Annotated in this window: 52 protein-coding genes, 1 other RNA gene and 2 pseudogenes (2 of these 55 cut by a window edge); 34 read left to right on the forward strand and 21 right to left on the reverse strand. The window is 56.8% G+C overall.

Annotated features, from left to right (window positions below):
* Positions 1-90, reverse strand: the start of a protein-coding gene (fur, locus tag BK658_RS26320) for a ferric iron uptake transcriptional regulator (protein WP_019691775.1). The gene continues 315 nt to the left of window position 1, outside the view; 90 of the gene's 405 nt are visible here — the first part of the coding sequence; it begins with the start codon at positions 88-90; its stop codon lies off the left edge, out of view.
* Positions 91-187: 97 nt separating this feature from the next.
* Between fur and BK658_RS26325 the strand changes: the two genes are divergently transcribed.
* Complete coding sequence (locus BK658_RS26325; protein WP_123584835.1) at positions 188-715, forward strand: outer membrane protein assembly factor BamE; 528 nt, start codon at positions 188-190, stop codon at positions 713-715.
* 60 nt (positions 716-775) lie between these two features.
* Here BK658_RS26325 and BK658_RS26330 read toward each other — a convergent pair whose 3' ends face one another.
* From BK658_RS26330 to BK658_RS26340, 3 genes are read right to left on the reverse strand one after another with little or no spacing between them, the layout of a single operon-like run.
* Positions 776-1,093, reverse strand: coding sequence for an RnfH family protein (locus BK658_RS26330; RefSeq protein WP_123584836.1), 318 nt, complete (start codon positions 1,091-1,093; stop codon positions 776-778).
* A complete protein-coding gene (locus BK658_RS26335) occupies positions 1,086-1,520 on the reverse strand; it encodes a type II toxin-antitoxin system RatA family toxin (protein ID WP_054594076.1) in 435 nt (144 codons plus the stop codon). The genes BK658_RS26330 and BK658_RS26335 overlap by 8 nt, the downstream gene beginning before the upstream one ends.
* 7 nt (positions 1,521-1,527) lie before the next feature.
* Positions 1,528-2,931 carry a sodium-dependent transporter gene (locus tag BK658_RS26340; RefSeq protein WP_103318585.1) on the reverse strand — a complete coding sequence of 468 codons (1,404 nt, stop codon included), beginning with the start codon at positions 2,929-2,931 and terminating at the stop codon, positions 1,528-1,530.
* Positions 2,932-3,049: 118 nt separating this feature from the next.
* Here BK658_RS26340 and smpB point away from each other — a divergent pair, with 118 nt between their 5' ends.
* On the forward strand, positions 3,050-3,532 hold the full coding sequence (gene smpB, locus BK658_RS26345) for an SsrA-binding protein SmpB (protein WP_019691770.1): 483 nt from the start codon (positions 3,050-3,052) through the stop codon (positions 3,530-3,532).
* A gap of 134 nt (positions 3,533-3,666) precedes the next feature.
* On the opposite strand, the gene BK658_RS26355 is transcribed toward smpB, so the two are convergent.
* Positions 3,667-4,434 (reverse strand): FCD domain-containing protein, encoded by a 768-nt coding sequence (locus tag BK658_RS26355; protein WP_123584838.1) that lies wholly within the window; start codon positions 4,432-4,434, stop codon positions 3,667-3,669.
* Between the two features lie 261 nt (positions 4,435-4,695).
* Here BK658_RS26355 and BK658_RS26360 point away from each other — a divergent pair, with 261 nt between their 5' ends.
* The 18 genes from BK658_RS26360 to BK658_RS26445 all read left to right on the forward strand — a co-directional run bounded on the left by BK658_RS26360 (position 4,696) and on the right by BK658_RS26445 (position 22,665).
* A complete protein-coding gene (locus BK658_RS26360; RefSeq protein ID WP_123584839.1) occupies positions 4,696-6,384 on the forward strand; it encodes a lactate permease LctP family transporter in 1,689 nt (562 codons plus the stop codon).
* A gap of 146 nt (positions 6,385-6,530) precedes the next feature.
* Positions 6,531-7,355, forward strand: coding sequence for a (Fe-S)-binding protein (locus BK658_RS26365; RefSeq protein ID WP_123584840.1), 825 nt, complete (start codon positions 6,531-6,533; stop codon positions 7,353-7,355).
* Positions 7,352-8,806 (forward strand): LutB/LldF family L-lactate oxidation iron-sulfur protein, encoded by a 1,455-nt coding sequence (locus BK658_RS26370; protein WP_123584841.1) that lies wholly within the window; start codon positions 7,352-7,354, stop codon positions 8,804-8,806. The genes BK658_RS26365 and BK658_RS26370 overlap by 4 nt, the downstream gene beginning before the upstream one ends.
* On the forward strand, positions 8,806-9,477 hold the full coding sequence (locus tag BK658_RS26375) for a LutC/YkgG family protein (protein WP_123584842.1): 672 nt from the start codon (positions 8,806-8,808) through the stop codon (positions 9,475-9,477). The genes BK658_RS26370 and BK658_RS26375 overlap by 1 nt, the downstream gene beginning before the upstream one ends.
* Positions 9,474-12,284 carry an FAD-binding and (Fe-S)-binding domain-containing protein gene (locus tag BK658_RS26380; protein ID WP_123584843.1) on the forward strand — a complete coding sequence of 937 codons (2,811 nt, stop codon included), beginning with the start codon at positions 9,474-9,476 and terminating at the stop codon, positions 12,282-12,284. Before BK658_RS26375 ends, BK658_RS26380 begins: the two co-directional genes overlap by 4 nt.
* A 164-nt stretch (positions 12,285-12,448) precedes the next feature.
* Complete coding sequence (locus BK658_RS26385) at positions 12,449-12,724, forward strand: hypothetical protein (protein ID WP_123584844.1); 276 nt, start codon at positions 12,449-12,451, stop codon at positions 12,722-12,724.
* Positions 12,725-12,817: 93 nt separating this feature from the next.
* Positions 12,818-13,211: a transfer-messenger RNA gene (ssrA, locus tag BK658_RS26390) on the forward strand.
* A gap of 167 nt (positions 13,212-13,378) precedes the next feature.
* Complete coding sequence (locus BK658_RS26395) at positions 13,379-14,614, forward strand: tyrosine-type recombinase/integrase (protein ID WP_123584845.1); 1,236 nt, start codon at positions 13,379-13,381, stop codon at positions 14,612-14,614.
* A gap of 280 nt (positions 14,615-14,894) precedes the next feature.
* A complete protein-coding gene (locus BK658_RS30450; RefSeq protein ID WP_259740145.1) occupies positions 14,895-15,734 on the forward strand; it encodes a hypothetical protein in 840 nt (279 codons plus the stop codon).
* 92 nt (positions 15,735-15,826) lie between these two features.
* A complete protein-coding gene (locus BK658_RS26405) occupies positions 15,827-16,147 on the forward strand; it encodes a helix-turn-helix transcriptional regulator (protein ID WP_123584846.1) in 321 nt (106 codons plus the stop codon).
* Complete coding sequence (locus tag BK658_RS26410; RefSeq protein ID WP_123584847.1) at positions 16,144-16,752, forward strand: hypothetical protein; 609 nt, start codon at positions 16,144-16,146, stop codon at positions 16,750-16,752. Before BK658_RS26405 ends, BK658_RS26410 begins: the two co-directional genes overlap by 4 nt.
* Complete coding sequence (locus BK658_RS26415) at positions 16,749-17,054, forward strand: hypothetical protein (RefSeq protein ID WP_123584848.1); 306 nt, start codon at positions 16,749-16,751, stop codon at positions 17,052-17,054. Before BK658_RS26410 ends, BK658_RS26415 begins: the two co-directional genes overlap by 4 nt.
* A gap of 534 nt (positions 17,055-17,588) precedes the next feature.
* On the forward strand, positions 17,589-17,873 hold the full coding sequence (locus BK658_RS26420; protein ID WP_123584849.1) for a hypothetical protein: 285 nt from the start codon (positions 17,589-17,591) through the stop codon (positions 17,871-17,873).
* Positions 17,870-18,142 (forward strand): DUF3077 domain-containing protein, encoded by a 273-nt coding sequence (locus tag BK658_RS26425; protein WP_123584850.1) that lies wholly within the window; start codon positions 17,870-17,872, stop codon positions 18,140-18,142. Before BK658_RS26420 ends, BK658_RS26425 begins: the two co-directional genes overlap by 4 nt.
* Positions 18,139-21,045, forward strand: coding sequence for a DUF927 domain-containing protein (locus BK658_RS26430; RefSeq protein WP_123584851.1), 2,907 nt, complete (start codon positions 18,139-18,141; stop codon positions 21,043-21,045). The genes BK658_RS26425 and BK658_RS26430 overlap by 4 nt, the downstream gene beginning before the upstream one ends.
* Before the next feature lie 93 nt (positions 21,046-21,138).
* Positions 21,139-22,080, forward strand: a complete 942-nt coding sequence (locus BK658_RS26435; protein ID WP_123584852.1) for a coiled-coil domain-containing protein — start codon at positions 21,139-21,141, stop codon at positions 22,078-22,080.
* Complete coding sequence (locus BK658_RS26440) at positions 22,043-22,231, forward strand: hypothetical protein (RefSeq protein ID WP_123584853.1); 189 nt, start codon at positions 22,043-22,045, stop codon at positions 22,229-22,231. Before BK658_RS26435 ends, BK658_RS26440 begins: the two co-directional genes overlap by 38 nt.
* Before the next feature lie 68 nt (positions 22,232-22,299).
* Entirely contained in the window at positions 22,300-22,665 is a 366-nt protein-coding gene (locus tag BK658_RS26445) for a histone-like nucleoid-structuring protein, MvaT/MvaU family (RefSeq protein WP_123584854.1), read from the forward strand.
* Between the two features lie 322 nt (positions 22,666-22,987).
* On the opposite strand, the gene BK658_RS26450 is transcribed toward BK658_RS26445, so the two are convergent.
* On the reverse strand, positions 22,988-27,019 hold the full coding sequence (locus BK658_RS26450) for an NACHT domain-containing protein (RefSeq protein WP_259740146.1): 4,032 nt from the start codon (positions 27,017-27,019) through the stop codon (positions 22,988-22,990).
* 905 nt (positions 27,020-27,924) lie between these two features.
* Positions 27,925-29,007 (reverse strand): Shedu immune nuclease family protein, encoded by a 1,083-nt coding sequence (locus tag BK658_RS26455; RefSeq protein WP_185019901.1) that lies wholly within the window; start codon positions 29,005-29,007, stop codon positions 27,925-27,927.
* Positions 29,008-30,002: 995 nt separating this feature from the next.
* Between BK658_RS26455 and BK658_RS26465 the strand changes: the two genes are divergently transcribed.
* On the forward strand, positions 30,003-31,355 hold the full coding sequence (locus BK658_RS26465; RefSeq protein WP_123584858.1) for an OprD family outer membrane porin: 1,353 nt from the start codon (positions 30,003-30,005) through the stop codon (positions 31,353-31,355).
* A 135-nt stretch (positions 31,356-31,490) separates the two neighbouring features.
* On the opposite strand, the gene gstA is transcribed toward BK658_RS26465, so the two are convergent.
* Complete coding sequence (gene gstA, locus BK658_RS26470) at positions 31,491-32,150, reverse strand: glutathione transferase GstA (RefSeq protein WP_123584859.1); 660 nt, start codon at positions 32,148-32,150, stop codon at positions 31,491-31,493.
* A gap of 121 nt (positions 32,151-32,271) precedes the next feature.
* Between gstA and BK658_RS26475 the strand changes: the two genes are divergently transcribed.
* Positions 32,272-33,123 (forward strand): LysR family transcriptional regulator, encoded by an 852-nt coding sequence (locus BK658_RS26475; protein ID WP_123584906.1) that lies wholly within the window; start codon positions 32,272-32,274, stop codon positions 33,121-33,123.
* A 44-nt stretch (positions 33,124-33,167) separates the two neighbouring features.
* On the opposite strand, the gene BK658_RS26480 is transcribed toward BK658_RS26475, so the two are convergent.
* Positions 33,168-34,058 carry an EamA family transporter gene (locus BK658_RS26480; RefSeq protein WP_123584860.1) on the reverse strand — a complete coding sequence of 297 codons (891 nt, stop codon included), beginning with the start codon at positions 34,056-34,058 and terminating at the stop codon, positions 33,168-33,170.
* A 119-nt stretch (positions 34,059-34,177) separates the two neighbouring features.
* On the opposite strand from BK658_RS26480, the gene BK658_RS26485 reads away from it, so the two are divergent.
* Together BK658_RS26485 and BK658_RS26490 are read left to right on the forward strand one after the other, a co-directional pair.
* Positions 34,178-34,960, forward strand: coding sequence for an AraC family transcriptional regulator (locus BK658_RS26485; protein ID WP_123584861.1), 783 nt, complete (start codon positions 34,178-34,180; stop codon positions 34,958-34,960).
* 88 nt (positions 34,961-35,048) lie between these two features.
* Positions 35,049-35,903: a DUF1460 domain-containing protein gene (locus tag BK658_RS26490; protein WP_123584862.1), complete on the forward strand. Its 855-nt coding sequence runs from the start codon at positions 35,049-35,051 to the stop codon at positions 35,901-35,903.
* A 106-nt stretch (positions 35,904-36,009) separates the two neighbouring features.
* Here BK658_RS26490 and BK658_RS26495 read toward each other — a convergent pair whose 3' ends face one another.
* Genes BK658_RS26495 through BK658_RS26505 form a run of 3 tightly spaced genes read right to left on the reverse strand, consistent with a single transcriptional unit; the run spans position 36,010 to position 40,115 of the window.
* Entirely contained in the window at positions 36,010-37,350 is a 1,341-nt protein-coding gene (locus tag BK658_RS26495; RefSeq protein ID WP_123584863.1) for an MFS transporter, read from the reverse strand.
* 42 nt (positions 37,351-37,392) lie between these two features.
* Positions 37,393-38,934 carry a class I adenylate-forming enzyme family protein gene (locus BK658_RS26500; RefSeq protein ID WP_123584864.1) on the reverse strand — a complete coding sequence of 514 codons (1,542 nt, stop codon included), beginning with the start codon at positions 38,932-38,934 and terminating at the stop codon, positions 37,393-37,395.
* 2 nt (positions 38,935-38,936) lie between these two features.
* Positions 38,937-40,115: an acetyl-CoA acetyltransferase gene (locus BK658_RS26505; RefSeq protein ID WP_123584865.1), complete on the reverse strand. Its 1,179-nt coding sequence runs from the start codon at positions 40,113-40,115 to the stop codon at positions 38,937-38,939.
* 150 nt (positions 40,116-40,265) lie between these two features.
* Here BK658_RS26505 and BK658_RS26510 point away from each other — a divergent pair, with 150 nt between their 5' ends.
* The gene (locus BK658_RS26510) at positions 40,266-40,838 is read left to right on the forward strand and encodes a LuxR C-terminal-related transcriptional regulator (protein ID WP_123584866.1); all 573 of its coding nucleotides are present in this window, start codon (positions 40,266-40,268) and stop codon (positions 40,836-40,838) included.
* Positions 40,839-40,987: 149 nt separating this feature from the next.
* Positions 40,988-42,283, forward strand: coding sequence for an NRAMP family divalent metal transporter (locus tag BK658_RS26515; protein WP_123584867.1), 1,296 nt, complete (start codon positions 40,988-40,990; stop codon positions 42,281-42,283).
* 85 nt (positions 42,284-42,368) lie between these two features.
* Here BK658_RS26515 and BK658_RS26520 read toward each other — a convergent pair whose 3' ends face one another.
* Together BK658_RS26520 and BK658_RS26525 are read right to left on the reverse strand one after the other, a co-directional pair.
* On the reverse strand, positions 42,369-42,806 hold the full coding sequence (locus BK658_RS26520; protein ID WP_123584868.1) for a YciI family protein: 438 nt from the start codon (positions 42,804-42,806) through the stop codon (positions 42,369-42,371).
* A 261-nt stretch (positions 42,807-43,067) separates the two neighbouring features.
* A pseudogene (locus BK658_RS26525) lies at positions 43,068-44,262 on the reverse strand (ISL3 family transposase).
* On the opposite strand from BK658_RS26525, the gene BK658_RS30460 reads away from it, so the two are divergent.
* Positions 44,173-44,361, forward strand: coding sequence for a hypothetical protein (locus tag BK658_RS30460; RefSeq protein ID WP_259740147.1), 189 nt, complete (start codon positions 44,173-44,175; stop codon positions 44,359-44,361). The pseudogene BK658_RS26525 and the gene BK658_RS30460 sit on opposite strands and share 90 nt — an antisense overlap.
* A gap of 66 nt (positions 44,362-44,427) precedes the next feature.
* On the opposite strand, the gene BK658_RS26530 is transcribed toward BK658_RS30460, so the two are convergent.
* On the reverse strand, positions 44,428-44,814 hold the full coding sequence (locus BK658_RS26530) for a hypothetical protein (protein WP_123584869.1): 387 nt from the start codon (positions 44,812-44,814) through the stop codon (positions 44,428-44,430).
* A gap of 249 nt (positions 44,815-45,063) precedes the next feature.
* Between BK658_RS26530 and BK658_RS26535 the strand changes: the two genes are divergently transcribed.
* Together BK658_RS26535 and BK658_RS26540 are read left to right on the forward strand one after the other, a co-directional pair.
* Positions 45,064-46,473: a DUF2252 domain-containing protein gene (locus tag BK658_RS26535; protein ID WP_123584870.1), complete on the forward strand. Its 1,410-nt coding sequence runs from the start codon at positions 45,064-45,066 to the stop codon at positions 46,471-46,473.
* Positions 46,474-46,640: 167 nt separating this feature from the next.
* Positions 46,641-48,095: an ArnT family glycosyltransferase gene (locus tag BK658_RS26540; RefSeq protein WP_123584871.1), complete on the forward strand. Its 1,455-nt coding sequence runs from the start codon at positions 46,641-46,643 to the stop codon at positions 48,093-48,095.
* A gap of 86 nt (positions 48,096-48,181) precedes the next feature.
* Here the strand turns inward: BK658_RS26540 and pmrG are convergent, their stop codons facing one another.
* Positions 48,182-48,856: a lipopolysaccharide core heptose(II)-phosphate phosphatase PmrG gene (gene pmrG / locus BK658_RS26545; protein ID WP_123584872.1), complete on the reverse strand. Its 675-nt coding sequence runs from the start codon at positions 48,854-48,856 to the stop codon at positions 48,182-48,184.
* A 392-nt stretch (positions 48,857-49,248) separates the two neighbouring features.
* Here pmrG and BK658_RS30865 point away from each other — a divergent pair.
* Together BK658_RS30865 and BK658_RS30870 are read left to right on the forward strand one after the other, a co-directional pair.
* Positions 49,249-50,175: pseudogene (locus BK658_RS30865) on the forward strand (methyl-accepting chemotaxis protein); the annotation flags it as partial.
* A gap of 144 nt (positions 50,176-50,319) precedes the next feature.
* Positions 50,320-51,033: a methyl-accepting chemotaxis protein gene (locus tag BK658_RS30870; RefSeq protein ID WP_404943199.1), complete on the forward strand. Its 714-nt coding sequence runs from the start codon at positions 50,320-50,322 to the stop codon at positions 51,031-51,033.
* Between the two features lie 72 nt (positions 51,034-51,105).
* Here BK658_RS30870 and BK658_RS26555 read toward each other — a convergent pair whose 3' ends face one another.
* The 4 genes from BK658_RS26555 to BK658_RS26570 all read right to left on the reverse strand — a co-directional run bounded on the left by BK658_RS26555 (position 51,106) and on the right by BK658_RS26570 (position 55,356).
* Positions 51,106-51,474 (reverse strand): glyoxalase superfamily protein, encoded by a 369-nt coding sequence (locus BK658_RS26555; RefSeq protein WP_123584874.1) that lies wholly within the window; start codon positions 51,472-51,474, stop codon positions 51,106-51,108.
* A 196-nt stretch (positions 51,475-51,670) separates the two neighbouring features.
* Positions 51,671-53,128 (reverse strand): N-acyl-D-amino-acid deacylase family protein, encoded by a 1,458-nt coding sequence (locus BK658_RS26560; RefSeq protein WP_123584875.1) that lies wholly within the window; start codon positions 53,126-53,128, stop codon positions 51,671-51,673.
* A gap of 1 nt (position 53,129) precedes the next feature.
* Entirely contained in the window at positions 53,130-53,990 is an 861-nt protein-coding gene (locus BK658_RS26565) for a MurR/RpiR family transcriptional regulator (RefSeq protein WP_123584876.1), read from the reverse strand.
* A gap of 16 nt (positions 53,991-54,006) precedes the next feature.
* Complete coding sequence (locus BK658_RS26570) at positions 54,007-55,356, reverse strand: GntT/GntP/DsdX family permease (protein WP_123584877.1); 1,350 nt, start codon at positions 55,354-55,356, stop codon at positions 54,007-54,009.
* Positions 55,357-55,648: 292 nt separating this feature from the next.
* Between BK658_RS26570 and BK658_RS26575 the strand changes: the two genes are divergently transcribed.
* From BK658_RS26575 to BK658_RS26585, 3 genes are read left to right on the forward strand one after another with little or no spacing between them, the layout of a single operon-like run.
* On the forward strand, positions 55,649-56,227 hold the full coding sequence (locus tag BK658_RS26575; RefSeq protein WP_185019903.1) for a DUF2975 domain-containing protein: 579 nt from the start codon (positions 55,649-55,651) through the stop codon (positions 56,225-56,227).
* An 8-nt stretch (positions 56,228-56,235) separates the two neighbouring features.
* The gene (locus BK658_RS26580; RefSeq protein ID WP_123584879.1) at positions 56,236-56,442 is read left to right on the forward strand and encodes a helix-turn-helix domain-containing protein; all 207 of its coding nucleotides are present in this window, start codon (positions 56,236-56,238) and stop codon (positions 56,440-56,442) included.
* 11 nt (positions 56,443-56,453) lie between these two features.
* Positions 56,454-56,825 carry a hypothetical protein gene (locus tag BK658_RS26585; RefSeq protein ID WP_123584880.1) on the forward strand — a complete coding sequence of 124 codons (372 nt, stop codon included), beginning with the start codon at positions 56,454-56,456 and terminating at the stop codon, positions 56,823-56,825.
* Here BK658_RS26585 and BK658_RS26590 read toward each other — a convergent pair whose 3' ends face one another.
* A protein-coding gene (locus BK658_RS26590) for a LysR family transcriptional regulator (protein WP_123584881.1) crosses the window boundary here: on the reverse strand, positions 56,826-57,671 show its 3' portion. It continues 66 nt past the right edge of the window; the window shows 846 of its 912 coding nt (coding positions 67-912); its start codon lies beyond the right edge, outside the window — the gene reads right to left on this strand; its stop codon occupies positions 56,826-56,828.

A 57,671-nucleotide genomic window follows, 5' to 3' on the forward strand; every position in this document is an offset into this window, starting at 1 on the left:
TTGCTCGGCGGAATCGAGCATTTGCAGAATTTTGACCCGTGGCAGGGTCACTTTGAGGCCGGCTTTGCGTAGTTCGCTATTTTCAACCATGGTCAGCTTTCTCGCGATGCTGCTTCGCAGCTACTCTTAATGCGGGTATGATCGGCGTTTACGTTGTCCCAGCCAAGATAGTGGAAGTCGCCCACCGATGCAAAACACCAAGCTCTTGCTAACCAGTTTCACCTTTGTGGGACTGCTCGCACTCGCCGGTTGTTCATTCCCCGGGGTTTACAAAATCGACATCCAGCAGGGCAATGTCGTCACGCAGGACATGATAGACCAGTTACGCCCGGGAATGACCCGTCGGCAAGTACGGTTTATCATGGGCAACCCTCTGCTGACCGACACGTTCCATGCCGATCGCTGGGATTACTTGTATAGCCTGCAGCCAGGCGGCGGTGAACGCCAACAGGAACGCATCAGCGTTATCTTCAACCCTAACGACCAGCTTGTCAGCCTGTCAGGTGACTTCATGCCTGGCGTGAGCCGTGACGAAGCGATTCTCGGCAAAAACAGCGGCACCACCGTCGCTGCCCCAGTTGAAAACGCCGAGAAGCCGAAACCAGAGAAACCGGTAAAGCCGGGTTCGCTGCTGGACCAGATCCAGAAGGACGTCGACAAAGTCGAAACCGTTCCAGTCCCGACGCCAACACCGTTGGACACTTCGCCGCAATAAATTGCGACGCAACAAAAAGCCCGGCTCGCCGGGCTTTTTGTTGCCTGTCACTTGGGAAATCTACTGATCCCGGGCCTTGGCCTGCGCCGCAGCCTTGGCCGCACGTAACCGCCGAACCTCTTTTGGATCCGCCAGCAACGCTCGATAAATCTCGATGCGATCACCTGCCTGAACCTGACGACTCTCAGGGTCGGCAATCACCTTGCCGAAAATCCCCACGGGACACGTCGCCAGGTCCAGCTCGGTGAATTGCTCGGCGATGCCTGATTCAGTCAGTGCCGCTCGTATAGTAGTGCCCATGGGCACCGCCACCTTGAGCAACACCTGGCGGTCGACGGCGGCATACACCACCTCGACGTCAATCACCGGCTTAACCATGCAACTGCTTGGCGCGCTGACAGAACGCGTCCACCAGCGTGTTAGCCGCCTGATTGAACAACGGTCCCAGGGTCGCCCGAACAATCGGCCCGGCATAATCGAACGACAGGTCCAGGCTGATCTTGCAGGCTTTCTCACCCAATGCTTTGAACACCCAAACACCATGCAACTGATTGAACGGCCCCTCTTCGAGATGCATCTCGATCGAAGACCCGGCTACCAGTGTATTGCGCGTCACAAAGTGCTGGCTTAACCCGCCCTTGGCCACGCCTACGCTTGCACGCATGTGCACGGCAGAGCTTTCCAGCACTTCAGCCTCGGAACACCAAGGCAAAAATTCCGGATAGCGAGCCACGTCATTGACCAGGTCATACAGCGCTTGCGCCGGATACGGCAACAGGGCCGAACGTTGAATATGTGTCGTCATGTCAGCGTCACTTCCACAGCTGGGCGGCAAACACTACAAGAATGCCGATTGGCGCCACATAGCGCATCAAGAACAATGTCAGAGCAAACAATGCCGGGCTGCGCATCGACAGTTCGTCGCGCACCGCTTCACGGCCCATCACCCAACCTGCAAACACCACAAAGCACAAACCACCGAGCGGCAACATGATCCGCGAGGTGAAGAAGTCGATCACGCCAAAGAAATCCAGTCCATTTTGCGCCCCCCACTGGTAGAGGTGAAACGCACCGCCATCATTCACGAAAAACTTGGCCTGCTTCCAGATATTGAAGGAAAACACTGTTCCCAAGCCAACAAACCAGCAACTGAATGCCAGCCAGAACGTCACCCAGCCACGACGGATGTTGGTCCGCTCAACCAGGTAGGCCACCATCGGCTCCAGCAAGGAAATCGCCGAACTCCAGGCCGCAATCGCCACCAGCACGAAAAACACCACCCCCATCAACTGGCCGAATGCAACGTTACCAAAGGCAAATGGCAGACTGACGAACATCAATCCCGGCCCTTCGCTTGGGTTCAAACCGGCAGCAAACACAATCGGAAACAACGCCAGGCCGGCCAGCAGCGAAACAAAGGTATCCAGTAACGCAACGCCGACGATGGTCCCGGAAATCGACGAATGCTTAGGCATATAAGCACCGTAGATCATGATCGAGCCCACACCGACGCTCAGGGAAAAAAACGCATGCCCCATGGCCGGCAGCAAGCCGTCCAGCAACTTGTCCGGGTTGAAGTCGAACATGAAATGCACACCTTCCATGAAGTGCCCGGTGGTCAGGCTGTAGCCCAACAGAATCACCAGCATCACGAACAGTAACGGCATCATGATCCGCAGGCTGCGCTCAAGCCCCGCAACTACGCCTTTGGCGATAACGAACGCCGACAGCAACATGAAGAGGGTGTGCCACAGCGTCAGACGCCAAGGGTCGGCGATCACCCCACCAAAATAGGCGCCGACCTGATCGGCCGTCACGCCCTGGAAGTCACCGCGCCCCATGTCGATGATGTAATCCAGCGACCAGCCGCCCACCACACTATAGAAAGACAGAATCAGCAGTGCCGTGATCATCCCGGCAAACGCCCCCCAGGACCATTTCGCCGAATGCCCGGCTTCAAGCGCCAGGACCTTCAAGGCATTTGCCGGACTTTGCCGGGCACGACGACCGATCAGCGTTTCGGCCAACATCACCGGCACGCCGATCAGCGCAATACACGCCAGAAACACCAACACAAACGCGCCGCCGCCATAGACGCCGACCATATAGGGGAACTTCCAGATACTACCCAGCCCCACGGCTGAACCGGTCGCAGCGAGTATGAAAACCCAACGGCTAGCCCAACTACCGTGGACTGAAACCTTGTCTGACGACATCCTGAACACGCCCAACCGATCAAAAAAGAGGGCGCATTGTCCGGGATTCACTCAATGCGCTCAAGCACGCAGGTTCACCGTAGCCGACTCGCGCGCAACTCCCTATAATGCCGCCCCTATGGCTAAACAGAAGAAACACCCCGAAGGGACCATCGCGCAGAATAAAAAGGCGCGACACGATTACTTCATCGAACACCGATTCGAGGCTGGCATGGTCCTGGCCGGCTGGGAAGTAAAGAGTCTGCGTGCAGGCAAGGCACAACTGGTCGACAGTTATGTGCTGCTCAAGGATGGCGAAGCGTGGCTGCTCGGCAGTCATATCACTCCGCTGACCACCGCCAGCACCCACGTCATCGCCGACCCGACGCGCACGCGCAAGCTGCTGCTCAACCAGCGCGAGCTGGAGAAGCTGTTTGCCGCCGTGCAACAGAAGGGTTACGCCTGCGTCTGCCTGTCGTTGTACTGGAGCAAGCACTTGATCAAGTGCGAGATCGCTCTGGGCAAGGGCAAGAAGGAATACGACAAGCGTGATACCGAGCGCGAGCGCGATGCCGGTCGCGAACTGCAGCGAGCGGTGCGGAACAAGGGCAAGGAAGACTAACTCGCCCCCACTGATCGTTCCCACGCTCTGCGTGGGAATGCCGCCTTGGACGCTCTGCGTCCACTCCGGATGTGACGCAGAGCGTCACGGGATGCATTCCCACGCGGGAGCGTGGGAACGATCATGCACCGAAACTACATCCCCTTGCGCCGCTCCGCCCGAGCCATGCGCTGCATTTCCTGACGCACTTCTTCAAGCACTTCCTGCACATACAGAATGTGTCGGCTGGAAATTTCTCGCGCCTGCTCTGCACGCCCATCGATAATCGCCTGATACAACTCCCGGTGCTGACTGATCAGCATGTCGCGGGTTTCGACGCGCTGCTTGTACATGCCACCGATGTTGGTCACCACGTTGCGCTTGAGCAGATCGAACAGCCCGCGAATGGTGTGCAACAGCACCGCGTTGTGACTGGCTTCGGCAATGGCCAGGTGAAAGTTCGCATCCGCTGCGCCCTCTTCCGCACGGCTCACCTGATCATGCCGCGAGTAGCAATCCTGCAACTCTTCGAATGCCGCAGTCAGTCGCTCGCGGTCAACATCCGTCGCGCGCAATGCAGCGTAATAGGCGCATGAAGCTTCCAGCGTATGGCGAAACTCCAACAGATCACGCTGGGCTTCGGGGTTGCTTTCCAGCAGGTGCAGCAGCGGATCGCTGAAGGTTGAACCGAGCGATTCAACCACATAGTTGCCGCCGCCCTGGCGACTGACCAGCAGTCCCTTGGCCGCCAGTTTCTGGATCGCCTCACGCAATGAAGGGCGCGATACACCGAACTGCTCAGCCAGAGCGCGCTCCGCCGGCAATCGCTCACCGGACTTCAGCGTGCCCTCAAGGATCATCCCTTCGAGCCGCTCGACAATATCGTCAGACAAACGGCGCTGACGAATCTGATCAAACCCCATAACTCATTCTCCACGATCCCGACGGCTCGCCGGGCTCTCTATTCTGGCCTATTGGCGTCGCGCCAGCACCTACCAGACGGCGTTTGATCGAACAGATCAGATGATCTCTGCACCGCTCATTCGACGAAAGTTTCAGGGCGGCAAATTGACACACCACACCGAAGGCTTTTACCCTAGCCAACAGCGATTGTAAATTGGTATTACCAATTATCCAAGAACGCTGACCAGTGCCTGACCAACAACAATTAGGGGCCACCCCATATGCAAACCTGGCAACAGCTCTACAGCCCGCTCGGCAGCCTCGGCTTGTCCGCACTCGCGGCCGTTATCCCCATCGTATTTTTCTTCCTCGCTTTGGCCGTGTTTCGCCTCAAAGGACACGTCGCCGGGAGCATCACCCTGGCGCTGTCGATTCTGGTGGCGATCTTTGCCTTCCAGATGCCTGTCGACATGGCCTTCGCTGCTGCTGGCTATGGATTTGCCTACGGACTGTGGCCGATTGCCTGGATCATCGTGGCCGCGGTGTTCCTCTACAAACTGACGGTCAAGAGCGGCCAGTTCGAAGTAATCCGCAGCTCGGTGCTGTCGATTACCGACGATCAACGCCTGCAAGTGTTGCTGATTGGTTTCTGCTTCGGCGCATTCCTGGAAGGTGCCGCCGGATTCGGCGCACCGGTGGCGATTACCGCCGCGCTGCTGGTAGGGCTGGGTTTCAACCCGCTGTACGCCGCCGGCCTGTGCCTGATTGCCAACACTGCGCCGGTAGCCTTCGGCGCACTGGGGATTCCGATTATCGTGGCCGGCCAAGTAACCGGAATCGACTCGTTCAAGATCGGCGCCATGGCGGGTCGCCAACTGCCACTGCTGTCGCTATTCGTGCCGTTCTGGCTGGTGTTCATGATGGACGGCCTGCGCGGCGTTCGGGAAACCTGGCCCGCAGCACTGGTAGCCGGCTTGAGTTTTGCCGTCACCCAGTTCTTCACCTCGAACTTCATCGGCCCCGAGCTGCCGGACATCACCTCGGCACTGGTCAGCCTGGTCTCCCTGACCCTGTTCCTCAAGGTCTGGCAGCCCAAGCGTTCGTTCGCCGAAGCGACCGCCAGCGTCGGTGCAGCAACCGTGAAAAGCGCCGGAGGTTTCGGCCAACCGCGCACGACCCAACCTTCGCCTTACAGCTTCGGTGAGATCTTCAAAGCCTGGTCGCCGTTCTTGATTCTCACCGTGCTGGTGACCATCTGGACCCTGAAACCCTTCAAGGCAATGTTCGCCGCTGGCGGTTCGATGTATGGCTGGGTGTTCAACTTCGCCATCCCGCACCTGGACCAACTGGTGATCAAGACTGCCCCAATCGTAGCCGCCCCGACCGCCATTCCGGCGGCGTTCAAACTCGATCCGATTTCGGCGACCGGCACGGCGATTTTCTTCTCCGCACTGATCTCGATGCTGATCCTGAAGATCAATTTCAAAATTGGTCTTACCACATTAAAAGAAACCTTCTTTGAACTGCGCTGGCCTATTTTGTCGATCGGCATGGTGCTGGCCTTCGCCTTCGTCACCAACTATTCGGGCATGTCATCGACCATGGCGCTGGTACTGGCAGCCACCGGCGCGGCCTTCCCGTTCTTCTCGCCATTCCTCGGCTGGCTGGGAGTGTTTCTGACCGGTTCGGACACTTCGTCCAACGCGCTGTTCAGCTCGCTGCAAGCGACCACTGCACACCAGATCGGCGTTAACGACGTGCTGTTGGTGGCAGCGAACACCAGTGGTGGCGTGACCGGCAAGATGATCTCGCCACAATCGATCGCCGTGGCCTGCGCTGCGACCGGCCTGGTGGGCAAGGAATCCGACCTGTTCCGCTTCACCCTCAAGCACAGCCTATTCTTTGCCACTATCGTCGGCCTGATTACGCTGGCTCAGGCGTACTGGTTTACCGGCATGCTGGTGCACTAAACGCTACGCGAAACACCGAAAAAACCGACGCCGGGCTTTGGCCCTGGCGTCAGCGACTCACCACCCGGTCTGCAAGGCTGCTGAAAGCTTCCCGCTTTATAGTCAGTAGCCTCAGCGGACGGATAACCGGCCGAGAGACACGCCTGATGAGCGAGCTTTTTTACAATGCTGTGCCGAACGCGACCCGTGTCGCCCCGCCACTGCCTGAACCGCGTCAGTACCCCAGCGAGAAACCGCAGCGGGTCTACCTGTTCGGCACGTGTGTGGTCGACCTGTTTTATCCCGAAGCCGGGATGGACGCGATTCACCTGCTCGAACGCGAAGGCATTCGCGTGGAGTACCCGCAAGGGCAAAGCTGCTGCGGACAACCGGCCTACACCTCGGGTTACACCGAACAGGCCCGGACCGTGGCGCGCTCGCAACTGGCGCTGTTTGCCGGGGATTATCCGGTGGTGGTGCCTTCGGGCTCCTGCGCAGGCATGCTGCGCGAGCATTACGCCGACTTGTTCAAGGACGAGCCGGACACGTTGAAACAGGTCCAGGCCCTGGCGGCGCGAACCTATGAGCTGGCCGAGTTTCTGCTATTCGTCTGCAAGGTGCAGCTCAAGGACAGCGGCAAGCCGGTCAAAGTGGCGTTGCACACCTCGTGCTCGGCACGACGTGAGATGAATACCCACTTGCATGGTCGCGAATTGTTGTCGCAACTGAGTAACGTGGAACGGGTCGACCACAGCCACGAAAGTGAATGCTGTGGCTTTGGTGGGACATTCAGCGTCCGAATGCCAGACATTTCCGGTGCGATGGTCGCTGACAAGACCAAAGCCCTGAAGGAATCCGGCGCACACACAGTGCTGAGTGCCGACTGCGGCTGTTTGATGAACATCAACGGCTCGTTGGAAAAACAGAATGAAGCGTTACGCGGCCAACATCTGGCCAGCTTCCTCTGGCAGCGAACCGGAGGTGCAAAATGAGCACTTCCACGCTGATTCCAACGGTAGCGGTTGAAGAAGACTTTCGCACCCGTGCTCACGAGGCGTTGGGTGACAAGCAACTGCGAAACAACTTTCGCAGTGCAATGGATTCACTGATGGCAAAACGGGCAGCGTCCTTCAGCGATGCCTTTGAGCGAGAACACTTACGCGCCCTGGGCAATGCTATTCGTGCCCGCGCGTTATCCAAGTTGCCCGACCTGCTCGAGCAACTGGAACAGAACCTGACCCGCAACGGTGTGACAGTGCACTGGGCGGAAACGGTGGACGAGGCCAATGGCATCGTCTTGTCGATCATCCGGGCTCACGAGGCGCGGCAAGTGATCAAGGGCAAATCGATGGTCAGCGAAGAGATGGAGATGAACCATGTCCTCGCTGAACAAGGCGTTGAATGCCTTGAGTCGGACATGGGCGAGTTCATCGTCCAGCTCGACCACGAGAAGCCTTCACACATTATTATGCCGGCGATCCACAAGAATGCCGGTCAGGTCGCGTCCTTGTTCCACGACAAACTTGGCGTGGAATACACCAAGGACGTTGACCAACTCATTCAGATCGGTCGCAAGGTCTTGCGGCAGAAATTCTTCGAAGCGGACATCGGCGTCTCCGGCGTCAACTTCGCCGTGGCCGAAACCGGCACCCTGCTGCTGGTGGAAAACGAAGGCAACGGCCGCATGTCGACCACCGTGCCGCCGGTACACATCGCCGTCACCGGGATCGAGAAAGTCGTCGAAAACCTGCGCGACGTCGTACCCCTGCTCTCCTTGCTGACACGCTCGGCCCTCGGTCAGCCAATCACCACTTACGTCAACATGATCTCCGGCCCGCGCAAGGCACATGAACTCGACGGCCCGCAAGAAGTGCACCTGGTTTTGCTCGACAACGGTCGCAGCCAGGCCTTTGCCGACAGCGAACTGCGCCAGACCCTGAACTGCATCCGCTGCGGCGCCTGCATGAACCATTGCCCGGTCTACACGCGCATCGGTGGCCATGCCTATGGCGAGGTTTATCCGGGCCCGATCGGCAAGATCATCACCCCGCACCTGGTTGGCCTGGCGAAAGTCCCGGACCACCCGAGCGCCTCGTCGCTGTGCGGCGCCTGCGGTGAGGTCTGCCCGGTAAAAATTCCGATCCCGGCACTGCTGCGCCGCCTACGCGAAGAAAACGTCAAAGCCCCTGACACTCCGCATCAAGTGATGCGCGGCCAAGGCAGCAAGTACTCGCGCAAAGAGCGCTTCATCTGGAACGCCTGGGCCAAGCTCAACAGCTCGTCGATGCTGTATCGGCTGTTCGGCTTCTTCGCCACTCGCCTGCGCGCCCTCACGCCAAACAACATTGGTCCGTGGACACAAAACCACAGCGCACCGAAACCCGCCGCTCGCTCACTGCACGACATGGCCCGCGAGCATCTGGCCAAACAGGGAGATCGTTGATGAGCGCCAAGCAAAACATCCTCGCCAAACTGCGCAACAGCCTGACCGGCACCACACCTGTACCTGACAACTTCGACGAAGCACTGGTGACCGAGCCTTACACCTACACGCCAGAGCAACGCATCCCGCAACTGCGCAAACTGATGGAAGCGGTGCACACCGAAATCCACCTGACCAGCGAACAAGGCTGGCCGAAGTTGCTCGCGCAATTGCTGCGCGACCGACAGTTGCCGAGCCTGCTGATCGCACCGACTACACCGCACGGTCAACGTCTCACACAGCACTGGGCGAACAATCCCGACCTGCCCACACTGAAGGCCTACGACCGTCCGGTAGAAGAGTGGAAGGCGGAACTGTTCAACGACACCCCAGCCAGCCTGACCACCACCCTCGGCGCGATCGCCGCCACCGGCAGCTTGATCATCTGGCCGACCCGCGAAGAACCACGGCTGATGAGCCTGGTGCCACCGGTGCATTTCGCCCTGCTCAAGGCCAGTGAAATTCGCGACAACTTCTATCAGGTCCAGCAAGAGTTCGAGTGGGCCCAAGGCATGCCGACCAACGCCTTGTTGGTGTCCGGCCCGTCGAAAACCGCCGACATCGAGCAAGTCTTGGCTTACGGCGCCCACGGCCCGAAAGACCTGGTGGTGCTGATCCTGGAGGACCAATGAGTCTACCGGCGGCTTTCCTGCGTGATGCGCAGCAACTGATTCCACAAGACCGGCGTTTCGACGACCCGCTGTCGACCCTGGCCTTCGGCACTGACGCGAGTTTCTATCGGCTGATCCCCAAGCTGGTGATTCGTGTCGAGTCTGAAGACGAAGTGGTTGCCCTGCTGAAACTGGCGCAACGTGACCGGGTGCCGGTGACCTTCCGCGCCGCTGGCACCAGCCTCTCTGGCCAGGCCATCAGCGACTCGGTGCTGATCGTCCTTGGCGACAACTGGAACGGTCGCGAGATCCGCCGTCAGGGCACACAAATCCGTCTGCAACCGGGCGTGATCGGCGCACAGGCGAACGCTTGGCTGGCACCGTTCGGCCGCAAGATCGGCCCCGATCCGGCGTCAATCAATGCCTGTAAAATCGGCGGCATCGTCGCCAACAACGCCAGCGGCATGTGCTGCGGCACCGCGCAAAATACCTACCACACGCTGGCCGGGATTCGCCTGGTGCTGGCCGATGGCAGTCGCCTCGATACCGAGGACGCCACCAGTGTCGCGGCGTTTCGCAACAGTCATGCTGAACTGCTGGAACGCCTGGCGACACTCGGCCGCGAGACCCGCGCCAGTAGCGAATTGGCCGCAAGGATTCGCCACAAATACCGTCTGAAAAATACCACCGGCCTGTCGCTCAATGCCTTGGTGGATTTCGACGAGCCTGTGGATATCTTGAGCCACTTGCTGGTGGGTTCCGAAGGCACGCTGGGGTTTATCAGCGCAGTGACCTACCACACGGTGATCGACCATCCGAACAAAGCCTCGGCGCTGATTGTTTTTCCGGATGTCGAAACCTGCTGCAACGCCGTGACCGTGCTGAAAAGCCAACCGGTGTCGGCCGTGGAATTGCTCGACCGCCGCAGCCTGCGCTCGGTGCAAGACAAACCCGGAATGCCGGCCTTCGTCCAGCAACTGTCGGCCAACGCCTGCGCCTTGCTGATTGAATCCCGCGCTGCATCAACTGCGTTGTTGCACGAACAGCTGGCGCAGATCATGAATTCACTGGCCGCGTTCCCGGTGGAGAAACAGGTCGACTTCACGCAAGACCCGGCAGAAAACGCCAAGCTGTGGGCGATCCGCAAAGACACCTTCCCCGCCGTCGGCGCGGTGCGCAAAACCGGCACCACGGTGATCATCGAAGACGTGACCTTCCCGGTGGAGCAACTGGCGGCAGGCGTGAACCGCTTGCTCGAGCTGTTCGACCAACATCACTACGACGAAGCAATCCTTTTCGGTCATGCGCTGGAAGGCAATCTGCACTTCGTCTTCACCCAAGGCTTCAACAGCGCGGAAGAAGTCGCACGCTACCAGGCGTTCATGGACGACGTGGCGCACTTGGTCGCCGTCGAGTTTGGCGGCTCGCTGAAAGCCGAACACGGCACCGGGCGCAACATGGCGCCCTTCGTCGAACTGGAATGGGGCAGCGATGCCTATCAGTTGATGTGGCAGCTCAAGCGCCTGCTCGACCCGAACGGGATTCTTAACCCGGACGTGGTGCTCAGCGAGGATCCGCAGATCCACCTCAAGCATCTGAAACCGCTGCCGGCCGCCGACGAGATTGTGGATAAGTGCATCGAGTGCGGTTTCTGCGAACCGGTCTGCCCATCGAAAGGCCTGACCTTGAGCCCGCGCCAGCGCATCGTGATCTGGCGTGACATTCAGGCAAAAAAACGCGCAGGCATCGATACCTCCCAGCTGGAAGAGGCGTATCAATATCAAGGCCTCGACACCTGCGCCGCCACTGGACTGTGTGCACAACGCTGCCCCGTCGGAATCAACACCGGCGAACTGGTGAAAAAACTCCGTAGCCGCACGGCAACCCGGACGAAAACCGCCAACTGGCTCGAAGGAAATTTTGCCACTGCACTGCAAGGCGCGCGCTTCACGCTGCACGTGGCCAACGGTGCGCGGATGCTGCTGGGTGCGCCACGACTGACGAAGATTTCTGCTGCGCTGACCAAGCTGTCGAAAGGGCAAATCCCGCAGTGGACCAACGCCATGCCACAACCTGAACGAGCGATTCGATTCAGCCCGACGGTGACCGACGAGCGTCCGCGCGTGGTCTATCTGGCGGCGTGCGTGTCGCGGGTGATGGGCCCGGCGGCGGGAGACAAGGAGCAGATGTCGCTCTACGACAAGACCCGTGGCCTGCTGGAAAAAGCCGGCTACCACGTGGTTTCGCCGGACAATCAAGACAACCTCTGTTGCGGTCAGCCGTTCGCCTCCAAAGGTTATACCGAGCAAGCCGAGCACAAACGCCAGGAACTGATCGGCGCGCTGCTGCACGCCAGCCGCGGCGGGCTCGACCCGATCTATTGCGACACCAGCCCCTGCACCTTGCGCCTGGTGCAAGACCTTGGCGATGTACGCCTCGACCTGTACGACCCGGTGCGCTTCATCCGTACGCACTTGATCGACCGACTGGACTTCACGCCCCAGGAAACGCCGATTGCAGTGCACGTCACCTGTAGCACTCAGCACCTCGGCGAGAGCCAGGCGTTGATCGATCTGGCGCGACGTTGCAGTAAGAATGTGGTGATTCCGGAAGGCATACACTGCTGCGGGTTTGCCGGCGACAAGGGCTTCACCACGCCTGAACTGAACGCTCACTCACTGCGCACATTGAAGGACGCCGTGCAGCATTGCAGCGAAGGCATCTCCACCAGCCGCACCTGTGAAATCGGTTTGAGCCAGCATGGCGGGATCGACTACCACGGGCTGGCTTACCTGGTGGACCGGGTGACCCAAGCCAAAACGGTCTGAAATCGACGCTATCCAGCAAGGGGCGCTCAGCCCCTTTGCTGTACTCTGCTGCCGACGAGATACAACGCTATTTTTCTCGCATCACAAGAACCCTTGTGCGCCGCCACAGTCTATCTGTTAAGCCCAACCCCCTTGCTTCCCGACGTAGTTCAAGGAGAAACCCCATGAAGCGATCCGCCCTGGCCGGACTGCTTATCTGCGCAACACTGACAACCGCCCACGCCTTTGCCTCAAACGAGAGCGATATGTGCGCAAGGAACCTTCAAACACTCACCAGCGAACTGGCCAATGCGACCAAGCTCGATGCCGCCACACAAAGCGACGCCGCGAGCAAACTCCAGCAAGCCAAATCTGCCTATGACGCGAAAAACGACCGGGAATGCGTAGCCCTGACGCAGCAGGCGCTGCAATCGGTTCAAAGCCACAAAAACAGCCAGTAACCCGGCCATGACGCACAAGCGCGGACAGAAGGTCGACTCGCCCCACGCATTGGCGTACACTGTGTTCACCTGCTGGTAACACACAGCGGGTTCGGGGCCGTTTAGGATTCGACGCCGGTTGCGAAACTTTAGGTGCATGCCGAGTTGGTAACAGAACTCGTAAATCCACTGTTGCAACTTCCTATAGTTGCCAATGACGAAACCTACGGGGAATACGCTCTCGCTGCGTAAGCAGCCTTAGCCCTTCCCTCCTGGTACCTTCGGGTCCAGCAATCATCAGGGGATGTCTGTAAACCCAAAGTGATTGTCATATAGAACAGAATCGCCGTGCAGTACGTTGTGGACGAAGCGGCTAAAACTTACACAACTCGCCCAAAGCACCCTGCCCGTCGGGTCGCTGAGGGTTAACTTAATAGACACGGCTACGCATGTAGTACCGACAGCGGAGTACTGGCGGACGGGGGTTCAAATCCCCCCGGCTCCACCAAATAGCAATCTAGACCTGTCTCAGACAGTCTACGAAACACCCCAAGAAGCCCGCCCTGTGCGGGCTTTCTTGTCTCTGGCTATCCGCCTCTGTCTACCCCTATCCCAGCGTGCGCTGTATCCTCTCGTGTACCACGGATGTAAATTGAAACTGATGGGTACAAGGACATGAAGCGCACTGAGATCAAACGTCGTCCCCTAGCAGACACGGTCGTAGCCACTCTGGAACCGGATTCAAAGGAGTACCGGGAGCACGATGGGAACAACGTGTACCTTCGAGTGCGGCCAGATGGCAAAAAGTCATGGCAGCTCCGTTACAAGAAGGCTGACGGTAAGTGGTCATGGATAGGGCTAGGTAGTTACCCGGCTGTCGCTGGATCTGCTGCACGACAGAAAGCAGCAGAGCTACGGGCTAGTACAGCTGAAGGAAGCAACCCGCTGGCAACCATGCGTGCTAAAAAAGCCGCAGAGTTGGAAAGCGCCAGTAATACCTTCGAGAAGCTAGCTCGGGAATGGTACGCGTCCAAGCGAAAAGGCTGGACCGCAGGTACAGCCGTTCGAACCATTGGCGCACTGGAGCTTCACGTCTTCCCGGTTTTCGGAACCCGCTGCTATCGCGAGATACTCCCGATGGAATGGATGGACTTCCTTCGCTCAATGGAACGTAAAGGAATCATTGAGCAGACCAGTCGCGTACGCGGAATGTGTCGTGAGATCTACGACCTTGCCCGGGTAACCGGACGTGCGACACACAACCCACTGGAAGGCCTGCATAAGTTTCTGCAAACAAAGCCCGCAGAAAACTACGCTCATGTATCCCAGGAGGAATTGCCTCCCCTTCTCCGAGCGATCCGCGCTTATCCAAGTGCTATGGATATTCGAATTGGTCTCCACCTGCTTTCCATGCTGGCTTGTCGGCCGTCCGAAATTCGTGAAGCTCGGTGGTCGGAGTTCGATCTGAAAAAAGCAATTTGGTCGATACCGGCGGAGCGGATGAAACGTCGCCGAGAGCATCTGGTGCCACTTCCTCACCAAGCGGTCACTCTGCTGAAAGAACTACACATCTTGACTGGTAGCTATCAGTTACTTTTCCCAGGCCGCAGCGATACGACTAAAGCACGTTCTAATACCGTCTTCTTGATGGCGTTACGTCGTCTGGGTTACGAAGGCCGACAGACCGGCCATGGATTCCGACACATCGCCAGCACGATCCTCAATGAGCATGGTTTTGATGAGAACCATATCGAGGGCCAGCTTTCGCATGTGAAGGATGGAATCGCGGGCGTGTACAACAAAGCTATCTATCTCAAACAACGTACGACGATGATGCAGTGGTACGCGGATTACCTAGATCAGTTGGCTGCTGGGAATGTCACTCACGCACCTCTTGATGAGGTGGTATGAGCGCGTACATCCGTACCCCCTCCAAAAGCGGTGTTACAGGTGTTACGCGTGTAACGACCTATGCGAAACGCCCGAATTCATTGGCTTTCACGTCCGTTACACGATTGCGAAGCTGCTCCTACACCCGGTGTAACGCAGCCCAAACGTGTAACGCCAGAACAAGCCCTTGTCCGCTGCGGGCCGACCTCCACCGCTCGTCTGCAAAGGGGCTTTCGCTGGTTACGCTCCCAAAACATAGGGCGTGGGATCAAGCGTTACACGATGCGAGAGATGCTGAACAATGACTCATGATCAGATCATTGCGCGTTCGGCACTCACGTCTGGCCTGAGGGGGTACCTGTCAGATCAATCGCTTTATGCACTGTGCCGCGAACAGCTCACTGACGTGTGTTACTTGATCGATCAGTGTTGTCTCCGCATCCAGAATGGCGGCATCGATAGCGATCTCAGCAGCATGTGCATCAAGACGACCGTGCATGAGGAGAGCATTTACCAGTATGCATCCACCGACCACAGAGCACGCCTTGCGCATTGGGTTCGCCAATACAGCACTTGTTACTCCGCTTCGGATCAAGAGGCGCACGCGGCCTACATCATGGCCTGCGCTGTCAAGGCGCTCAGCGTTTTGGGGGATTGGATGCGTGAAGCCGATCAGAAGGTCTGGGCATATGCATCGAAGCATTCGACCGACTGGCCGTGGGATTTCTACTGCGATTTTGTGGAAACGCAGATTGATCTTGAAGAACGCATTGAGGCGCTCGATCTCTATGCACTTTATCTGGAACCGATTAATTCGCTGCCATGCCTAAACAATGATGAGCTAAAACCCTGCGCTGTTCGGGCTATCAAAAACGCTATTCGCACAAAAGGCGGCATCATCAGCGGGATAGAGCGCGCTCAAGACACGCGTGCACGTGACGCGGCAATCACTAAACAGGGCCGTCACTACTCGGCGTGCGGCATGTCACGGCGGGACATCACATCGAAGGTGCATTCCTGGCTCAAGCAGGAAGTCGCAAAACCACCCGCCCAGCGTCCTGAGTGGATTGCCCTTGAAACTGAAAAGGTGCTTACGCGCAAAAGCGTAGAGGCAATTCTCAAGCGCAACTTCGTGGTGTAAACCTGAAATTTCAAATGGAAGTGAACTGCTCACCGCCGCTCAATCGCTAGACCATTGCTCTCGTCAGTCCAAACCAATCGAGAGCAATACCAATGACAAAGAACTTCGCCCACCAGAGCGCTCCAACCTTCTCAAATCTTGCCAGTCCTTTCGAACCCACTTCCGCCGTACCAGACTTAGCCACTCCGTTTGACCCCGCCACCACCCTCATCCGAATGCCGCGTCTTGAGATCGCTACGGGACTCAAGCGCTCGACTCTCTACAAGCTGATGCAGTGCCCTGAAAGTGGTTTTCCACGACCGGTAAAACTGAGCAACAGCAACGCACGTGGCGCACCGGTTGCTTGGGTTTTTTCTGAAGTGCAGAGCTGGGTCAAAAGCCGTATTGAAGCCCGTGATCAGGTGGCCGCATGAAGCGTAACTACAGCCCATTCAAAGGGCCATTTCTCGACTCGTACAGCATCGGATTCCGCCTCTATCAAGCGGGTGCAATCAACTGGCGCCACCGCACCATCGCGGGCGTGAGCTGGAACGGCGAAGAGCAGGAAGCGTTCTTTTTCAGCCCTGACGGCCTCGTTCTCCCACTCAAAGCCAATCCTTGGGAATTGCCCGAACTGATCCGCAAAAACGCGGTGCGCAGAGAGTTTTCGAGCGTCCATGGCGCTGGCTATTTCGCCATGAGCGAAAGCCGCATCTCCTCATTGAAAACGCGTGGCATGAACAACTGGGTCACCTACTGGCTGGTGGATCAATCGGCTGGATACGCGAACGATCCGGCGGTCTGGCAACGCATCACGGATGCGGATCTCGCCGTGGAAAAAACCGCTACCGAGAACCTTCACCACTGCATGCGCTTGACCTCGGATCTGACCGAGTACGTGGATGAGTGTCTAGCACAACGTCGCGATGTGATGGCCGTCGAATACCGCCGACGTTGCGCCGAAGACAGCAAGATCTTGGCTTGGCTCAAGGGCGAAACACCACCGCCGCTGTTTGCCTTCGCGCAGGAGGCAGCATGAGCCAAAAGATCGCTGATAACGCTTTGATGCATCCGTTTTCGGTGCTGCGCCGGATTGGCTTTTCGCCCCGCCTCATGCAGCGCCTCGAGCGCTACCGCAGCCAACAGGACAAGCAAGGCCGTGTCGTGAGTGTGCTCAGCTGGGCCGACGGCACCTGGTGCGCCCTCTCCCTTCACTGCGAAAAAACCGGCGCGGTGATTGTTGACGAAGGCCAGCAAACCCAAGCCTACGAAGACGCCCGCTCGATGCTCAGTGGCGGCTTCCTACCCCTCCTATCCCTGCGCTGGGAAGCCCATGCCTGAAACGAAAACGCCTCCGGGGGCGATCCGGAGGCGTTGAGGTCAATCTACATGCACGAACAATTTATGCCGCACCTGAAAAAACCGCAAGCCATCAGCGCAGTTGCACTTTCGAAAAACGGACGTTACTCTCTGGTCGTCGCTGCAAATTCAGCGATTGGGCTTGGCGGCCCAAACAGTACAAGGCGCAACAGCGCCCCCATTACGATTGCAGGCGCTTTTTTTGCGCCCGCATTCCCGTGTTATGGCGGGTTGCGTAGGAGCACCCTCGGGTGCGCCGGTCTCCTTGTACGCCGGTCCGCCAATCCTGCGCAATCCGTCACCCTAATCTGCTTGGCGGCAGACGGTGGCGGTTCCTCAGTACAAGGAGCCTTCACAAATGCAACACGCCCTCAATCCGTCCAAAATTCGCGCCGCTGCACACCGTGCAATGGCTCTCGCCGCTTTACACGCCAATTCCAGCCTCGCTACACGCCTCTCCCGTTACAACGCTCACATGGCCAAAGCCCGCGCACTCGAAACCGCAGGCGGTGTCCAATGAACAACGCTTTGAGTTTCGCCCTGCCCGAAGACCTGCTCTGCGTGAATCCGACCGCAGAAGCCGGTGTGCCCATCGACGCCATCACCTGCGCTATTGCTCGCGCCGACTCGGTGCTGACGCTGCTTGAAGAACACTTCGAAAACGGCTCCTCGCGCCTCGCTAACCATGTCATCGCTGCCGTCCTCTGGGACGTGCGCGGCACACTTGGCTTGATTAAAACGCTGACCTTGCACGGCGACTCCACCTCGATGCCTGCAGCGCAAAAAGGCGGTGCGATATGAGTACTTCAACCACACTTGGCCACGCCACCTTTTCCCGCGTCAACGCCACCGACCTGAAGCTGTTCCGGGTCAATGCCGGTGTTCCGGTCGAAGATGCATTGGAGATGGTTTCGCAGCTTCAGCATCACGCCAACCAGCTCAACCTCGACGCCGCCATGAGCGACAACGGCGCGAGATTCAGTTGGCCAGCTTTGTACTTGGGCGAGATGGCCAAGGCGTTGATCGATGACATCAACGACGCGCTGTTTCTGCCGAGGGCTGACGCATGAGCCAGCGCCCAAACAACAACACAAAACGTCCGAGCTTCGCCGACGTGAAAACCGCTGCGCTGAAAGACATTGATCGTGTCTTGTCGCATTGGCTGCCCAACGGCAAGCGCGTCGACGGCGGCAAGGAATACACCGCTCCGAACCCGACCCGCAGCGATAAGCGCTCCGGTTCGCTCAAAATCAGTTTGAGCAAAGGCACTTGGTCCGACTTTGCCACCGGCGACAAGGGCGGCGACCTGATTGATCTGGTGCGCTATTTGGACGGAGGCACCGACGTCGAGGCCTGCAACAAACTGGCAGACTTGCTCAACGTATCGCCCGGCGCCGCCCAGGCGAAGACAGCGCCTGCCAAGACAAAAGCACCTGAGTGGATTGCCATTCAACCGATCCCGTCTGAGGCCATGAACAAGTGCCCGGCCAAGCACCGGCAACACGGCGCACCGTCCAAGGTATGGATTTACCGTGACGCGCAAGGCCAGCCGCTTATGGCGCTCTACCGCTTCGACCTCACTCCCGATGAGGACGGCAAGCCGAAGAAGGTCTTTGCACCACTCACATGGTGCCAGCGCGCCGATGGCCAAACCAAACAATGGCGCTGGCAGGGTCTGCCCGATCCACGTCCACTGTTGCGACTTGATGAACTGGCTCAGCGCAGTGACGCACCGGTAGTTTTATGCGAAGGCGAGAAAGCTGCCGATGCTGCCGCCGAACTGCTGCCGAGCCACGTGGCCACCTGCTGGCCGAACGGTTCCAACTCCTGGCACAAAGCCGACCTGTCACCGCTCAAAGGGCGCGACGTGCTGTTGTGGCCTGATAACGACGACAGCGGCAAAGCCTGCATGAAAACCATCGCCGATAAGCTGCGCGAAATCGGCGCCGCCTCGGTTCGGGTCGTCGCGTTGGAGGTGCTCAAACGTAAGCCCACGGTAAAGAACGGCAGCGCCGCTTTCGCCAAAGGTGGTCAATGGGATGACGGTGATGACGCTGCTGATGCGCTCATCAAAAATTGGACAGCCGCCCATTTCGCCGATCTGGAAAGCAGCGGCGAGTTGTACGGTCTGGTAGAGGGAAAGCCACCAACGGAGCAGCCTGAAACCAAGCCGGAAGCGAAGACGAAACCAGCAGCCAAGCGCCCGACAAAATCGAAAAACGATCTAATGCCCGGCGGCTTTCGGCTCACGTCCGAAGGTGTGTTTTACGCCGGTGACGACGGCGAAGCGCGTCCGGTGTGCTCGCCACTGGAGATTCTCGCCCGTACTCGCGACGACAAAGGTCAGAACTGGGGATTGTTGGTTGAGTTCGACGATCCCGACGGTGCCAAGAAACGCTGGAACATTCCGGCGCGCACTATGACCGGTGACTTCGGCAAGGATGTGCTCGGTCCACTGGTGGACATGGGGCTACGTCTCGCAGGTAGTCGGTCAGGGCGCAATGCACGCAATGACCTGCAGAGCTATCTCGGCGGCTTCGACAGCGCCCAACGTGCACGGCTGGTCACGCGCTTGGGTTGGCATGACACTGCCTTTCTACTGCCCGAGCAGCAAGTCGGCGCGCACAGCGAGCACCTGCACTTCTACGAGGCAGGTTCTCAACTTCCGCCGATCAGCGAAGCGGGCACGCTTGAGCAGTGGCAGGAGCAGATCGGCGCGCTGTGCGTCGGTAATCATCGTTTGGCATTTGTAGTCGGCGTGGCTTTCGCCGGGCCGCTGCTGCACATGCTTGGCCATGAGTCAGGCGGCTTTCACCTGTATGGCGACAGCTCCGGCGGCAAGACCACTCACTTGCAAGTCGCGGCCTCGGTCTACGGCGGACCGCGGCTGGTGCGTTCGTGGCGTTCCACCGACAACGCGCTGGAGTCCATCGCCGCCGCGCATTCCGACGGCCTTCTGGTCTTGGATGAAATAGGCATGTGCGACCCGCGCATTATCGGCGAGACGGTGTACATGCTCGGCAACGGCACCGGCAAGGCACGCGCCAACGATCGAGGCCAAGCTGGCCGACAGGTGCAGGAGTGGCGCCTGCTGTTTCTCTCCACCGGGGAGAAAACATTGGCACAGCACATGGCCGAAGCGAACAAGGAACTGAAAGCGGGTATGGAAGTGCGCATGCTTGCCGTTCCTGCCGATGCCAGCAAAGGCCTCGGCATGTTCGATGTGCTTAACGGTTTTGAAGATGCGGCAGCACTTTCCGACGCGCTCAAGGCACGCGTAGCGAAGTACTACGGCACGCCACTCACTGCCTTCCTGACGGCGCTATGTGAACCCGGTAAGCGTCACGGATGGTCCGCCATCCTGCGCCGCACGCTGGAAGGCTTTATCGCCCAGTCGTTACCGGCGTCGGCCAGTGGACAAGCGCACCGTGCCGCCGCTCGCTTCGGTCTCGCCGCCGCAGCGGGCGAGCTGGCCACCGCGATGGGAATCACCGGCTGGCCCGACGGAACCGCCACCACCGCCGCTCGCGTGTGCCTCAACGCATGGATGAACGAGCGCGGCGGCGCAGGCAACTTCGAGGGCGATGCGATCTTGGCGCGGTTGCGCCAGGTCATCGAGCGCTTCGGTGAAAGCCGCTTCACGCGCTGGGAATCGGCGGCGGCAAAAATCGATGAGCACGGGCCGCGCACCATCGACCGACTCGGTTTTCGTAAGACGTTGGAGCACGGTCTGGGCGATTCCCTGCACACCACCAACACCTACTACGTGCTCCCCGAGTTATGGCGCTCGGAAATCTTCCGAGGCATGAACATCAACGCGGTGAACAAGGAACTGCTGCAGCGCGGTGTTCTGGAACCGGGGAAGGACGGTAAGGCGTCGAGTCTGATCCGGTTACCCGGTCTCGGCACGCAACGTTGCTACATCGTAAAGACGATTCCGGGATTGGATGAGAGCGAGGCTCGGGCTGCCTGAGGGCATCTCTGCTGATCGAGGTAGCGCCGGCTAAATCCCGGCCTCGCCAGCCACTCAACCAACCCATAATCGAATTGAACAGAGATTAACCACATGAACGAGATTCAAGACCTGAAAGACCGTCGCGACCAACTGCTGAGCGAGGCCGATCAACTGCATGCCGAACTGTTGCCCCTTGAGGCCGTGCTGGAAAGTGAGGAAACCATCGAGCCGACTCAGGAGCGCGAACTACGCGACAAGTACAACGAGCTGAAACGGAATTTCGATTCGCGCAAAAACAATGCCGACCTTTTGGATAGGAAGATCAGTCGCCGTGAGAACCTTGCCAACTGCGACTCCCTGATGGCGGGTTACATCGAAGCAATGGATAACTGGACCGCTGATGAGCAGGAACTGAGGGAGAAGCGCCAGAGCCTCAGCACCCGTCTGGAGCAAATTCAGCAACAGGCGGAAGAGGACATGGCGAAAGCTCGTCAGGCCGAAACGGACGCCGCCACGGCGTACGCGCAGGCAGTCGCGTGGGGCGATACTGAAGGCGAGAAGACCGCCAACACTGATGCGCAAAAGGCTGCGAAGAACCTCACGGTGGCCACCGAACACAATCGCCGCCAACATCTGATCATGACGGCTTTGGAGCAGGAGCTGGTCACCGTAGATAAATACATCGCAGAAGCACAGATAAAGCATAAAGGGATAGAGCGCACCGCCCTGTTGCTATCGCAGACGGTACTCGAAGAGAAATGGAACGAGGCCGCTAAAGCATTGTTCGAGGCCGGCGGAAAGCTGTGGGCGAATTACAACCTGCTTGGCCGTGACCAGATTGGACTTATGAAGCTTGCCGTTCCAGAGCAAGGCGAGAACTTTGGGAAGTGGACTTGGGAAGAGCTATCAGATCGCTCGCGCCAATATCGCGCTCGGGACTTAATCCAGCTCGACACCCTCCCGGTACAGCAACCCGAAGATATGAGCAATCTAGAACAACGTAAGGATGAACGTAATGAACAAGCCGATACAGAACAGCGCCAGTTGGTCTGACACGCTCAAAACTCGGAAGGCCCATCTCAACGCCCTGCTGAAGACCATCAACGCAGGGGCGGGCAAAACTAGTCCGATACAAACGTTAACCATCAACGCGATTAAAACCGAAATGGCGCATATCGAAAGCCAACTGAATCGCCGAAAATAGTTCTGAACTTGTAACCACCGCTACTATTCTAATAATCACGTACAACCAGTCAGAACAAGGAAATCAGAATGTCCAAACTTGCAGAATACCGTCAGCTGGAAAAACACCTCGCTGAGCAGCTCCAGGCACTGGAAGCACTGAAAGGTGATGATGGACTGAAGAAAGAAATCGAGTTCGAAACAAAGCTTCGCAAGCTTCTCGAACACTACGGTTTCAGCCTGAAGCACATCATCAATCTGCTCGATCCGCAAACCACTGCCCGGCGAAAATTTGCGGCCCCAACCGGGAGTACACGCAAACAACGCGAACTCAAGGTCTACAAAAACCCAAATACCGGCGAAGTCATCGAAACCAAAGGTGGAAATCACAAAGCTTTGAAGGAGTGGAAGGCAAAGCACGGAACCGCCGTAGTCGAGGGCTGGCTGAAAAAGTGAGACTGCTTCACCTAAAATAGGGCCCAGCAGGGCCCTATTTAGAAACGATGCTAAATCTATGTTATTAATCTAGTTATAGCTTGTGACCTTTCGGAGACTCCCAGTTTTGACCTCTAACTTTCCATCGCAAAAAACCAATACTCTTTTGACCAATATTCATCGACTAATTTTTAAGCAATAAAGTTAAACCACTAAATTGGTTATTTTGCTTCCACACCAGAAAAACATACAAAAGAGGACAAAAACGTACGTAGTCGATATAAGGCTTTACGGCGCCACACATCCTTCCCTCAGCTTAAAAAGCTAAACCTCATATAACTCACTACCTGGACACATCCAACACAAAAATGTCTACTAGTCCTTTCAACTGTTGCGGCATGCTGGCCTCAATACTTAACTTCATTTCATGCGCGGAATTGATATCCGCATTTTTTCGACCTGCTACTACTTCACCGCCACCGAACCACAAGACGATATAAATTCCTTGTTCCTCTGCATCTTGGTGAATCGAATAACGTTCATGCAACTGGGCCTTCGCAGCAGTGTATAGCTCCGGATGCCACTGCCCCTTTACCTCAGCAACAAGTAACTTTCTTTTACCATTGATAATTACTGCTGCAGTAAAATCACTGCGATTGCCCCCCTTCATCTGATGCTCTGGAGTAATCATTATACTTCTGGACTCAAGCCGTATACTAAGACGCTCTTCAATTACCTCGGCACACCTCAGCTCACCCCGCCGCTTATCTTTTTCATAAAAATGATTTCCCGTATTAAACTCGCCACCGTCTATAACGCGTTGAAAAAGATCAAGCTCATCAATAATTAGTTGACGCAGACCTTCAACCGTGACGACGGAGTCCGTATCGAGAAGAGATACGACATCTGATGGCGTTGGCGCCTCGTAGTTCCGGAGCGCTTGCCTGCGAATTTGAGTGCTACAAATACTTCTTAGATCCCTATGCATTAGTTCATAGCGGATATCTGCAAGGAGATCGTAAACAACAGGCAAAGCCTCATCGGGATCTAATGACACTAAGCTCCATACCAAATCTCTAATAAAACGATAAGCTTTTTCTTCTTTCGGGCTATCGCTTCCCCACTGGCTAGGCAATTCCACCTCTAGCCAGTAGCTGACGAAAGAGTCAAGCACGGTTTTAACTTTGTTGGCGGACAAACTTGGCCATTCTGAGCCACTATGCCTTCGATGGCCAAAGCGTTCATAAAATGCGAAAACATTATCGGCATCACCTTGAAGCCAGTCCCACTGAGCTTTCGAGATATCACTGATAAAATAGAAGCGACAAAAAAACCAAAACAAACGCCTTTCCCTCAGGCTTTCGGAATTCTCCTCATCAGAACATAGCGGCATCAACGCTGCGCAGCGATCCTCGATAACGGTTTCCAGCACGTTTCGGTCTCCGTGCTGAACAGCCATATCAAACAAGACTCTTACTGTGTCCAGTTTTACATGTTTAAATCGCGCCAGCCACTCAACAGCTAGACATGAACGCAACTCGCTAAAAACCTCATCCCCTTGCAGAAGCCAAACATCGGGATGGCTACAGTCTGGGATAGCAAGCTGACTCTCAACATATGCTCTGATAAACGATTCCGCGCTACCTTCATCAGAAAAGATCTGTCTATCTACCTCACGCTTAAGAGCAGCGCTTTCTTCTTCACCTACACAGCCGTAATGAACATTAATGTTAGCCCTTAAAGATTTAAGGAGCCGCACATCAATATTAGCCAGGCTATGCTCTTCACGCATAATTTCTAAGCATGCCGCATGCAATACCTGAATGGCCCTTGACCCCTTTGATGAGCAGGATAATGCGGCAATTTCAGGAAGATCCGGTACAAACGGGCTTATAAATTCAATACAATTTCTTAAAGCTTTTTTTGCGATCACTTCCTCGCCAAACTCTTCCTCTATGCCGTTCGGCTGCATTAGTGATAGTTCTGCAAGCCGGACTAAACTTTGCCAGTGCGAGCCAGATTCTATTAGCTCTCTATTTTCTCTAATATAGAGCGCATTTTTTTCACGGAGAATTCTTTGCTTGCGTCGGCTTCTGTTTATTCTTCTTTTTAGGTTAAAAGGCATACCGTAAAGCCGGTCGAGCTTCGATGCAGATCTTTTATAATTGACCCATTCTTTCATAAATGCAGGTTTCGCGAGTGCTTGCATACGCAAATGCCGTCGCAATTCGTCAGAGCTTCTGGAGTTCACGCCCTGATGTTTAAGATGATACGGAATACAGGTCGACCATAGGACTGGATTATCTGATTCAAAAGCAAGATCCGCCAAGAACTTTATATCTTCACGATAAAGCGTCAAACCAGAATGGTTATGAAATTCGAATTTGTGTAACTTCTCAGTCCTTATTTTTTCACGATCCGTCAACCGCCCAAGGGCATGTGAAATTATTCCATGGCGTAGCTCTAGATCTGTTTGTAAAACCCGAACCGCTTCACTCTGGCTCGCACTTAGCTGATAAGTGTAGTTTAGATTTTCGACCCACTTCCAGATTTTGACTGGATCATAAGGCGGGGCCATAGCGACAAAATACTGATCAAGCAAGGAGCCAATGATTTTGCTTGTACCATTTTTACAACCGCACTCATATATCTCTTTTCCACAGGTGCAAACAAGATCCAAATACAAAGCATTCAGAAGCCATTCCACCATTTCTAAATACAAACAATTGATCAATTGCTTAATAAAATATCGAGACTCCATGGCATTATGCTCTCGATCATACCCTTTTGAGTACAGAGCCGCGCAGGCTCGAAAGAGATCCAGCACAATGTATTTATCAAATTGTTGAGGAAAAGAGCTTTTGATTATCTCAGCTGCAACTCGTAAAGAAGCGTTGGAGGCCTCAGAAATTAGTGATTTTAAGTTGGACGTGTGGTCGCGACCATCGATTGCAAGCAAGCATCTGCACACGAGCAATCTTTCACCTTCAGGCTCCGACGAGTTTAATAGCAGGTCTACCAATTCCGGCTCAAATTTACCGGCTTCCTTTGAACCAATTAATAACTCTAAAATCAAATCACGAAGATTACCCTCATTATCCATAATTAAAATTGATCGAATATCATCAATAATATCGCTCGCAAAAAAACCTGCAACACTGAACCCCCTACGAAAGTCTCCTCTTCTAAAATAAGGATCATTCAGCTCTGCCTCTTTCAATTTCTGAATAAGAAGGCGCTTTGAAGACAATTCAAGCAGTGATGGATCGCCGTTTGCCAATACTGCGTATGGATCCAACCGGATAGCCGCTGCCTGGATATCCTTGTTACCTAATGCTGCCATCCATCCAATAAGCCCGCGAAGCTCATCACGAACAATCGAGTTAGGAGCAATAACTGGAAGACACTTCGTCAAAGTGAGTGGATCACCCGCATCTCTAATCCGTTTTGTTAAGTAACTTGCAGCGCAGTACTCGGCGACAACTTTATGTACCGGGCGATGTTGATCTGGAGTATCACCGGGCTTAAATAGCCTCGTCGCTAGAACGTCGCTGTAATTACTATTTTTATTGGAAAGTGAGCCAATAACTGGATAAATCCGGCTCTCACTGGCCTCATTATTAGTCACTCCGTCGGAACCTGATAAGAGCAGCTTGGCAAACACTTCAGATCCAAAAGATACTTTCTCAGCAAGCGAAAGAGCGTTAGGTTTTTTTGCAATTCTGGGGTTCGTCTCTCTAGACAAACGCTCTACCGCCAGTGAAAAGATAGAACGTTTATCGGCAAAACTTCTTCCACTCTCGACGAAAGCATCTGCGAATAGCTTTAGAAATTGGGGGTTCGGTAGAAGGGAGCCTAAGTCAAATTTAGATACTTCCTTTTGGAAGCTTCGAAAATTCTCGCCCGGAACATGCCGATCGAATATAGCCTCTTGCTCATCCTCATCGAAATCACAGAGACGCACCACGAGCGGAATTTGCCCAAGGACGTCGGCAAATGCTTGAGTGGACGATGTGCCCCACTCACTGGATCGACTAGAAATGACAACATGGTGAGGATCAGATTTCCTGGCATAAGCAAGGAGTCTATGGATACCCGTCTGGTCGATTTTAGCGAGCTCATCAAAAGCATCGATGACCAAAGATGTTTTTTCTGCATCGGCTCCCAGATAGCTGAAAGCATTAGCGGTCACACAGTCAACTCCCAGCTGCTGCGCAAGGCTGTCCAGCAACGAAGATTTCCCGCCACCCGGTTCAGAGAGGACAACTATGTAGTCCGAAGCAAGTAGGAGCTCCCCCTCAGTATAAGTCGTACCATCAGCTGTGAGCTTGCGGGGCAAATAGTAGGCCGTGTTCATTGTGGCAAGCTCATCCATTGAAACGCACAGTGCGTTTAGCGATCTGACAGAAAAACATTCAAACCATCATGGTTTTAGATGTTATCCCTGAGATTACGACATTTTTCCGGCTATGTGAGAAGTGACGCTATTGATTGGACGCCTAATCGTTCATCTTCTACCCGCTGCAGGCCTCGGCGAATGGCAGTCGTTCGCAGCCCCACAAAAACTGAGCTCTAGCCAAATTGACACTCACAGATTTACTGAAAATGTAACACCAATGCGCATTGTTACACCTCACATACGAAGTCGTTTCCAGGAGGTGTAACATGTTATTTACCCTTTATATTCAATAAGTTAGCAATAACCGTTACACCTGCAACACCTGTTACACCTGTTACACAACATTTAACAGCTACTGCCCCGCTCCCCATGTGCGGCGGACTCCTTCAGCGGAGAGACCCATCAGATGCCGGGGGCCCCTGAGAAAATGCGATACACACGGGGTCGGAAACCCGCGTGATCGTGTTAGCGGAAAAATGCCCAGCTTAGTGAACAGGTGAACCGGGTGAACTGCTGTTCACCAGTGCATTTGCACTATGGCTTGGGATGTCACAGGGGACCCTGGGCATTTCGGATAGACACGGGGCTAAGAACCCGCGCGTTCGTGTTAGCGGCTGGATTTTTGAAGTTGGTTGACAGGTTGACCGAGTTGACTTGGCTGACGAACTCCATGCGTGCGATATCAGCAACACAAAGGGGCATCTTTACCAACACGGTAACGATGCCCCTTTTTCGTCAGGATCCTTTCAATTTCAACGTTGAAATTTCAGTAAGGTGGGATTCCTGTCGCTAACAAGATGTCGCGGGTTTCCGACCCCGTGCCCTTAAGAAACCCTCAGGGTCCCCAGCACTTTTGGGGAATTCACAACTGATTTACGTGATCAAGATCGCTGAAGCCTGCGTAACCAGGTGTCCCAAGACTCCACTCGAACCGGTGGTGTAGTGGTGCGTTCAAAGTCATACCTCTTAGCACTTTCTACTCGGTCGTCTACCGTCCTTCCTCCAATGAGAACGGTTCGGATGTTGATGTCTTTCTGTGGGTCAACTTGAAGACTATGGTGCGGCCCCACGAAAGCGTTGTGAATTTGCTCACCTCGCTCGGCCCGCCGTCTGATGGAGTGGGCATGATCCCTGAAAGGGGCAGGCTCTCGAAAGATGTGACCAACTCGATCCCGTATCTGACTGGCGGCCTGATTTATTTTGTGATTGAACGCCTTGTAGTGGTCGGCATTTAGCAGATTGAAATCCGCGCCCTTCACCTCAATCAGTATTACATCCATACGTGATCTCCCAGTGAAAACCACAAAGTCCACCTGCCCATCCCCAAGGGGAAACTCTGAGAAGCAAATGTATTCATCGTCCGGCTTGGCATACGCCTCTCCAAAAATAGAAAGGTCTTGCTTCAAAAGGCGCTGAATTTCGCGCTCACCTGCGCCGGTGCTGATCAACGCATCGATTTCTGATTTAGAGATCATGCCGTCTGCTATTTCAAGGCGACGTTTGATGACCGATTGACTTTCCTGCCAGGGTGAATCGACGAAGGGGTCACGGGAAAAACGGAGTTGATCTGCACGGGTAACGATCCGCCCGTTAAGCAAGCTTCGCTCATCCAGTTCTCGAACAGGGCATCCAATCAACACTAGGGCATCAGCTCTGTTGATAGTTTTCCATTGCGTTCCTCGGATGGAATTCACAGTAACAATCTCATACTCATCCTGAAGAGGGTCATCATCTTCATAATGCTCAATATAGGTCGCCGGCCCGATGACAATGCCAAGCTCGTGCAGAGACTTAATGATGCGTTCGATTGCGTTGGTTACTGACATGCCGTCGTTTTTATCATCCAAATCGGTAAGCAGTACAACAGTGCCAGCCTCTGTCACGAAGGACCTAACCCGGCACAGGCCGCGCTTCAACCCCCCGACTCCATCAGGATAGTTGTGCACCATATCGATAACTTTCATGCAGCATCCTTTCAAAGCTCTGAATGGAACAGAAACGTGGTTGAACATAGTCCTAAAGCGCTGGGCTCGGCAGGCCAGAAAACCATCCCTAAGCAGAATTAAAGCAAACGTGGCGAAGGGTGGTGGTAATCAGAAATTGAACGATGAGTGGTACAGCACCCTGCGGCGTGTATCCCTACGTGTATCCCCATTAAAAATAGAATCCAGAAGAGCCAATAGATAAAGGGTAAAGACAGCCAAGTTCAAACGACCCCGGCCCACCAAACGAAGCATCAACAAAGCCCGCCTAGTGCGGGCTTTGTTGCATCTGGGGTTTGGGGTTTCTCGCTTGTTGCGCAAGCACTCTTTGCTGAAAACCGGTCTGGAACGCGGCATTACGTTGTTTTCCATTGCGTGCCAGCGACTCAATTTCACGATATTCAACCGGGATCAGGTCCAGCTTGAAAACGACTTTCAGCTCGCCAGCCAGCTCCCACCTCACCCCTCGATATCCTCCGCGACCCGAATGCGAGCAAGTAGGGCTACGCCTCGACTCATAAACCACTGCATTTGAAATTGGTTACGCCGCGTTCTTCGCGACGCCAGACCTGGTCAGCAAAAGAAATAATCGATTCCTGCAACTTCACCGGCGTCATTCGCTGCGCAGTCCAAACCTGTTTCCTGGCTACGTCCTAGCTGAACTCCATCGGGGACACGCGCCAAAAATAGATCTGTTCCCTTCCCCAAAATACATGCGGCCTAAAGCGCTATCAAATGAAGATCCTGTCACTTCGTTTTCTTCTTTAGCGCCTTTTTTATATGCAGGTCAATGCAACGAACATCTAAAGATCGCGTAACCGAATTGTCATATTCGAAGCCCCTAATGCGTTTCAAAATATTGCAGCGATTCAAATGCTTGGCATCAGCGCTGCAAGACTGCCGATGCATGGGTAACGGATTGCCTTGGATGAACAAGTCCGTCGGCAGGGTGAATTACCCTGTGAACGAGATCCATGATGATCAAGAAACTAGCCGTATCCCTCGTTGGCGCTTTGCTGGGAGGCGCGATGTTGCCTGCCCATGCGGACTTCATCGACGACAGCCATGCCGACTTGACCCTGCTCAACCGCTACCTCAATCAACAAGGCCGTGACGTGGTGGGCAGCACCGCCAAGGCCAAGAGTTACCGCGACTGGGGACAGGGTTTCCAGTTCAATTTCCGCTCCGGTTATACCGAAGGTGCTGTGGGTTTCGGCCTCGATCTTGAGGCGTTTTACGGCCTCAAGATCGACTCTGGTGGTGACCTGAATAACAAGGATCACCAGAGTCGTTATCCCGGCAGCATGTTCCCGCTGGATGATGGGAAATCCGCCAATGACTTTAGTGTCTTGAGCCCGACCTTCAAGATGCGCTTCCTCAAGGATGAGTTGCGCGTTGGTATGCTCAGCCAAAATAACCCGATGCTGGCCAATACCGATGGGCGTCTGTACCACCAGACCAACACCGGCGTGCAACTGGTGTCGAAAGACCTGTCCGACTTCACCTTCACGGGTGGCGACATCGTCCGGACGAAAATTCGCAATGAAAGCAACGACAGTGACATGACCACTGGCGGCGGTGCGAAACTCAGCGACCGCTTCCTCTATGGCGGTGCTGACTATACAGGCCTGGCCGACACCACCTTAAGCCTGTGGTACTCCAATCTTCAGGACTACTACCAGCAAGCCTTCATCGGCGCCAAGCACACCACCGTGCTGCCGGTCGGTAGCCTCCTCAGTGATTTCCGCGCCTACCGCAGCCTGGGCATAGGCGGCAACGCGAATGGCGACAGCGACTTTGCCACCGCGGGTTCTTACGGTGACGGCTTGACCAAGGGGCGTATTAACCAGTCCACTATCAGTTTGATGGAAAGCTACAGCCTGGCGGGCCACACCATTGGCTTGGGGGCCCAGAAAAACACCGGTGACAGTGACTTCCCTTACCTGGACTCCGGGCTTAACAGTGGCGATGCCCGACAAGGTCCTGGCTCCGGCGCTGATACACCGGCACTGACCAACCTGCAACTGAACAAATTCCAGCATGCTGGCGAAGAAACCTGGATGGCTCAGTACAAATACGACTTCGGTCAACTGGGCATCAAAGGCCTTGGCTTTATGGCCACCTACGCGCACGGCGATAAGATCAAAGTAACTAAAGGCGGCGACAGCGAATGGGAGCGCGACTTGGCGCTGAACTACCAGGTGCCTGATGGTAAGTTGAAGGGACTGGGCGTGACCTGGAAAAACGCCCAGGCCAACCCGAGCCTGACGGGCCAGACCAAGCAGGATGAAAACCGGCTCTACGTGAGTTATGTCGTACCGCTTTGGTAAGCACTGATAGTATAAAAAAGCCCGCAAATGCGGGCTTTTTCATACGTGCGCCAGGCATGGAGCGTTGCGCGTAAGCGCCCTCGCTGGGGCTGGCCCATGTTTGAACAACACCACTCAACTCCTCGCTGGGAACGGTTAGGGGGAAACGTTATGTAAAGGACGCAAAGAATGTGGAGGCCCTTCAACCTTCAATGCCTCGCCCACTGCCGATCTTGCACTGACCCTCTGGAAATAGGCCTGCAAATTCTCCCATGCCGACAGATCGATTTCTAATCGCTTGGCCCACGTTAGCATTGTGAACAGATAGGCGTCAGGGGCGGAAAACCCGTCCCCCATCAGATAGTCCCTCTCGCGCAGCTTATGATCGACATACGCTAGCCGTGGCGAAACCAAGAGCCGCGTCGCGCTCTGCCCTTCGATCGTCTTCGCCAGAAAGTTTGCGCTTACCCCACCATGCCGCTCGGGCGTGATGAAGTTCTTGTGTACCTCAGTCGAAATGAAGCCAAGCCATTCCAGTGCGCGATAGCGCTCAAAGCGCCCCTGCGCCGGGAGAAGATTGCGCTCCGAGTGCTGATCCGAGATGTACTGCAGAATGGCGGCACACTCGGTCAGGATCGCCCCATCGTCTGTTTTCAGGGTCGGCACGTACGACTTCGGATTGATTAGGTCGTAATCTCCGCCGGACCACTGCTTACTCATCAGATCAACTTTCTCAAGCGAAAAGGAGGCGCCTGCTTCGCGCAGGAGAATATGAGGAGCGAGGGAACTCGCCCCAGCCGCGTAGAACAAAATCATGCTTGTCTTCCCGTATTTGCTCACAGGGCGGTAGGCCTGATGATGCATGCAGGGACTATAGGGATACGGGAAAAACCGGAAAACGCGTGCTGGCGCAACACAAGTGTGCGAAATTGCACTCATGATGAATTGGCAAGATCTGCACCATTTTGTTGTCGTTGCTCGCCTCGGCTCATTCACTGCCGCGGGGAAAGAGCTACGCGTCGATCACGCAACAGTGGGCCGACGTATTACGGCCCTTGAGACATCTCTCGGGATGAAACTGGTGGAGCGTCTGCCACGCTCATCGCGACTCACGGAGGACGGCTTGGCGCTGGCCGCGATTGCCATGCCGATGGAAGCCATCACCGATGCGATAGGCCGTCATGCACGTGGTACGGCGCCTCTGTCAGGGACCGTGAGACTGAGCGCCCTCCCAATTCTGGCTAGTGAATTGATAGCACCGAGTCTCGGCCGCTTGCGCTCGCACTACCCGGCACTCAAGGTCATTCTCAGCGCGGCCTCAGGTGTTGCTTCGCTTGAAAAGGGGGAGGCGGACGTCTCTATCGGGTTCGTACGACCTGAAACAGCCGGTCGCATTGTTCGCAAGGTAGGCTCAATGAAGCTTGGCCTCTATGCCAGCCCAGCGTATGCGTTGAGGCCCTCACCGACCTGGACATTCATTGGCTTTGAGGAGGCGCTTCATCAAATTCCCCAACAGCGCTGGATACAACGCTTTGCAGATGGGCGCCCCTTCGTGCTTCAAAGTAGCGATGTCGCAACGCAGCTAGCTGCCGCACGAGCAGGCATCGGCGTGGCGATACTTCCCTGTTTTCTCGCTGATCAAGACACGGCGCTGGCCAAGATTGAGCTTGATGACGAACCGATAGCACGGGATATCTGGATGTCTGTTCATGCTGACGTACGGCGCTCCCCCGCTGTTCGCGTCACCATGGATCATCTGATCGATCTACTGGGCCATGAACTGGGGTAGGTTCTGGAGCTTGGCTAACTCAGATTCGTAGCGGCACGTTTTCGTCAGGTGTATTGCCCAGCCGGTGCATTCCGCACCCGCTCGCGCCCCTTCATCAACCCCACTGCGAGCGCCGACAGGATCAACGCAATCGAAATCCCTTCGTTGAAATCAACCTGATGCCCAAGCATCAGCATCGAACCTGCGACGCCAAATACCGGTATCAACAAAGACAGCGGCGCCACCCTGGAAACCGGGTACTCTCGCAGCAATAGATTCCAGCCCCAATAACAGAAGTGTGTCGCCGCGTAGACTTGAAACAACAGCGAGAACACTGACACCCATTCAAGGTGTGTGACCAGGGAGGTAAACGGAGCGGAGCCGTGTGCCAGCCAGGTGAGCACCAGTAAGGGGATCGGCGGGAACAGGCTGGCCCACACCACAAAGGCAAACATTTCCCGGACCTTTGACTGTTTGATGATGATGTTGCCGACACTCCAGCTAAATGCACTCACCAGCAACAAGCCATAACCCACTGTCGTTGCATGGCCAGGGCTGCTGAAAATAATACTGATCAACCCCAGCGCTGCGAGCCCCACCCCAAGAGTCTGTCCAAGGCTCAATCGCTCGCGAAACAGCAACACCCCCCAACCCAAGGTAAAAAACGCACTGAACTGAATCAACAGGGCTGCGGTACCTGGTGGCACACCCAGCTCGATGCCCAGGTTGATCAACGCCCACATCGCGACCCCGAAAATCAATCCATAGGCAGCCAACCACCCCACGGCAATCGACGGCCGCCGGACAAAAAACACCCACGGCAACGCCGCCAGCGTAAAGCGAAGAGCCGTCAGCAGCAGCGGATCAATAGCCGCCAAACCCAGTTTGGTGATGGGAAAGTTCAGGCCCCAGACAGCCGTCACCAACACGGCCAGGGTCAGGTGTTTTTTCTGCATGAGGTTCTATTTCCAGAATGCCGGGCCAGCGGCTGTATGCCCCAACCACGGCGCCACTATGCGCAACAGGGGCAATGGCTCGCTTGCACTATCAGGTCATAAATCATTAAATTCGGGCCATGCGCGAAACTGAAATAGATCCCTACGAAAACACTCCCCGCGATGCAGTAGTCACGGCCAATAACTATCTGGATGGCCAACACTTTGCGCTGCATACGCACCGACGTGGCCAGTTTGCCTACGCCGCCTGTGGCGTCATCACGGTATTCACTAGCCAGGGCAACTGGGTCGTCCCCCCACAAAGAGCTATCTGGGTACCGGCGGGGGTCCCCCATGAGATGAGCATGAGCGGACCGGTGACCATGCTTAATACCTACATCCGTAACCGCGCCGCCGCTCGGCTCAGTCTGCCTGCGCACTGCCAGGTATTCGGCGTCTCGGCATTGCTCAAACAACTGCTGATCCGGGCCATGGACGTTCCGGCGCTGTATGCCAAGGAGCATCTGGACGGACATTTGATGACCTTGCTGCTTCACGAAATAGCCGGCATGTCGCCCTTATCGCTCAATGCACCGCTGCCGAGCGAACCAAGGCTGGCGCACCTCTGTCGAACGCTGCTGGAGCAACCGTCGCTGGAAACCGGAATTGATGATATGACCCGGCAGGTCGGGATGAGCCGCCGCACATTTACCCGGCTGTTTCGCCAACAAACCGGTATCAGCTTTGTCGAATGGCGTCAGCAGGCGTGCCTGTTGGCGGCCGTGGTGCGTTTGGGTAACGGAGAGGCAATTACGCGGGTGGCAACTGATCTGGGCTATAGCAGCCCGAGTGCCTTCACCAGTGTTTTCCGTCGAGTACTGGGCGAAGCACCCAGTCGGTACTTCCCGAAAAAAATGCTTTGAACTTCCCCCGGCAGTCTCAAAATCCCCACAGACCTGTCAATAAACATTACCATTTACGACGTAACAGCCGAAAACGATGGGAAATCGAATGCGCAGGTCTGCTGTATTTCTTTTGGCATCCATGCTGACAGCGTGCGGGACTGGGCTGCCCGTCGAGAAAACGAAAGCAGTGGAGAACGTAGCGTCCGCGAATGGGCACGCTCCACTGAACATGGATGGTTATACCGCCAGCAAACTGGATGCCCTGCTCAAAGAACGCTCAGCGATCAACCCCGATGACATAGGACAGATGAACAATCTGATTTCACGGGAGTTTTTGGGACGGCCCTATTCCGCGAACAGGTTGCAGGGCTCTGCTACCACGCCGGAAGAGTTGGTCGTCGACTTCAGGGGCCTGGACTGTTTCACTTATCTGGATTACGTCGAAGCGCTGAGAAAGTCCAACAATGAAGCGGACTTCTTCAAAAACCTCATCCAGACGCGTTATGTGAATGGCAATCTCGATTTCCTGCATCGCCGGCACTTCTTCACAGACTGGTCGCAGGCCGAGCAAAAACTGGCCGACGACGTCACCGCGCAAATCAGCCCTCATGCGGTAACCGTGGTTAAGCGCCTCAACCGAAAAGCCGATGGCAGCGCCTACTTGCCGGGCGTACCCATGACCGAGCGCACTATTACCTATATCCCCAGCGCGTTTGTTAACGACCATGTGATCAGCCGTTTGCAGACTGGCGATTACGTTGGCATTTACACCCAACTCGCCGGCCTCGACGTTACCCATACCGGGTTCTTTATCAAGAACGACGAAGGGCCTGTGCTGCGTAATGCCTCTTCGAAGAAAAAGAACCGGGAAGTCATAGACTCACCCTTCAAGGACTACATAGCGAAGACGCCAGGGATCGTGGTGTTACGAGCGCGGCAATCTGTGCCAGAGAGTCAATGAGTTCTGGTTCGCCCGTCTTGTGCGAACCCTCTCCCCCTCAAACATCAACAAAGCCCGTCTTGTGCGGGCTTTGTTGCATCAGGGGCTTTGCCTATCACTTACCCGTTCAAGGCGTGGGCGCCAACGCCAGATCGGCTCGCCCAACACTCGACAGCTCGGCGGGACTTGCGCAGGCGACAAAATCCTCCTTGCGCAGTAGCACCAGCGCGATCAGCGATACCACGCCCGTGCCGATGTAAAAGTACCAGGGCGAGGTAATGTCGCCGGTCACCTTGATCAGCCAGGTAGAAATCAGCGGTGCGCTACCGCCGAATACCGCCACCGGAATGTTGTACGCCACCGCAATGCCGGTGGAGCGGATTCGCGTTGGCAACAGCTCGCTCATCAAGGCGTAAGTCGACGAGGCATACAGGCCGAACAAAATCGCCACCGTCATCAACGGGTAAATAAACGAGGCCGCCGTTGCCGTGGGTGCCGATTTGAACAGCCAGTACATCGCCAAAGTGGCCAGGGTGCCGACCACCAACAAAAACGGTTTGCGCCCGTATTTATCGGTGAATGCACCGCCGAACGGCATGACCACTGCGGCCGAGAGGCTGGCAACGAAGACGTAGAGCAAGGTCGTGCCGCTGTCGAACTTGAGAATGCTCGACATGTAGGTCGAGGCGAAGGTCAGCACCAGATAGAAGATCGAGCTGTGCAGGGTAATGATGAAGAACACCAGGGCAATCGCCCGTTTCCACTGCCAGACTTCTCGCAGAGGAGCTTTGGAGGTTTCCCCCGCGCGCTGCAACGCGAGGAACTCGGGACTGTCTTCGAGCTTCAGGCGGATGTACATCGAGATCAGGCCCAGCGGCGCTGCAATCAGAAACGGAATGCGCCAGCCCCAGGCTTGCATCAGGTCAGCGCCCATCACCCAGGTCATGCCATTGGCCACCGCACCGCCCAGCAACAGGCCGAGCACCGCGGTTACCATCAACCAGCACGTCGCGAATCCGCGTCGCCCGGGCCCGGCGTACTCGGAGATGAAGCTGGTGATGGTGCCGATCTCGCCACCGGCCGAGAAACCCTGCACACAGCGGATCAGCACCAGAAGAATCGGCGCGGCGATCCCCAGCGTGGCATAGGTCGGCAACAACCCGAGCAGAACGGTAGAGCCGGCCATCATCACCAGCACCGTGATCAGGGTTTTGCGCCGGCCGATCTTGTCCGCCAGCGGACCGAAGAACAGCCCCCCCAGCGGTCGGATGAAAAAGCTCAAGGCAAAGGCGGCAAAACTGGCGAGCAAGCTGGTGGTCGGGTCGTCGGAGACGAAGAACGCCTTGCCGATGTAGACGGCAAGAAAACCGTAGACGCCGTAGTCGTACCACTCGATCAGGTGGCCGGAGGTTGCACCGATAAACGCCCGACGCCGTTGCCGGGCCGGGTTTTTCTGTTGAATACCCACGTGAGGGACTCCTGTCTGACTTCTATCCATGGAAAACACAACTCAAGGAACTACAGTGCCGCTCGCGGCCCCCTTCAACCAGAAGCGCAAGTCGGTCTTGAGAATCTTGCCGTAACTGTTCTTGGGCAGCTCTGTGCGAAACACATACTTCTTCGGCTTTTTGAACGACGCCATGCGTTCGATGAACCAGGCATTGAGCAAAGACTCGTCGAGCGCCCCTGCACTGCGGGGGACGACAAACGCTACCACCGATTCCCCCCACTGCACATCCGGCTCGCCGACCACGCAGACTTCAAATACTTCAGGGTGTTGCGCCAGCACTTCCTCGACTTCCCGCGGGTACACGTTGCAGCCCCCGGAAATGATCACATCCTTGGAGCGATCGGTCAGTGTCAAATAACCCGCGCGATCAAGAAAACCGATGTCGCCGGTCAACAGCCAGCCATCCACCAAGGTCTGGCGAGTCGCGGGCTCGTTGCGCCAGTAGCCCTGCATGACGGTAGGACCCCGAACGGCGATTTCCCCCGACTGGCCAGGCGGCAACGGCCGGTGCTCAGGGTCCAGAATCCTGATCTCCACGCACGAATGTGCCCGCCCCACGGAAGCGGCCAATGAGGCCCAGTCAGGACGGTTGCGATCCGCAATCAATTCTCGCGACAAGGCGCTGATCGTCATCGGGCTCTCGCCCTGACCGTAGATCTGCACCAGCCGCGCACCAAAGGTCTCGACCGCGTCTTGCAGATCCGCCAGGTACATGGGCGCGCCACCGTAGACAATGGTTTTGATCCCGTCGCCGCCATAGCCTTGGCGACGGGCCTGTTCAACCATGCGCTTGACCATGGTCGGCGCGGCGAACAGGGTGATATTGCGCACCGTGCTCGCCAGCTCGAACAGCTCGTCGGCCTTGAAACCACGGGATTCGGGGACCACATGGCGAGCACCGCAACGCACATGGATAAAGTTGTAGAGGCCGGCGCCATGGGACATCGGGGCCGCGTAGACCACCGCGTCATCCGGGCTGACCGGATCAACGTCGAGCGGATAACACAGCGACATGGCCGTCAGGTTGCCGTGAGAGAGCATCACCCCCTTGGATCGTCCGGTGGTGCCGGAGGTGTAGAACAGCCAGGCAAGGTCATCGGCACCACGAGAACGGGGATCTTCCAACGTCGTCACATTGCCCGTAGCGCACGCCAGACGGTCCGCTTCATTCAGTTCTCGACAGCCCTGCGGCAACGCTTCGGGCGAGAACACCTTACCGCCATCGGTAAAAATCAGCCGGGCTTGCGCATTGTCGACGATCCAACCGGCTTCAGCAGGGTGCAGCTTGCAGTTGATCGGCACCACCACCGCCCCCACCCACCAGACGGCATAAAGCAGTTCGAGGTATTCGCAGCTGTTCTTCATGAACAGCGCCACACGGTCGCCCGGCGCTATGCCGTGCGCGTCTATAAGCTGCGCGGCACGGCGACGGACACGGGCGGCAAAGGTGGCGTAGTCGGCGACTTGCCGCTGCCCCTCAAACAACGCTGGACGTTCTGGCCAGCGTCGGCCGGCGTCGTTCAGCCAGTTGGCAATGTTCATGCTCAAGCCCTGCGAGCCTGAAGCACCGAGGCATAATTGGCGACCGCCATGCCGCCCATGTTGAACAGCAGACCGAACTCGGGATTTGGCACCGCCAGGCCAATGGGCTCGCCGGTCAACTGCCGAAAGGCCATTGCGTGCATCGACACCCCCGTGGCACCCACGGGATGCCCCTTGGCCTTGAGCCCGCCCGACAGGTTCACCGGCAGACGCCCACCCGCCCGCACGATACCGTCATCCAGCGCCCGATGCCCCTCGCCCTTGGGCGCCAGGCCCATGGCTTCGTAGATCAGCAGTTCGGCGATGGTGAAGCAGTCATGGACCTCGGCAAAGCTCAGGTCGGCCAAGGTGATATTGGCCCCACGCAGGGCCGAATGGATCGCGCGCTGCGGGCCTTCAAACGCGAGGATGTCGCGCTGGGCAATCGGCAGGAAATCATTGACCTGCGTCACCGAGCGAATCAGTACGTCACGACGAAACCGCCTGGCGCGCTTGGATGAGGCCAGCACAATGGCGGCGGCCCCATCGCTGATCAGCGAACAATCGGTCAGGCGCAGCGACTGCGCCACATACGGATTGCTCTTGGACACGTTGTTGCAGTGTTCGAAATCCATGACCCGGTGCATCTGCGCCAAGGGGTTGGCCATGGCATTGGAGTGGTTCTTGGTGGCGATCGCGGCCATCGATGCCATCGGGCACTGATAGCGGTCACGGTACTGTTGCGCGGCCAGGCCGAACAGCTGCGGAAAACTGAGCCCGGCCTCTTCGACGTCGTTTTGATAACCGGCACCGGCCAGGGCCTTGGTGACATCGGCCGTGGAGTTGCAGGTCATCTTCTCGGCACCCACGATCAATACCAGCTCCGCTGAGCCTGAGCGGATCGCGTTGATCCCCGCATGAATCGCCGCCGAACCCGAGGCGCAGGCATTTTCGCAACGGACTGCGGGCTTGAAGCGCAAGCCTGGATCGGCTTGCAGCATCAACGAGGCAGGAAAACCATCCGCAACCATCCCCGAGTTGAAATACCCGAGGAACATCGCGTCGATAGCCGAGGCGTCGATGGCGGCGTCCGCCAGGGCTTCGCGGGTGACCTGAACGATAAGGTCTTCCAGCGTAGAACCGTCCAGACGACCAAAACGGGAGTGAGCGGCAGCGACGATGGATACGGAATCATGGGGCATGGTGATTTTCTTCTGTGCTTGGATCAGGCATTCCCTACAATGACCTACCGTCTGGATCGCTCGCTAGTTCGTGCAACTACGTACATGAATAAGTAACCGCTCCGATACAAAGCGTCGTCAGTACCGGATTTAATCGAGGCAGGATGCCCAATGACCGTTTTCGCACATCAACTGAAAGACCTTGAGCGCTTGGCATTCAAGGTGTCGCCCGCCCCTCAGCTCATCACCGGCAACCGCGTGATGCTCGACTGCAACGAGGCATTCCTGGAACTGTTCGGCTTCCAGCGCGAAGAGCTTCTGGGCCATCTGACCCTGCTGATCTATCCCTCCCAGGCGGACTACAAGACCATCGGCAATCGCAGCCAGACCTGGTTGCGCAACAGCCAGAGCAGCTCCTACTCCGACGAGCGCTTCATGCAACACAAAAGCGGCGAAGTGTTCTGGGCCAGGTCGCACGGTTATAGCCTGACCCCCGACGATCCGTTCCAACTGATGGTCTGGCACTTCGAACGCATGGACCGGCCGCACCACGCCACGGTGAACCTCACGCCCCGCGAACGCGAAATCTCGATGCACATCGTCAACGGCCTGACCTGCAAGGAAGTGGCAAAAAAACTGGCGATCTCCCACCGAACCGTGGAAGTCCACCGCGCCCGCCTGATGAAAAAGCTGCAGGCCAAGAACAGTGCGGAGTTGGTGTCGAAGATTATTTTTGTGAGTTGACGGACGAGCCCCAGACAAGCCATAAAGAGAAGTCCTTTCAGTCTTCGCGCAGAGGTCAAGACAGGAGGAAGTACGCTCAGGGAACTCCCCGCAAAAGCCTCAAGTCACAGCTATATGTGGCATCCCGCCGCCCTGCGAAGCCGACAACAATGGACAACGAAGAGCTTGTCTCCAAGCCAGCGGTTAAGGCTCATGGTTCGTGGTTGAAAAAACTGGGACCGGGACTGATTACCGGTGCCGCCGATGACGACCCCAGTGGTATCGCAACCTACTCGCAAGCCGGCGCGCAGTTTGGTCTGAACACGCTCTGGACGTTGTTACTGACGTTCCCCCTGATGGTCGGCATTCAGGTCATCAGCGCCAAAATCGGTCGGGTCAGCGGTCACGGACTGGCAACCAACATTCGCCAACATTACCCCAAGCCCTTTCTACTCTCCATTGTCGGGCTATTGCTGATCGCCAACACCGTGAACATTGCCGCCGACGTCGCCGCAATGGGTAATGCGACGAAGTTGCTGATCGGTGGGCCAACTCACCTCTACGCCGTTGGCTTCGGGGTGGTTTCGTTACTGCTACAGATGTTCATTCCCTACAGCCGCTATGTGCGCGTACTCAAGTGGCTGACCCTGGCATTGCTGGCTTACGTGGGCATAATTTTTGCGGTGCAGATCCCATGGGGCAAAGTCGCCTTGCAGACGATATGGCCGAACCTGTCCTGGAAACCGGAATACATCACCATAGTCGTGGCCATTTTCGGCACCACCATCAGCCCCTATCTTTTCTTCTGGCAGGCGTCCCAGGAAGTGGAAGAAATGGAATCTCGTCCCGACGCACGCTCGCTGATTGAGGCTCCAGAGCAGGCAAAGGTCAATTTCCGGCGGATCCGAATCGACACGATCATTGGAATGGCATTCTCCAACGTCATCGCGTTTTTCATCATGCTGACCACCGCCGTCACCCTTCACATGCACGGCATGACTGATATCCAGACTTCCGAACAAGCGGCGAGTGCCCTGCGCCCCATCGCCGGAGAGTTTGCCTTCTGGCTGTTCAGTGCCGGCATCATCGGCACCGGCTTGCTGGCCATTCCCGTGCTGGCAGGTTCCGCCGCCTACGCAATGGCGGGGGCGTTTAAATGGAAAAGCAGCCTGGCCGACGAGCCAAAAACCGCCAAAGGATTCTACGGCGTCATTGCGGCGGCAACGTTGTTGGGCGTTCTGCTGTGCTTTGCGCCCATTGATCCGATCAAGGCTTTGCTGTGGAGCGCCGTGATCAACTGCGTCATGGCCGTGCCGATCATGTTCACCATGATGTTCATGGCATCGCGCAAGGACATCATGGGTAACTTCGTCATTCGGCCAGGCTTGCGGATTCTGGGCTGGAGTTGTTCGATAGCGATGGCATTGGCGGTCGTCGCGATGTTTTGGGGAATGCTCGCCGGTTGATCCTGTTCAGCTCCAACGAACAAGGGGACCGATTGATTGTCGAGAGTCCGACTCAAATCAAAATAAATCAGCCCCCCTTTTCGTTTCAGTACTTCTTCGCCTGATCTTTCGCCTGCGCCCACACGCGCTCTTCCTGCTCACGCAGCTCCGGTGTGAACTCGGCGCCGAAATCCTCTGCCTCGAACACCTGGCGAATCTCGATCTCGGCCTCCGTGCCTGGCATCGGGTTAGGGCAGCGTTTGACCCAGTCGATGGCTTCCTGCTTCGACTTCACCTGCCACAGCCAGTAGCCGGCGATCAGTTCCTTGGTTTCGGCAAACGGGCCGTCGATCACCGTACGTTTCTCGCCCGAGAAGCGCACGCGGGTGCCTTTGCTGCTGGGGTGCAGGCCTTCGCCGCCGAGGAGGATGCCGGCCTTGACCAGCTCTTCGTTGTAGTTGCCCATCGCGGTCAACAATTCCTGGGTGGGCATCACGCCGGCTTCGGAATCCTTGCTGGCTTTTATAATGATCATGAATCGCATCGTCGTCTCTCCGTTGGATGTGAACTACTCACTACCTTGTCGAACGGTAGCGCCGCAAATCGACAGCCCTTCATTTTTTATTGCCACGCCGCCAAAGGTCCTAGGACATTTCCCGCGAACTGCGGCGTCATTGATGAACTGGAAAGCCTCTCGTCGTGAAGATACCTTTGAATCGTCGCTGCAAATGAGCGACCGGTTGTGACAGGCCGTAAAAGTGTAGGCCTCTCGAGACTACCGGAGTTCCACCATAAAAAAGGTTCTTCACGGATTACCGGGAAAGACGCTCTTGATCTTCATGAAAAAGAACTCGCTATCCCGGTAACCGTACGCCATTCGCTTGATGACCTTTATTCGATTGTTTATTCCTTCCAACTGACCGGTGTGCATCGGCCAGCGAACCCGACTTACGATGCCCCGCCAGTAAGCCTTTAACCGTTTGGCGAACTGGACCAGAGCCGGTATCGCGCTTTCATGCGCATGGCGCAGCCATTGCCGCCATGCCGATCTCCAGCTCCAAGCGGTACTCGGCGTCCAGAGCATTTTGAGTTCAGCCTTCATTAAATAAACTGTCATCAGCGATTGGTTAGCCGCCAACAAATCCTGCAAGTGGACCTGTTGTTCCGGCTTTTTCAGGTTCTGCGGATTGCGCAGCAGCAACCACCGCGCTTGCTTGATGACCTTTCGAGCAGGCTTGTCGTGGCGTAGCCGATTAGCTTCGTCGACGCGGACCCGATCAATCACTTCTCGACCATATTTGGCCACCACATGGAAGAGGTCGTAGACCACTCGCGCTTTGGGGCAGTGTTGGCGAACCGCCAGGTCAAAAGCGGTGTTCATGTCCATCGCCACCGCTTCGATTCGAGCGCAACCCTCTGGTCCCAGTTCTTTGAAGAACGGTCTGACCGCCGCGCGGCTGCGGCCTTCGCCTATCCACAGCACTCGTCGTGTATCGGCGTCCAGGACCACGCTGGCGTAGCGATGACCTTTGAACAGCGCGAATTCGTCCATCACCAGGCGTCGCGGTTGCGCCTTCGGCAGATCGCGCAATGCCGCTTGCAAGGCTCGACGCTCCAGCAACCGAACGGTGTCCCAATGCAGACCAAACATCTGAGCCACATGTAGCGTGGGAAGGCGCTCGCAAGCTTGAATGACGGCGTCGGCCAAGCGGCGCGTCATGCGAGCATAGCGATCCAGCCAGCTGACGGCCCATGCGTTTGCCGCAGTCGCGACAGCCAACCCGCCTAAGCAAAACACTGAGGCGCACCGCGCGACCGAGAATGGGCAAGTCGCGAACAGTTCGCTCGCAATACTCATGGGTGGTTGAACAGGGTTTTTGGCAGCCACCACAGGAAGGAAACCGGGTGGAGTGAGGCGTCAGATCGATCTGAAGGGCGTCGCCATCAGGCTTGATCGTGACGACAGAAAAGCCCTCCCAAAAAGGAAGGAAAGTATTAATATCGCGCATAAGAACGCCGGTTTGTTAGATGTGTTTGCTCGCACGAACATCATCAATCAAATCGGCGTTCTTGTTTCTGTGTTTCCCGGGATTCCGTGAAGAACCATAAAAAAGCCCCAACCAACCGGTCAGGGCTTCCAACACCAACCTGAAACCAACCTTGACTCAAGGCCGGCCATACACCGAGAAGTTCAGGTTGCTGGAGCTTCTCCCGGCGGCAAAAAGGCCCTGAAGGTTCTTCATCTCGACCGAGCGGATGTTGAAGGTTTCGCCCGTATCGATGGTGTTGACCGTCACGTAGTGAAGATTACTGTCGCTTCCACCCTTGTAGTCCTTGCGGACCATAAACGTGCCCTCACCACCTCGCGATACCAGCTTGAAGGACTTGTATTGCTGAACTTGCAAGCCAACAAAGTTGGCGCCAGCCCTTTTGCCTTCAGAGCCTTCAGCCTTGCTGGTTCCTTCGCCAATGTAGGTGAACCCTTGCAGATCAGTCTGAATAACCTTGGAAAAAGTAGTGCGCGGATCGTTGAGTGTTTGTGCTTCGGTCATGATGTCTCTCCATGTTGGGGGTACAACCTCCTTACTGCCACTCGGAATCTACCCCTGAGACGAGCCTTTTGAACCTACCAACTCTGGTAGTTCGCCCCCCGTCAAACAGCGAACAGGGTGGTCTGGATGACTCCGTAATGACTGGCTTTCACCAGGATTCCTGCTAGCTTTCAAGCGAGTCCTACACTTCGCCCAGTGGCGCCTTTCCTGTCTGCGCCAGACTTTCAGTCTCACCTCGAAAGGGACCTCATGACCACCCTCAAAGACCGTCTGAAGCAGGGCAAGGATGCGCGCAAGCAGTGCTCGCGCAACGCTCAGGCGCTGCTCGGCAAGACTGATCGCGACCCAGTGCCCTTGATCAAGGCCTCCAGTGCAGGGCGAATCCCCTCGCTGAACGAGTTGCGCTTTGGACGCATGCTGGTTTCGCCTTTCGCCTTCTATCGTGGCAACGCCCTGCTCCATGCCCACGACCTGTCCGGTACGCCAGACATGGGGATGCACTCAACCATTTGCGGCGATTGTCACCTGATGAACTTCGGTGGCTTTGGTACGCCGGAACGCAACCTGCTGTTCAGCGTCAATGACTTCGACGAAGCTCACCCTGGCCCTTGGGAATGGGACCTGAAACGGCTGGTGGCAAGCTTCCTGGTCGCCATTCGCGACCTGCGCCACGTTGCGTCAGTGGAGGAAGACATCTGTCGCCGTGTGGTCGCAGCCTATCAAGAGAGCATGGCCGAATGTGCCGAACATAGTGCCCTCGAAATATGGTACGACGCCCTCGGTTACAACGACTTGCTCAAACAGGAACCCTCCACCAGCACGCTGGAGCATGTAAAGAACGCCATTAGCAAAGCCGAGCGTCGCACCCATGCCGAAATGCTGCCCAAGATATGCGAGCGCGATAAACACGGCCGCTTGCTGATCCGTGATGATCTGCCACATATCTTCCATCTGCACAAAGACTCCACGCTACTGGACGCCAATGATGACTGGATGCGCGTGGACGATTGGCGGCCACCGTACGACAGCCTCATGCACGATTACCGAGCCACGCTGATGAGCGATCGTCGCGATTTGCTGGCGCGCTTCCAGGTCCAGGACCTGGCGTTCAAAGTCGTTGGGGTGGGCAGCGTCGGGACGCGCTGCCTGGTCGCTCTGCTGACCGACGATCAGGAGCGACCGCTGTTTTTGCAGCTCAAGGAAGCACGCCGCTCGGTGATTGCCGATTACGTCAAAGCCAAATCGCGGATACGCCATGACGGCCAGCGCGTGGTTGAAGGCCAGCGCCTGATGCAGTCGGCCAGCGATCTGTTTCTCGGTTGGACCACCAGCCCCAACGGCCAGTACTTCTACGTGCGCCAGCTACGGGACATGAAAATATCGGCGGAGCTGGAAACCTTCGATGCCGAAACGTTTTCCGCGTATGGCCACATCTGTGGCAAAGCCCTGGCTCGAGCCCATGCCAAAGCCAGCGGACAAGCTGCACAAATCAGCGGTTACATTGGCAAGAGCGAGGTCATGGCCAATGCACTGTTCAAATACGCCAAGGCCTATTCCGACCAGAACGAGCGCGACTTCGAACGCTTTCAACGAGCCTGCCGCAAAGGCAAGCTAAAGGCCCGTTCGGAAACTGACTTTGCCGCTGATCATCTGCCGTAGGCATGCACCTCAATAAATGCAAAGGGTGACCGACCCGGTTCTACTGAGCTATAAACCGGTCGTTCTTACGCATAATTTTTTCGATTCACATTTTGTTAAGAAGTGGCCTCGTATACTTTCGAGTCCTGTTTTACTCTCGGCCCTCATCCTTCGGTAGCCTGATGCCTATGTCACGCCCTGCCCCACTGCTGTTGTTACTTACCTGTCTGCTGTTCTTCTTCGCCCTTGGCAATCACCAGTTGCAAGGTTCCACCGAACCCCGCGTTGCCGGCATTGCGATGGAAATGCACCTGGATAACGACTGGGTGACGCCGCGTCTGTTCGGTCAGCCCTTTCTGGAGAAACCACCGCTGAGCCTTTGGCTCGATGCCGGAGCGATCCGTGCGTTTGGTGGCACGCCATTGGCAGTGCGCCTGGCCTCAGCCTTCGCCGGGTTGTTCAGCGTGATGCTGCTATACACCATGCTGCGCCGATTCGGCCGGCCGACGACCATCGCCTGGGTTGCCGGGATCATGCTGGCGACCATGGCCAGCTACTGGGGCAACGTTCGCGGTGTTGGCGAAGATGCACTGCTGAGCCTGGGCGTAACCCTGGCGCTGCTGTCGTTCTATCAGGCTCATCGCCAACAAGCCGAACAGCGTGGCGCGATGGGTAGCTGGCTGCTCTTCGCTGTCGGCATCGCCATCGCCACGTTGAGCAAAGGCGTGCTGGGCCTGGCAATGCCGGGGGTGGTGATCTTCGCCTACCTGCTGGCCGAAAGCCTGATCGACAAACGCGTCAGCCTGCCGCGCTGGATGGGGCCGGCACTGGCGACCCTGCTCGGGCTGATCCCTTTGGTGATCTGGCTGTTCATGCTCTATCAGCGCGGTGGCTCGCAGGCACTGGCCGAAGTGCTCCTGACCAACAGCGTCGGGCGCTTCAACGGCTCGTTCGTTGAAGCCGGCCACTACGAGCCGTTCTATTACTACCTGGCCAAACTGCCGGAAGCCTTCCTGCCGTGGAACATCCTGGTGTACCTGGGGTTGTGGCATTTCCGTAAGAGCCTGGCGAACAATCGCTACCTGCTGTTCTTTACGCTGTGGCTGCTCGCCCAGTTCTTCATGCTGACCCTCGCGTCGAGCAAGCGCACGGTGTACCTGATGTCGCTGACGCCGGCCGCCGCCGTACTGGCCGCAGAATATGCGGCAGTGCTGTACGAGCGCTTGCGCCAGCACACCGAAGCATCAACTTTGCTCGGCAAAATCGCCCGCAATCGTCGCGGTATCGCAATCGGCATCATCAGCGTTCTGTTCGTCAGTTATCTGGCCGCGGCCCAATGGATCGTCCCGCGTGCTGACCGCAAACTGTCGTTCCTGCCATTGACCGAGCAAATCCAGACCATGCAGGCCAACGGACAAGAAGTTGCACTGTATCAGGCGAACGAACGGACTGCCGGGGCAACGGTGTTCTACACCCACACCCTGCTCAAGGACTTGCAGACCGAAGCCGAGCTGACGGCATTTCTTGCCGCCTCTCCCACGCATGTGGCGCTGATTGCCGCCGAGACTGAGCCCAAGGCCCCGTTGAAGGTACTGAAGAAAATGCTGGTGGGGCGTCAGGATTACTATTTCGTCGCACAGTAAAACGGCCAGCAAAAAAAACGGCACCTGATGCAGGTGCCGTTTTTTATTGCCTGGCAAAAGTAGCCTGGGAGGATCAACCCGGCGGGCTATTTGATATCGACTGATTGCCAGTCAGAGGCTTCGATCAGCCCCAGTAGTTTCGGCTGGGTTTGCGCGGTATCCAGCGTAAAAAACAGTGAGGCGCCGTACCCGGGGGTCGATGCTGGCAACTTCAGTTCTTTTTCCAGATCCGCCATGCACTCGCTGTGGGTGACCAGCACCAGGTTACGGCCGGCAACCTTGTGCGCCAGCACGTCACGCAGCATCGTGCCTTTGCAGTTGAAGAGCCAATCCTGGGCACTGCCGGGTGTATTGAACATGTAGCGCGACGTTTGCACGGTCCGCGTCAACGGACTGTTGTAGATGTCGGCGTTAGTCAGGCCCAGGTGTGCGAATTGCGAACCAACCCCGGCAGCTACCGCACGCGCGCGCTCGGTAATGCCATCGGCACTGTCCAGGCAAGGGGCGGTGGAATGGTCGCATCGCTCAACGTGACGGATCAGCACAATCGTATCGCCCTTGGCCCAACTGGCCGCCAGGGCCTTGTCCCCGGCAACGTTGCCGTGGGCCAGGTCCGCCGGACCGATTGGGCGCAGCAGCCAGAATGCCAACGCGATAACAAAGAGTGATGCCAATAGTGCAAGGGCAATGTATTTAGCGCGAGTGAGCCCACCCCGTTTCAGTGAACGCTTGATACCCGCAAGACCCAATCTTGACTCCACCTTCACACCGCCTCGGACACACGTATACCCAATTGTACGGGCAACATTAAAAGTCGATGCGTAAGTACCCAGTGAAATGAATGTGAAAAAATGCTCAACCGACGAGCGTGCCCCGTATTTTCTCGTTACGAAAAACGTTTCAGCTATCGCGCCTGCCGCCGATACACCCTCTACGAACACATTCTGCTGGCCTCCAAAAAAAATAATCTTCCAGCCAACTGACGATAAGCAGCACAACGTTCCTGGAGGAATTTTTGATGAATAGCTGGTTCGCCAACATCAGCGTCAACCTGAAGCTGAGCCTGGGCTTCGGCCTGGTGCTGGCCCTTACGTGCATTCTCGCCCTGACCGGCTGGACCAGCCTGGGTGGGCTGATCGACCGCAGCAACTGGATGAGCGATATCACTCAGCTCAATGCGGGTCTGACCAAACTGCGGGTTACCCGTTTGCAGTACATGCTGGCCGACGGCGACGAAACCGTGGCGCAGACCGTGCAAACCGCTCTCGACGGCTTCAAGGCCCAGCAGCAAAAACTGCTGTCGAGCCTCAAGAGCCCGGAAAACCTCAAACTGCTCAATGAACAGGGCACAGTCATCGATGCCTACCAGCAATCGCTGAACAAAATGCGCAGCGCCTATCGGACCGTGAGCAGCGTGCGTCAGACCATGGGTGAGAATGCCGAAAGCGCCAACACGCTGATCAATGACATCGACGCCCGCGTGCGCCAGATGCCGTTGAGCGATCAACGCTTCGAACAGTTCCTGGCCATTACCGAGGCCAAGGAACAGTTTCAGCTCGCCCGCTACGACATTCGTGGTTACATCGCTGACAGCAATCCGGCCACCGAGCAAAAAGCCGTCGCCCAGATGGACGCGGCCATTGCCAGCCTGAAAACACTCAACACACATTTCGCCGACAGCCAGCAAGATGCGTTGCGCCAATTGCAAAGCGCCTTGCTCAATTACCGCAACGCATTGCAGGCCTACAAAGCGGCCAACAACGACGCAGTTGTGGCTCGCCAGGAAATGACTGTCCAGGGCAATGACATCGTTACGCGCAGTGACGCGCTGTATCAGATCCAGCTGGATCGCCGTGACACCGAAAGCACTCAGGCACGTACCCTGCAACTGATCAGCACGTTGCTGGCGTTGCTGGTCGGCGTTCTCGCGGCCGTGATCATCACCCGTCAGATCACCCGCCCGCTGCGCGAAACCCTGGCGGTGGTCGAGCGCATTGCCGGCGGCGACCTGACCCATGATGTCCATGTCACCCGTCGTGACGAACTTGGCGTGTTGCAGCAAGGCATCGCACGGATGGGCGTCACCCTGCGCGACTTGATCAGCGGCATCCGCGATGGCGTCACCCAGATCGCCAGCGCTGCCGAAGAGCTGTCGGCCGTGACTGAAGAAACCAGTGCCGGGGTCAACAGCCAGAAGATCGAAACCGATCAGGTCGCCACCGCCATGCACGAAATGACGGCCACCGTGCAGGAAGTCGCGCGCAACGCCGAAGAGGCGTCGCAAGCGGCAGCAGCGGCTGACGGTGAAGCCCGCGAAGGCGATAAAGTAGTCAACGAAGCGATCGCTCAGATCGAACGTCTGGCCAGTGAAGTGGTGCGTTCCACCGAAGCCATGACCGTGCTGCAACAGGAAAGCGACAAGATCGGCAGCGTCATGGACGTGATCAAGGCAGTGGCCGAACAGACCAACCTGCTGGCGCTCAACGCCGCCATTGAAGCGGCACGCGCCGGTGAAGCCGGCCGTGGTTTCGCCGTGGTTGCTGACGAAGTGCGTGGCCTGGCCCAACGCACGCAGAAATCCACCGAAGAAATCGAAGGCCTGGTCGCCGGCCTGCAGAACGGCACCCAGCAAGTCGCCGCGGTGATGAACAACAGCCGCAGCCTCACCGACAGCAGCGTCGAGCTGACCCGCAAGGCCGGTGTGTCACTGGAAAACATCACCCGCACGGTGTCGAACATCCAGTCGATGAACCAGCAAATCGCCGCCGCTGCCGAGCAGCAAAGCGCGGTGGCCGAAGAGATCAGCCGCAGTATCATCAACGTGCGCGACGTCTCCGAGCAAACTGCCGCCGCCAGTGATGAAACCGCCGCGTCCAGCGTTGAACTGGCACGGTTGGGCAACCAGTTGCAGATGATGGTGAGTCACTTCAGGGTCTGACCATCACATTGCACAAATCGGTTCCCACACATTTGCAGGAGCGCCGCCCGGTCCTCCTGCAGGTGAGATCGCTCAAACACTAATCGCATTGGTAAACACCAATCGATTCCCGAACGGATCACTAACGGTCATGTCCTGGCTCCCCCAGGGCATGGCCTGAATCTGTGGATGAGCGAAGCGGTATTCCTTGGCCAGCAATTGCTGCTGGAACGCTTCCAGCTCATCAGTCTCGATGCGCAGCGCCGAACCCGGCGTAGCGTCGCCGTGGTGCTCGGACAGGTGCAGCACACATTCACCCCGCGACACTTGCAGATAGAGCGGAAAGCTCTCGCCGAACGTGTGCTGCCAGTCAAGCGTGAAACCGAGGAAGTCGACGTAGAACTCCAGCGCCTTGGCTTCATCGAAGATCCGCAGGATCGGGGTGGTTTTACCGAAGCTCATTGCGCTACTCCCAAACTGAAAGGCCCCCACTATAGGTGGGTTGCATGACAGCGCTTCGGCTTGGGGGAGGCTTTCTTTAATCTCACTGTGCCACTATGAGACTCGGATCAAAAGATCGCAGCCTGCGGCAGCTCCTACAGGAGAATGCGTTCGGCATAGGGGCTGCCGCAGGCTGCGATCTTTTGATCATCAACACTCAATGAAAGCCTGTACGCAAATCCCCTTCCCGCGCCAGAAAACGCCCAGCCCTGCTGTCGTTTGCCCTACCCTCACGGTAGCTCAAGACTCCATTGACCCACACGCCGTCGATGCCTTCGGCCGCCCGTTGCGGGTCGTTGAAATCCGCCACATCACGCACGCGCAACGGGTCGAACAGCACCAGATCCGCCCAATGCCCTTCGCGGATTTCACCGCGCTCTTTCAGGCCGAAACGCGCCGCCGACAGCCCGGTCATCTTGTGCACCGCCGTGTGCAGCGGAAACAAACCGAGATCGCGGCTGAAGTGTCCCAGTACCCGTGGAAATGCGCCCCACAACCGCGGATGCGGGAACGGGTCTTCCGGCAAACCGTCGGAACCGATCATCGATAACGGGTGGGCCAGAATGCGCCGCACATCCGCCTCATCCATCCCGTAATAGACCGCCCCGGCCGGTTGCAGGCGACGGGCCGCGTCCAGCAACGGCACGCCCCACTCGGCAGCGATGTCCATCAGGTCGCGGCCGCCCACTTCAGGGTGTGGCGTTGACCAGGTGATGGTGATGCGAAACGCGTCGGTCACCTGCTTGAGGTCCAGGGTCGAGGAACTCGCCGCATACGGATAACAATCGCAACCCACCGGGTGGGTTTTCGCCGCGTGTTCGAGGGACGCCAACAACTGAGGACTGCGCCCCCAGTTGCCGGCGCCAGCGCATTTGAGATGGGAAATGATCACCGGACTCTTCGCGTGGCGACCGATCTGAAAGGCCTCATCCATCGCCTCCAGCACCGGTTCGAATTCGCTGCGCAAATGGGTGGTGTAGACCGCCCCAAAGGCCGTCAGCTCTTCAGTCAGTTGCATGACTTCATCGGTAAACGCAGAGAAAGCGCTGGCATAGGCCAGCCCTGTGGACAAGCCCAGCGCACCGGCCTCCAGGCTCTCGCGCAGTTGCTCACGCATTGCCGCAATTTCGCTCGGTGTCGCGGTGCGAAACAGGTCGTCCAGGTGGTTACTGCGCAGCGCCGTATGGCCGACGAGCGCCGCCACATTCAAGGTCGGGTTGGCCGCTTCGACTGCCGCCCGGTAATCACTGAAACGCGGATAGACAAAGGCTGCGGACGTGCCGAGCAGGTTCATCGGGTCCGGTGGATCACCGCGCAAACTCACCGGCGAGGCGCTGATCCCGCAGTTGCCGACGATCACCGTGGTCACGCCCTGGCTGAGTTTGGGCAGCATCTGCGGTTGGCGGATAACCACCGTGTCGTCATGGGTGTGTACGTCAATAAAGCCTGGCGCCAGCACTTTCCCGGTCGCGTCGATATCTTCATCGGCGCTGGCCTCCTGCAAATCACCGATGCGCGCGATCCGCCCGTTCATAATCGCCACGTCAGCGGGATAACCCGGCGTGTTGCTGCCGTCGATGATCAAGGCGTTGCGGATCAGCGTGTGGTAGCGCATGTCAGTCTCCCAGCGGCAGATGATCATCGCCGCCACGGTAGTCGTCGAGGGCGAGCTTGATCCGCCGCAGACGTTCTTGATTGTCTTCAGGATTTGCCAACGCCAGCTCGGTGGCAAGCACGTCGATGGCCAGCAGCATGCCGTAGCGCGCCGCCGTCGGTTTGTAGATGAACGAGGTTTCGGCGCTTTGCAGCGGCAGCAGCACATCGGCCAATTGTGCCAGTGGCGAGTCGGCCAGGGTGATCGCCAGAATGCGTGTGCCGTAGCTGCTCGCCAACTCGACAGCCTCCAGCAGTTCCGGGGTGATGCCGGTCAGTGAGCAGACGATCAGCGCATGCTCCGCGCCCAGTGAAGCAGCGGTCACGCGCATCATCACCGGGTCATGACAGGCGGCAATCGGGTAGCCGAGGCGCACCAGCCGCACTTGCAGCTCATCGCTACAGAGTGTCGAGCAGCCGCCCATGCCGAACGCGTGAATCATCCGCGCCTTGCCCAGCAACTTCACCGCATCGGCGAAACGTGACTCATCGAACGCCGACAAATGTTGATGCAGCGTCGACTCGATATCGCCGACGATCTGCCGATAAAACGCCGACTGTTCCGGCGTCCACGCGGGGTCGAGAAAACGACTGCCGACCCCGCTGGCCTGGGCCAGTTGCAGGCGCAAATCGCGCAGGTCACGGCAGCCGACGCTGCGGGCAAAACGCGAGAGTGTCGCACTGCTGACCTCAGCTCGCAGCGCCAGTTCGTCGAGGCTCGCCGACGCGGCAAACCCCACATCGTCGAGCATCAACCGGGCAATCCGCCCTTCACCGGCGCTGAAGGAATCCTGACGCGTGCGAATCTGATAGAGGATGTCCATTTACCGCCCCTGCTGTTCAAAGCACATAGGAAAGCCCTAGCGTCAGGCCGAAAGCGATCACCGAAATCAAGGTCTCGAGCACCGTCCAGGTCTTGAAGGTCTGGGTCACGGTCATATTGAAGTACTCCTTGATCAACCAGAAGCCACCGTCGTTGACATGAGAAAAGATAACCGAGCCCGCACCTGTCGCCAGCACCAGCAGCTCCGGATGGGGATATCCCAGACCAATGGCCACCGGCGCCACAACGCCTGATGCGGTGGTCATGGCCACAGTCGCAGAACCGGTGGCGATGCGCATCAATGCCGCGAACAGCCAGCCCATCAACAACGGCGACAAGTGAAACTCATGGGCCAGGCCGACGATCTGGTCAGTCACTCCGGCGTCCACCAGAATCCGGTTCAAGCCACCACCGGCGCCCACCAGCAAGGTGATGCTGGCGGTCGGCGCCAGACACTCATTGGTGAATTTGAGGATCGATTCGCGTTTGAAACCCTGGGCCAAACCGAGCGTCCAGAAGCTCAGCAACGTCGCCAGCAACAGGGCGATCACCGAGTTGCCGATGAACAACAGAAACTGGTTGAAACCGCTACCCGGCGTGGAGATCAGATTGGCCCAGCCGCCAATCAGCATCAGCACCACCGGCAGCAGAATCGTCGCCATGGTGATACCGAAACCCGGTAAGCGGTCCCGTGGTTCACGGTCGATGAACTGTCGCTCCAACGGGTTTTCCACGGGCAACTGGATGCGCGGCACGATGAATTTGGCATAAAGGGGGCCGGCGATGATCGCCGTCGGGATGCCGATCAGAATCGCGTAGAGCAACGTCTGCCCCACCGAGGCCTGATAGGCCTGCACCGCGAGCATCGCCGCTGGATGCGGTGGCACCAGCGCATGCACCACCGAGAGCCCGGCAACCATCGGCAAACCAACCATCAGAATCGACACGCCCACCCGCCGTGCCACGGTAAAGGCAATCGGCACCAGCAACACAAAGCCGACTTCGAAGAACAACGGCAGGCCCACCAGAAAGGCAATGCAGACCATCGCCCAGTGCGCGTTTTTCTCGCCGAAGCGCGAGATCAGCGTGCGCGCCATCTGCTCGGCACCACCGGACTCGGCCATCATCTTGCCGAGCATCGTGCCCAGCGCCACCACCAGCGCGATGTGCCCCAGGGTCTTGCCGACGCCCGCTTCATACGCGCCCACCACCCCTGACGGCGGCATCCCGGCGAGCAGCGCCAAGCCAATGGAAACCATCGTAATGACAATGAACGGATTGAGCCGGTAACGGGCGATCAGAACGATCAGCGCAATGATGGCGATAGCGGCATAAACCAGCAGCCAATAGCCGAAGGACGGTGCCATGCGGTACTCCTCGAAAAGGGTCACGTCGATGTGTTGTGAAACCCATAAATCATTTCGAGGAGAAGCTTTCAAACCGGATGAAAGTAATTTTCGTGAAGAAGCATGAGATGTCGTTTTTAGGCATGTTTTGTCGTGATTAATGAAAATCTGCAGGGCGTTTTTTCATCGCCTCGACACAAACCTCCCCATGACACAAACGCTTGGAGATTCAATTAATTTATAATTTATTAATGTTTTACGATAAATAATCATGTAAATTCCGCGCCCCGTTTTACCCGGAAAAGGAATGCTCATGAATGCACACACCCCTTTCAGGCTGCGCAAGCGCATGCGCTGGATCAGTCTGATGACGGTCGCCCTGGCATGGGCGTTGGCGATCAGCGAAATCGTCACCTACATCTCCAGCTGGACCGTTTGGGGAGATGTCACCCGCGAAGCGTATTTCAGCGGTTTCAGCGATCTGCTGCCGGGGCTGCTCAAGGAAGGGTTCGAGCAGTCGACAGTGAGCGCGGGGCTGATCCTGTTCCTCGATGCGGTAATACCGCTGATGGCAGCCGTGGGCATGACGGCCGCCGGGTTCTTCTTCCTGCGCCTGTCGCGCAACGAAATCTGCTCCGAGCGCAACATTCGCTGTATCTCGCTGATCGGCATTTTGATTATCATGGAGCCACTTCTACAGCCCATCCTGAACAGCTTGCAGGTTTTGGCGCTCTCCATCGATCTCCCGCCGGGTGACCGTGTCTTCAGCTTCTCTGTCGGTTTCAGCTCAATGGCTTCCTACCAGATTGTGATGGGTATTTTCCTGACCTCATTCAGCCTGGTTCTGCGCGAGGCCAAGCTGTTGAGCGAAGAACAGAGTCATTACATCTGAGTTGTGCAATGAGCATTATCATTCGGCTTGACGTTGCGATGGCAAAACACAAAATGCGCTCGAAAGAACTCGCCGAGATCATCGGCATCTCCGAGCAAAATTTGTCGTTACTGAAGAATGGCAAGGTCAAGGGTATCCGGATGGAAACGCTTGAGAAGATCTGCCGCGCGCTCGATTGCGAGCCGGGCGATCTATTGGAGCTGTCCAAGGATTGATTGGGTTGTAGATGTCTTTCAAAACCGTTGTGTTGTCGTTTTTGCTTTTCAGTTTTTCCGCATTACAGGGCTGCGGCCCGCGCATCACCTATTCTTACTCGCCCCCCGAAAGCGAATCCGGGATGCGCTGCGTCAGGGAGTGCAGTACCCAGAAAGGTCAGTGCAAGATGTTGGCGCAAATGCAGGCCAGCAACGACCGGGCACTGTATGACGCTCGCCGCATGGCCTATGACTACTGCACTCAAAACACTGACAAGAAGAAAAGTAAGTCCTGCCCATATCCGCAACCGAGCTTTCACTACGGCGATAGCTGCTTCGATGATTATCAGGAGTGCTACCAGGGGTGCGGCGGAGTCATTACACCGGTCATCCATCAGGATTGATCAGCCTTCGAACACCTCGTTCGCGTAACCGGCCAACTTGCCCTGGATGAAGTCCAGGAAGCACTGTATGCGCAAGGCCAGTTGCGAGTTGCGGTAATACACCGCATTGATCGGCTGGCGATAACCACTGTTGGCCTGCGCCAGCAGCAACGTCAGCCGTCCGGCCTTGATGTCATTGATGGTCATGAAGTGCGACAGGCACACGATCCCCTGCCCCTCCAGCGCCAGCTGACGCAGGGTTTCGCCGCTGGAGGCGCTGAGGCTCGGCTGAATCTGCCAGCGGTCGCCATGCACATGGCGCAACGGCCAGTGGTTGAGGCTTTCGGTCTGGGTGAAGCCCAGTAGCGAGTGGCCGGCCAGTTCGGCAACCGTGGTCGGCGTGCCGTGTTTTTCCAGATACACGGGGCTGGCGAGGATGTGCAGCGGGCTGCCCCCCAGCGAGCGCGCGTGCAGGGTCGAATCCGCCAACGGCCCGATGCGGATCGCAATGTCGGTGCTTTGCTCCAGCAGGTCGATGATCAGGTCGTTGCTGTTGAGTTCCAGCTGGATGTCCGGGTACAGACGGCGGAACTCATCGATGTAAGGCACGATGGCATGCAGCATGAACGGCGACGCCGCGTTGATCCGCAGCCGTCCGGAAGGTGTCTTGTGGCGCGAGGACAGACGCTCTTCGAGCTCGTCCATCTGGTCGAGAATCAGCTTGGCCTGTTCGAAGAAGTACTTGCCCTCCTCTGTCAGGTCCATGCGCCGCGTGGTGCGGTTGATCAACGTGGTGTCGAGCTTGGCCTCCAGACGCGACAGCGTGCGGCTGACCGCCGAAGGCGTTTGCCCGACCTGTTCGGCCGC

Origin of the sequence: Pseudomonas brassicacearum, from assembly GCF_003732175.1 — a bacterium.
Taxonomy (GTDB): Bacteria; Pseudomonadota; Gammaproteobacteria; order Pseudomonadales; family Pseudomonadaceae; genus Aquipseudomonas; species Aquipseudomonas brassicacearum_G.

Coding starts and splice junctions, on each gene's coding strand:
- BK658_RS26575 (WP_185019903.1), top strand. CDS start 55,649: ATGAATGCACACACCCCTTTCAGGCTGCGCAAGCGCATGCGCTGGATC.
- BK658_RS26435 (WP_123584852.1), top strand. CDS start 21,139: ATGAACGAGATTCAAGACCTGAAAGACCGTCGCGACCAACTGCTGAGC.
- BK658_RS26465 (WP_123584858.1), top strand. CDS start 30,003: ATGATCAAGAAACTAGCCGTATCCCTCGTTGGCGCTTTGCTGGGAGGC.
- BK658_RS26520 (WP_123584868.1), bottom strand. CDS start 42,806: ATGCGATTCATGATCATTATAAAAGCCAGCAAGGATTCCGAAGCCGGC.
- BK658_RS26535 (WP_123584870.1), top strand. CDS start 45,064: ATGACCACCCTCAAAGACCGTCTGAAGCAGGGCAAGGATGCGCGCAAG.
- BK658_RS26440 (WP_123584853.1), top strand. CDS start 22,043: ATGAACAAGCCGATACAGAACAGCGCCAGTTGGTCTGACACGCTCAAA.
- BK658_RS26490 (WP_123584862.1), top strand. CDS start 35,049: ATGCGCAGGTCTGCTGTATTTCTTTTGGCATCCATGCTGACAGCGTGC.
- BK658_RS26430 (WP_123584851.1), top strand. CDS start 18,139: ATGAGCCAGCGCCCAAACAACAACACAAAACGTCCGAGCTTCGCCGAC.
- BK658_RS26395 (WP_123584845.1), top strand. CDS start 13,379: ATGAAGCGCACTGAGATCAAACGTCGTCCCCTAGCAGACACGGTCGTA.
- BK658_RS26375 (WP_123584842.1), top strand. CDS start 8,806: ATGAGCGCCAAGCAAAACATCCTCGCCAAACTGCGCAACAGCCTGACC.
- BK658_RS26515 (WP_123584867.1), top strand. CDS start 40,988: ATGGACAACGAAGAGCTTGTCTCCAAGCCAGCGGTTAAGGCTCATGGT.
- BK658_RS26380 (WP_123584843.1), top strand. CDS start 9,474: ATGAGTCTACCGGCGGCTTTCCTGCGTGATGCGCAGCAACTGATTCCA.
- BK658_RS26405 (WP_123584846.1), top strand. CDS start 15,827: ATGACAAAGAACTTCGCCCACCAGAGCGCTCCAACCTTCTCAAATCTT.
- BK658_RS26580 (WP_123584879.1), top strand. CDS start 56,236: ATGAGCATTATCATTCGGCTTGACGTTGCGATGGCAAAACACAAAATG.
- BK658_RS26475 (WP_123584906.1), top strand. CDS start 32,272: ATGATGAATTGGCAAGATCTGCACCATTTTGTTGTCGTTGCTCGCCTC.
- BK658_RS26480 (WP_123584860.1), bottom strand. CDS start 34,058: ATGCAGAAAAAACACCTGACCCTGGCCGTGTTGGTGACGGCTGTCTGG.
- BK658_RS30870 (WP_404943199.1), top strand. CDS start 50,320: ATGCACGAAATGACGGCCACCGTGCAGGAAGTCGCGCGCAACGCCGAA.
- BK658_RS26570 (WP_123584877.1), bottom strand. CDS start 55,356: ATGGCACCGTCCTTCGGCTATTGGCTGCTGGTTTATGCCGCTATCGCC.
- BK658_RS26565 (WP_123584876.1), bottom strand. CDS start 53,990: ATGGACATCCTCTATCAGATTCGCACGCGTCAGGATTCCTTCAGCGCC.
- BK658_RS26410 (WP_123584847.1), top strand. CDS start 16,144: ATGAAGCGTAACTACAGCCCATTCAAAGGGCCATTTCTCGACTCGTAC.
- BK658_RS26450 (WP_259740146.1), bottom strand. CDS start 27,019: ATGGATGAGCTTGCCACAATGAACACGGCCTACTATTTGCCCCGCAAG.
- BK658_RS26500 (WP_123584864.1), bottom strand. CDS start 38,934: ATGAACATTGCCAACTGGCTGAACGACGCCGGCCGACGCTGGCCAGAA.
- BK658_RS26505 (WP_123584865.1), bottom strand. CDS start 40,115: ATGCCCCATGATTCCGTATCCATCGTCGCTGCCGCTCACTCCCGTTTT.
- BK658_RS26365 (WP_123584840.1), top strand. CDS start 6,531: ATGAGCGAGCTTTTTTACAATGCTGTGCCGAACGCGACCCGTGTCGCC.
- BK658_RS26355 (WP_123584838.1), bottom strand. CDS start 4,434: ATGGGGTTTGATCAGATTCGTCAGCGCCGTTTGTCTGACGATATTGTC.
- BK658_RS26425 (WP_123584850.1), top strand. CDS start 17,870: ATGAGTACTTCAACCACACTTGGCCACGCCACCTTTTCCCGCGTCAAC.
- smpB (WP_019691770.1), top strand. CDS start 3,050: ATGGCTAAACAGAAGAAACACCCCGAAGGGACCATCGCGCAGAATAAA.
- BK658_RS26555 (WP_123584874.1), bottom strand. CDS start 51,474: ATGAGCTTCGGTAAAACCACCCCGATCCTGCGGATCTTCGATGAAGCC.
- BK658_RS26455 (WP_185019901.1), bottom strand. CDS start 29,007: ATGAAAGTTATCGATATGGTGCACAACTATCCTGATGGAGTCGGGGGG.
- BK658_RS26340 (WP_103318585.1), bottom strand. CDS start 2,931: ATGTCGTCAGACAAGGTTTCAGTCCACGGTAGTTGGGCTAGCCGTTGG.
- BK658_RS26360 (WP_123584839.1), top strand. CDS start 4,696: ATGCAAACCTGGCAACAGCTCTACAGCCCGCTCGGCAGCCTCGGCTTG.
- BK658_RS26585 (WP_123584880.1), top strand. CDS start 56,454: ATGTCTTTCAAAACCGTTGTGTTGTCGTTTTTGCTTTTCAGTTTTTCC.
- BK658_RS26510 (WP_123584866.1), top strand. CDS start 40,266: ATGACCGTTTTCGCACATCAACTGAAAGACCTTGAGCGCTTGGCATTC.
- BK658_RS30450 (WP_259740145.1), top strand. CDS start 14,895: ATGACTCATGATCAGATCATTGCGCGTTCGGCACTCACGTCTGGCCTG.
- BK658_RS26325 (WP_123584835.1), top strand. CDS start 188: ATGCAAAACACCAAGCTCTTGCTAACCAGTTTCACCTTTGTGGGACTG.
- BK658_RS26415 (WP_123584848.1), top strand. CDS start 16,749: ATGAGCCAAAAGATCGCTGATAACGCTTTGATGCATCCGTTTTCGGTG.
- BK658_RS26485 (WP_123584861.1), top strand. CDS start 34,178: ATGCGCGAAACTGAAATAGATCCCTACGAAAACACTCCCCGCGATGCA.
- BK658_RS26370 (WP_123584841.1), top strand. CDS start 7,352: ATGAGCACTTCCACGCTGATTCCAACGGTAGCGGTTGAAGAAGACTTT.
- BK658_RS26420 (WP_123584849.1), top strand. CDS start 17,589: ATGAACAACGCTTTGAGTTTCGCCCTGCCCGAAGACCTGCTCTGCGTG.
- BK658_RS26560 (WP_123584875.1), bottom strand. CDS start 53,128: ATGCGCTACCACACGCTGATCCGCAACGCCTTGATCATCGACGGCAGC.
- BK658_RS26530 (WP_123584869.1), bottom strand. CDS start 44,814: ATGACCGAAGCACAAACACTCAACGATCCGCGCACTACTTTTTCCAAG.
- BK658_RS26335 (WP_054594076.1), bottom strand. CDS start 1,520: ATGACGACACATATTCAACGTTCGGCCCTGTTGCCGTATCCGGCGCAA.
- BK658_RS26385 (WP_123584844.1), top strand. CDS start 12,449: ATGAAGCGATCCGCCCTGGCCGGACTGCTTATCTGCGCAACACTGACA.
- BK658_RS26330 (WP_123584836.1), bottom strand. CDS start 1,093: ATGGTTAAGCCGGTGATTGACGTCGAGGTGGTGTATGCCGCCGTCGAC.
- BK658_RS26445 (WP_123584854.1), top strand. CDS start 22,300: ATGTCCAAACTTGCAGAATACCGTCAGCTGGAAAAACACCTCGCTGAG.
- BK658_RS26540 (WP_123584871.1), top strand. CDS start 46,641: ATGTCACGCCCTGCCCCACTGCTGTTGTTACTTACCTGTCTGCTGTTC.
- gstA (WP_123584859.1), bottom strand. CDS start 32,150: ATGATTTTGTTCTACGCGGCTGGGGCGAGTTCCCTCGCTCCTCATATT.